The following is a 57671-nucleotide window of genomic DNA, read 5'->3' on the forward strand; positions in this document are numbered from 1 at the left end:
GACCTCTCCATTTTTGAAGCAGGAGAATTCAAGGAGGCATTGGTGAAGTTGATGGCCAACGAAGGGTTGGTCTCCTTGGATCTCAGCAACGTCGACCGGGTGGATACCGCCGCAATTCAGCTGATGTTGTCGGCTCGCAAGCAGGCACGCATGCTGGTGATGGGCATCCCCCAGGATTTGCAGGATAAACTCAAACAACTCGGGTTCACAGGTGAGTTGAGTGAATAGGGTGTTCTGTCGGTAGCGGCATCGTCATCCGACGATCGACCAGTACCAAGATACGCAAACCATGAGGACCGTGAGCACCCAAGAAGGAGACTCTCGGAGGTCGTATGCTGAGGAGAATCCCTCAGTCTCTGAGCTGCTCGCCCATCACCGAGCGTGGAATACGTTTGCCGACGGGGCCGTCCGTATGATTCCGGCACTCAAGGCGCAAATGACCGCGGTGACAGCCGAAACTGAGCGTGCTGCGGTCGAACTGCTGGTGCAGTTGCAAGCGCTCGCATCCGGTGCCGAAACCATGACATCCGCAACACGGGCCGAGGTGATCGCCAAGGTCGTCGTCGCGATGCAGTTTCAGGACATTACTCGGCAAAAATTGGAACATGTGGGGCAGGCGTTGGATCAATTCAAGCGGCATCTCCAGATTCTGCAAAAAGGCCCGCTGACGGAGGAGACCGCTCAAGAGCTGGCCGGACTGGAACGCATCGAGGAAAACTACACCATGGAGGCAGAGCGCCGTCTACATCAGGCTGCGCTCCAACCTCAATATCAAGAGCCGGTACCGCTGGAGGCGTCCGACAATGACGAGGATTCGGTGACGCTGTTTTGAACGAACGTAGTTTCAGGTGTGAGGTTTCATGTGTGACGGTCTTGAGTACATGAAACGGTAGACCTGAACTCTGACACTTGAAAGCCGTGGAGGAGCATATGAGTAAGACCGCACTGATCGTGGATGATTCGCCGACGATGCGCCAGATGGTTGCCTTCACACTGACCAATGCCGGTTTTACCGTCGTGGAAGCCGAGCATGGGAAAGACGCGGTGAACAAGGTTGCGGCGGCGGGCAAGATGGATATCGTGGTGACCGATCTCAATATGCCGGAGATGGACGGGATTACCCTCATCAAGGAATTGCGAAAATTGAGCGCGTTCAAGTTTACGCCGATTTTGATGCTCACGACTGAATCGGCGCTTGAAAAGAAGCAGGCCGGGAAGGAAGCCGGCGCAACGGGATGGCTTGTGAAGCCGTTCAATCCCGATACACTTCTGAAGACCATTGCGAAGGTGTTGCCGGCATGAATCGTTCCACGTATCTCGTGAAGCGTCTGAATCAGGAACGAGATACGCTTCACGCTTCACGCTTCACGAACAACGAGGCTTAGGATGAGCGACGAATTCGCACAATTTCAGGAGGCCTTTTTCGAAGAAGCCGCCGAGCACTTGGCGATCGTCGAGGAAGGTCTCCTGGCGCTGGAACAGCATCCAAAGGATTTGGAGTTGCTCGCCAAGATCTTCCGTTCGGCCCATTCGATCAAGGGGGCAAGCGGGATGTTCGGCTTCAATGCCGTGACCCAGTTTACCCACAAGATGGAGACCTTGCTTGATTTGCTGAGAAACGGGGAGAAAGCGGTATCCCCGTCGATCGCTGATCTGCTGCTCAAGTCCACCGATTGCTTGAAGACCTTAATTGAAGCAGTGAAGTCCGGGGTGGCGGTGGACGACGAGGTCGTTCAGCGCCTAGCGGCGGAGCTGGCGTCTGCATCGGGTGCACAGGCGCCTGTTGTGCCACAGAAGCAGTCTATAGCGGCTCCCACGCAGTCCGAGCATCAAGAGCGTAGCTATCTCATCAAGTGGACGCCGCCGGAATGGTTGTTTAAACGTGGCCTGGATCCCTTGCAGGTCATCAAGGAGTTGAACGGCTTGGGAGAGCTGAGTTCGGTGACGCTCGACATGTCCCGAGTGCCGGACCTTGCGGAGATCGATCCGGAAAAGTGCTATCTCTCCTGGGAGCTACAACTCCTTACCGGCAAGGATCTGAAGACCATTGAGGCGGCCTTCGAGTTTGTCCGCGAGGACAGTACACTCGTCATAGAAGAACGTGAAGCGTTAAGCGCGAAGCGTGAAACGTCTGAATCCGGACACGACACGCGCTTCACGAACGACGATCAACGCGCCGAGGACGGCGCGCCGAAGCCGCTCGGCGCGATCTTGGTGGAGAGCGGGGTGGTGTCACCGGCGGTACTTGAACAGGCGTTGTCCCAGCAGAAGAGAGTCGGCGAGATTCTGGTCGAGCAGAAGGTGGTGACACCGCAGCAGGTCGAGCAGGCACTGCAGAAGCAGAAACAGCAGGAATCAGCGGCTCAAACCAAGAAAACGGATACGGCCTCCATTCGCGTCGATACGGCCAAGATCGATAAGCTGATCAATCTCGTGGGAGAGCTGGTCATCACCCAGTCCATGTTGAGCGATTTAGGAGCGCGCTTTGAGATCAAGCAGTTGCCGGTGTTGCTCGAGCGCGTTGCGCAATTGGAGCGCAATACCCGAGAAATTCAAGAACGGGTCATGGGCATCCGCATGCTTCCGATCGGGACCGCATTCAGCCGCTTTCCGAGATTGGTCCGCGATCTGTCGACGAAGGCAGGAAAGAAGATTCAGTTGGTGCTCTCCGGGGAAGAAACCGAGTTGGATAAGACGGTCATCGAATCCATCGGCGATCCGCTGACACATCTCGTCAGGAATTCAGCTGATCATGGACTGGAGCCACCGGAAGAACGGCTGGACAACAACAAATCGGAAGTGGGAACGATCAGGCTGAACGCCTTCCACGAGGGCGGAAATATTTGTATCACGGTTGAGGACGACGGTCGAGGTTTGAATCGAGAGAAGATCCTTGCCAAGGCCGTAAAGCAGGGGTTGATCGGGGAAAACGACAAGCTTTCCGACGACCAAATTTGGGCGCTGATCTTCCGGCCAGGGTTTTCAACAGCCGAGAAAGTCACCGATGTCTCTGGTCGCGGCGTCGGCATGGATGTCGTGAAGCGGAATATTGAAGCTCTGGGGGGGACGGTCAGTATCAAGACCGTCACAGGAAAGGGGACGACATTCATTCTGAAGTTGCCGCTCACCCTGGCCATCATTGAGGGGATGACAGTTCGAGTCGGCAAGGAAACCTACATCGTCCCATTGCTCTCGATTCTGGAATCGATCCAACCCAAAGAAGGCACCATCAAGACTGTGGTGGGGAAGGGCGAACTGATCAACGTCCGAGGGACCTATTTGCCGATGATCCGGATGTACGACGTGTTTGTCCTGGAGCCTGAATATACCAACCCCATGAAAGCCATCTTATTGATTCTGGAAACCGAAGGGGAGCGCGTGGCGGTGATGGTGGACGAAATTCTCGGGCAGCAGCAGGTCGTGATCAAGAGCATGGAGCAAAACTTCAGGAAGGTCGAAGGAATCGCAGGGGCCACCATCTTAGGGGACGGGACCGTCGGGTTTATTCTCGACGTGCGAGGGCTGCTGGAGATCGCGCGGCATGGCACGCCGATTGCCGCCTAGGCGGCAAGTTTCGAGTTCAAAGTTTCAAGTTTTGGGTTATCCGATAACGTGAAACCTGAAACTTGAAACTCCGCACGAGCTGCAACGGGAGAGGAAGAGACGCACAATATGGGCAACGCGTTTGATACGGTTGAGGCGGCTATTCGGGACATTAAACAAGGCAAGTTCATCATTTTGCTCGATGATGAAGACCGGGAGAATGAGGGCGATCTCGTCATTGCCGCGCAATTCACTACCGCGAAGGCCGTCAACTTCATGGCCCAACATGCGCGTGGCTTGATCTGCCTCGCGCTGACGCCGGAACGGGTTGAAGAGCTCCATCTTCCGCCGCAGGCCGCAGAAAATACCGCCACCTTCGGGACGGCCTTCACGGTGTCGATCGATGCCAAGCACGGGATCACGACGGGCATTTCATCCGCTGACAGGGCCAAGACGATTCAGGTGGCCATCAATCCCAAAAGTGTACCGGCTGATCTCGCCCGCCCAGGCCACATTTTCCCGCTCAGGGCACAGCACGGCGGAGTCTTGAAGCGGGCCGGGCAGACAGAGGGATCCGTCGATCTTGCACGGTTGGCCGGCCTGTCTCCGGCGGGCGTGATCTGCGAAATTATGAATGAGGACGGCACCATGGCCCGAGTGCCGGCGTTGTCGCGGTTTGCCGTTCGGCACAAGCTCAAGATGATCACGATCAAATCGCTCATTGAATACCGCATGAAGCGTGAGCCGTTCGTGACGCGAGCAGCCAGCACGCAGTTGCCCACCAAATTCGGAGCCTTCGAGGCGATCGCCTACCAGAATACGATCGACGGCAGCACGCATCTGGCGCTGGTGAAAGGTCCCATTGAGCCGAATCGACCCACGCTGGTCCGTGTGCACTCCGGCTGTCTGACGGCCGATGTACTGGGGTCGTTGCGTTGTGATTGCGGTGATCAGCTGCATCGGGCGATGGAATTGATCGAGCGGGAAGGTCGAGGGGTGTTGCTCTATCTCAATCAAGAGGGGCGGGGGATCGGCCTTCTGAACAAGATCAAGGCCTATGGGCTTCAAGATCGAGGCTCCGACACCGTGGAAGCCAATTTGAAGTTGGGGTTTCAAGCCGATCTGCGGGAGTACGGGGTCGGGGCGCAGATGCTCGCTGATTTAGGTCTCAGATCGATCAGGTTGATGACGAATAACCCGCGAAAGATCGTCGGTATCGAAGGATATGGCTTGAAAGTCGTGGAACGGGTGCCGTTGGAGATCCATCCGGGTCGGATGAATCTCAAGTACCTGCGCACCAAGAAAGAGAAGTTGGGGCATCTGCTCTTGGCAGTATGAAAGTGAGAAAGTCTGAAAGTTGATGGATGCCTCGAACCACTATCACACTTAATCACGTACCCACTTCAAAACTAAAGAGGCCGCATCATGGCCCTCATGATCAACAACAATTGCATCTCCTGTGACGCCTGTCTGGCGGCCTGTCCGAATCAGGCTATTTTTGAAAAACGTGCTGATGCCGAATCCGGTGGCTATCGCGTGAGTGACGGACAAGGGCTCGACGGGACCACCTATGTGATTTCGCACGACCGGTGCACGGAATGTGTCGGCCATTTTGCCGAGCCCCAATGTGCGTCCGCGTGCCCGATCGGGGACTGTTGCGTGCCGGATCCATTGGTTCCGGAAGCAACGGGCCTGTTGTTGGAGCGTGCGCGACGACTCCATCCTCAGAAGGAGATCCGGCATGACATGGTGTGGCCGGGGGTACGAGGGTAGCAAGAGCCGGGAAGTAAAGTTTTTTGTTTGAGAACCGATAGAGCCCTGTCGAGCCCGAGAGACGATTGAGGGCGAGGAATATCGTTCGAGGGGCGGCAAGCCCGATGAAGGAGGAGCTATGGCAGCAGCAGCGCTCGAAACCGCGACCAAGGAGCTGAATCAGCAGATCGGGCTGACCACGGATGGGAGCCAGTTTCTCACGTTTAACCTGGGGGAGGAGCTCTACGGCGTGGATATTCTCCGCGTCCAGGAGATCAAGGGCTATACCGCCGTCACGAAGATTCCCAACACGCCCTCTCACATTAAAGGCGTGTTGAATTTGCGCGGGACCATTGTGCCGATCATCGAACTGCGAACGAAATTCAGTATGCCGACCATCGATTACACGGCCTTTACCGTGATCATCGTCGTCGTCGTACGTGACAAGGTCATGGGGCTGGTGGTCGATGCGGTTTCGGACGTGTTGAATATCGACAAAAAGGATATTCAACCGCCGCCGCAGTTCGGAGCCAAAGTGGACGTGAGCTTCTTGAATGGGATCGGGAAATCGAACGACAAACTCGTGGCGCTCCTGGACATGGATCGCCTGTTGCTCGATGACGAGATGCAGGATGGCACGAAAGCAGCGAAAGCGGCGTAAACATGAGGAGAGAGGGGAGCGCGGTATGGACCCTGAGCTGACTCAGAACGAAGACGAGGCGTCTGTCGAGGCATCCGGTGATTCTGCGATGCGGCTTCGCATCCAGCATACTAATAAGGAGGGAGGACGACCCATGGACAATGTGAATGTTGAAGAGCTGGTTGCGAAACTAAAAGCGATCGATCAAACGCAGGCCGTCATCGAGTTCAATATGGACGGGACGGTCATCACCGCCAATGAGAATTTTCTGAAGACGCTGGGCTATACCCTCGACGAGATCAAGGGGCAGCACCATCGGATGTTCTGCGATCCCACCTATGTGAGTTCGCCGGATTATGCGGCGTTTTGGCAGAAGCTGAATCGGGGCGAGTATGATGCCGGAACCTATCAGCGGGTCGGCAAGGGAAGCAAGGAGGTTTGGATTCAGGCGGCCTACTATCCCCTCATGAACGGCAGCGGAAAGCCCTACAAGGTGGTCAAGTTCGCCTCCGACGTGACGGCCAAGCAAACAGAAATCATGCACATGCGGGATGAGCTCGAGGTCCGTGAGAACATCATGAACACGACCAGCATCGTGTCGGAAGCCAACCTCAAGGGCGACATCATGTCGGTCAACGAGAAGTTCCTCCAAGTGTCCAAATATCCGAAGAACGAATTGGTCGGTTTTGGGCATAATACGACACGACACCCCGACATGCCCAAGGAAGTATTCAAGCAGATGTGGGCCACCATCGGCCGGGGCCAGATCTTCCGTGGCGTCGTCAAGAATCGGGCGAAAGACGGCACGCCCTACTACGTGGATGCGGTGATCGCGCCGTTTGTCGACAAGAAGACCGGGAAACCACGCAAGTATCTGGGGGTGCGGTACGACATCACCGAACAGGAGATTCAGCGTCAGAATATGCAGGGCATTATGGATGCCATCAATAAGTCCTATGCCTCGATCGAGTTCAAACTCGACGGTACAATTATGACCGCGAATGAGAATTTCTTGAAAACAGTGGGATACAGCCTCGATGAGGTCAAGGGGCAGCACCACCGGATGTTCTGCGACAGTGCCTGGACAAATTCACCCGAATATTCTGCATTTTGGCAGAAGTTGAATCGAGGCGAATTTGATGCCGGGGTCTATCGGCGCATCGGCAAGGGCGGAAAAGAGGTGTGGATCCAAGCGTCCTACAACCCGATTAAGGATGAGATGGGCAGAGCATTCAAAGTGGTGAAGTTTGCCATCGATATCACCGCACAGAAACATGCGCAGGCTCAGTTGGAAGCCTGTATGGCTGAAGCGCAACATTCGCTCGGGGCCTTGGCACAGGGCGACTTGACGCTGTCGATGAGCGGAGCCTACGAGGGTGAGCTCGAGAAGATCAAGGCGAGCGTCAATGCCGCATTGACTAACTTGACCAATACTATGTCGACCGTGCGTGACGCGGTGGAAGCGGTCACAGCCGGCGCCGAGCAGATTACCAAGGGCAATGAAGATCTGTCGCAGCGGACCAGCGAACAGGCCTCGGCGCTCGAAGAGACCAGCGCGTCGATGGAAGAAATGACCTCGACGGTGAAACAGAACGCCGACAATGCCAAGCAGGCCAACCAGTTGGCCATTGCGGCTCGTGATACGGCGGACAAGGGAGGCGCCGTCACGAAGAAGGCCGTCGACGCGATGGGCGAGATCAACAAGAGCAGCAAGAAGATCGCCGACATCATCACGGTGATCGACGAGATCGCGTTCCAAACCAACCTCTTGGCCTTGAACGCCGCCGTCGAAGCGGCCAGAGCCGGGGAACACGGACGTGGATTCGCCGTGGTCGCGGCGGAAGTCCGCAACCTGGCGCAACGATCGGCCACTGCGGCGAAAGAGATCAAGGGATTGATCAATGAATCGATCCAACGCGTGACCGACGGCAGCGACCTGGTGAACCAGTCCGGCAAGACGCTGGAGGAGATCGTCAGCTCCGTCAAGCGCGTCACGGATATCATCGCAGAAATCACCGCCGCGTCACAGGAACAGGCGAGTGGTATCGACCAGGTGAACAAAGCCATCATGTCGATGGATGAGACGACCCAGCAGAACGCGGCGTTGGTTGAGGAGACCACGTCCGCAGCTCAATCCATGAAGGACCAAGCCCAGGAGCTCATGCGGCAAGTGGAGGTCTTCAAGATTGCACAATCTGAAGGCCATCATGCCGCACGGGCTTCGGTGAGCCACGCAAGCCCCCGACCGGCTCCTAAGCCGATGACGAAACCGGCAGTCGGCAAGGTCGCGGCGAAAAAGCCGGCAGTCGGCAAGCCGGCGGAGCACAAGCAACCGGCCGGCGTGGCGGCGGGCAACGGCAAAGATCGCCATAGCTCATCAGGGGATGACTTCGAAGAATTCTAGAAGCGGAGAAGTGTCTTGCGTGAAGCGTGAAGCGGCCACGTGAGTCGTTTCACGTTTCACGTTCAAGGTTTCAAGTTCTCGGACAGCCGGAAACATGAAACGTGAAACTCGAAACCTGAAACTTACCCCCCACCCACCTCCCCTGAAATTCGCATCGCGCAACTCGAATTGCGACCGACGCTTGAACCAGCTTCATCAATCGTAGTACCATCATGCCATATCGGTATGACGTGAGGAATCCATGAAGGTGCTGTCGCTGAAGGTGTCTGATACCCTGGATCATCGGCTGGCTCATGCGGCGTCTTCTCGCAAGAGCACCAAGTCCGAGGTGATTCGCGAGGCCCTGGCGGCCTTTCTCGAAAACGCCGTACAGAGGCAGAGCGTGTCGGCGTTGACGTTGGCCAAGGATCTCGCAGGAAGTATCACCGGACCGGCTGACTTGTCGGTTAATCCCGCTCATCTGAAACAATTCGGACGCTCGCCCCGGCGCAAGCGGACGGGCGCTCGGTGACGACGCCGGCTATTCTGTTGGATACCGGCCCGCTGGTTGCCTTTCTCAATCGCCGTGACCGGCACCATCAGTGGGCAGTGGCCCAATGGGCTGCTCTGAAACCTCCCTTCTTGACTTGCGAGGCAGTGCTGGCCGAATCTTGTTTCCTGCTTCGGCGGTCGGCGGGTGGAAGTCAGGCTGTCATGCAATTACTTATTCGTGGGATTGTCACGGTCCCGTTTCATCTGGAAGAAGAGATGCCGGCAGTTGCGAAGTTGCTCTTTCGATATGCATCCGTCCCCATGTCGCTGGCCGATGCCTGCCTTGTGTCTATGGCCGAACGATATCCATCGGGTATCGTCATGACGTTCGACCACGACTTCCGGGTTTACCGCAAGCACGGGCGGCAAGCGATTCCTACTCGGATGCCCGCCGACTTGTAGCTGAACGGTCAAACGTTAAAGAATTTCGTGAAGCGTGAAGTGTTCCTGCCGTTGGTTTCACGTTTGAGGTTTCAGGTTTCAAGTTATCGGATAACATGAAACGTGAAACTCGAAACCTGAAGTTTCTTACATTCCCCCTGAGCCTCTCACTCATCATCTCAGCCGACAGAGCCGGGGCGCTGTGAGGCGCACTGCCTGCTCTCCGTTGTTGTTCTAAGGCTATTCGTGTTGCCAATAGGCCCTATGGACAACGGGCTCCAAAGAGCGTAGATCCTACCGCCATCGTATCGACCGCAACGGAGGCTGAGTGGGTAAGGCTGTACGTCTAGGCCTGTGTCAAACTCATCAATCACCCGGTCTCCTGTCCCTGGACAGAGTTTCTCTATTAATTCCCTCGGCGATGGGCTTGTCGCAACGGGAAGACCATGCCGCTCGAGGCGTGTGAGTTGTCATGAGTAAGATGGTTTGGGGAGTCTCTTAAGTGGCTGATCACACCACACAAAGCGGGCCTATCAAGTCTCGCGCGCAAGACCAGTGCGAACCGGAAGAGGGCTCGCGCGAAGACGGGCGATCCGCTATGAACCGGCTCGAACAACGGCCATATGCCGAATCTCAATCAGTCATGCTCGAGGCCGGGACCGCCGTGGAATTGGCCATGGAGGGGATTTCCAAGCTTGACGAGACCGGGCACTATGTCTTTGTAAACCAGCAATATGCAGCGTTATTGGGCTATCGTCCGGACGAATTAGTCGGTCAATCCTGGGAGATCACGGTCCATCCGGATGACCGACCATCCGTTCTGACGGCATTCGCCAGGATGCTCGAGATCGGGAAAGCAGAGGCGGAACTTCGCGGGGTCAAAAGAGACGGAAGCGTCTTTTATAAACATGTGGTGCTGGTCAAGCAAGATGGAGCAGGGAAGAGAATTCCCGGCCATTTCTGTTTCGTATGGGATGTGACGGAGTCCAAGCGAATTGAAGCGCTTCACGATGCAGAAAAGCAGGCATTGGAGCTGGTGGCGAAGGGGGAATCCCTTGAGAGCGTACTCGAGTTTGTTTGCCGGGCCGTCGAGAGTCTTGCGTCTCCCATGCGCTGCTCCGTCATGCTGGTTGATGACAACGGGTTGCATTTGGTATTGGCGACAGCACCTAACCTCCCAGGTGACTATAATCAGGCGATCAAGAGGATTCCCATCGGACCGGCGATCGGGTCTTGCGGCAGTGCGGCCTACTATCGAAAACCTGCCATTGCGGCGGACATTGCGAGTGATCCCTTGTGGAAGGACTACGCCTCAGTGGCGCTGACCCATGGCCTGAAAGCCTGTTGGTCGCTGCCGATCTTGAGTGCTGCCGACGGGCTGCTTGGAACACTCGCCGTCTACCATGACAAGCCGCGAGCGCCGCAGCCGACCGATCTGAAGATCCTTGAGCGAGTCAGCCGGATAGCGGCTATTGCCATCGAACATGCTCACATGATGGAGGCAGTGAGGGAAGGCCAGGAGCGGTTTCAGGCCGCTGTTCAGGGAGCCAACGAGGGGATCTGGGATTGGAATCTCGTAACCAACGATGCCTATTTCTCGCCTCGGTGGAAAGCGATGCTTGGCTATGAAGACCATGAAATTTCTCATGCCTATCAAGAATGGGAATCTCGTTTGCACCGAGAAGATCGCGAGAGAGTGTTGTCCCACCTGTCCGACTACCTTGAGGGGAGAGCTGCACGCTATGAGGTCGAGTTCCGCCTGCGCAAGAAAGACGGAGTCTATTGCTGGATCAATGCCTGCGGGATCCTGATCCGTGACGCCGCCAACCGGCCCGTTCGTATGGCCGGATCTCATACGGATATTACCGAACGCAAACGAGAAGAAGCCCTTCAGGTTGCGGAGAAGCAGACGTTGGAGTTGGTTGCCAAGGGGACGCATCTCAACGAAGTGCTGACGTTCATGTGCCACGCAATTGAAGCGGTGACGGAGCCCATGCTCTGCTCGGTGATGCAGGTTTCTAAGGACCAGACTGCACTCCTATTCAGTGCAGGCCCCAGTTTGCCGGAGGAGTATACCTGCCTGCTTACGAACATTCCGATCGGTCCGGCTGCCGGCTCCTGTGGCACTGCCGCCTATCACGGAACTCCTATCATCGCGGAAGACATCACGGTTCATCCGCTCTGGGCGAGCTGTGCGCATGTTGCCCTCCGACATGGCTTGCGGGCCTGCTGGTCGCAGCCGATAAAAGGTTCGACCGGTAGGGTGCTCGGCACGTTGGCTGCCTATTATCGGGAGCCTCGGGTTGCACGACAGGCCGACCTCAGGCTGGTGGAGCGGGTGAGCTCTATTGCGGCACTCGCCATCGAGCATGCCTCCATGCTGGAGGCAATCAAGGAAAGCGAGGCGCGGTTCGATGCGTTTATGCGCCATAGTCCGGCGGTCACGTTCATCAAGGATAATGCTGGTCATTATGTGTATGTGAACCCGCAGTTCGAAACCTTGGCGAGCCTATCGAGGCAAGAGGCCGAAAGAAAGACCGTGTTTGACTTCCTGCCGGCGGAGATTGCAACCAGGCTCTCCCAGAACGATAAGACGGTCCTTGCATCGGGTCAGATGCTTGAGAGTGAAGAGTCTCTGCCGGATCCAGACGGCACTGTCAGGGATTGGCTCACGATCAAGTTTCCTCTCGATGTTGGGCAACGGCCGTTACTCGGAGGGATTGCGGTCGACATCACTGAGCGGAAGAGGCTCGAACGAGCGAATCAGGACCAAGCCCATCGCCTTCGTCTGGCGATGGACATTGCCAAACTGGCGACCTGGGATTGGAATATCCTGACCAACCAGGTGATCTGGTCGGAGAACTGTGAGGAGGTAAAGGGTCTACCTCACGGTTCATTCGACGGGACGTTTGAAGCCTACCAGCGACTCGTACATCCGGAGGATCTGCCGAGGCTGGTTGCGGAGATCGAAGGCGCACTCAGCGGTCGGGAACCCTACCGCACGGAACACCGGGTTGTGCCGCCGACAGGGGAGGTGCAGTGGGTCGAAGGGAACGGGGTGGTGTATCGAGACGAGGGGGGCCGGCCCATTCGGATGGTGGGCACGGTGAGGAACATTACCGAGCAGAAGCGTATGGAACGGGCCCTGCGGCTGAGCGAGGAGCGGTACGCGAGGGCCACGGCGGTGGGAAGGGTCGGAGTCTGGGAATTGGATGTACAGGCAAGCACCTATTATGGCGACAGAAATCTCAAAGCGATGTTCGGCTATCAGCCGGACGAGCTCTCAGCCGATCCGTTTGTCTGGCTGAATCTGGTGCATCCGGATGACCAATCCATTGCGATGGCCCACTGGCAGCGAATCGTGAGCCGCGAAGCCGACGAGTACAACTATGAATTGCGCATGATCAGGAAAGACGGGACGGTCGTCTGGACCGAGATCCGAGGCCATGCCGTTCGCACTGCTGACGGTCAGCTGACGCATCTGATCGGTGCCACTCATGATATCACTGATCGCAAGCAAGGCGAGATGAGTCTCCTGCGTACTCAGTTCGCGATGGACCAGGCAGTGGATGCAGTCTATTGGATCGATCCGCAGGCGAGAATCCTCTACACCAACGAGGCGGCCAGTGTTATGTTGGGCTATACCAAAGAGGAATTCTTGCGCATGACGGTCCACGATCTGAATCCTGACTTTACGGCAGAGGTCTGGCCTGGGTGGTGGAAGGAGGTCAGAGAGAAGAAGGTCGTGTCATTAGAGACGAACCACCTGACGAGAGATGGCCGGGTGGTTCCGATCGATATCCGGGTGGTGTTCCTCGCCTATGGGGGGCAAGAGTTTCACTGTGCCTTTGTCCGCGATATCACTGCGCAAAAACAAGTCGATCAAGCGCTGCGCGAAAGTCAGGAGCGATTTGAATTGGCCGTCAGCGTCACGTATGACGGGATATGGGACTGGAATATTCTGACAGGGGAACAGTATTGGTCTGACCATCACCTTGAACTGTTCGGGTTGAGACCTGGTGACCTCACTCCCACCTACGATCTGTGGCTTTCGCTGGTCCATCCGGATGATGCCGAATTGGTCCGTCAGGCCACCTGTCGTCATCTTGAGACTCGTGCACCGTATGATCTCGAAGTGCGGGTAAGAATGAAAGACGGCTCCTATCGCTGGTTCCGTGACCGGGGCCAGGCGGTGTGGGATGCATCCGGCCGTCCGGTGCGCATGGTCGGTTCCATCGCTGATGTCACAACACGCAGACAGGCTGAAGAGGCCATCTGGAGAGCCAATGCGGAACTCGAACAGCGGGTCGTGGAGCGGACGAAGGAGTTGGCCACAGCCAATCGGGCGTTAGAGCTGGAGATCGTTGAACGGAAACGGGTAGAAGACCGACTGCAACGAACCCAGTATGCCGTGGATCATGCCGCCGACCAAATCTTCGTCATCGATTCGAAGGGATACTTTCTCGACGTGAATGAGTCAGCCTGCCGGCGACTGGGCTATACCAAGGAAGAGTTGCTCACGATGTCGGTGATGGACATCGATCCGGACTTTCCGCCTGAAGCCTGGGATGCCTGTTGGGCAGCCGTGACACGAGAGGGACAGCGTCGTATCGAGACGAGACATCGTAGTAAGTCCGGCGAGATCTATCCGGTTGAGGTAGTCGCGAATTATCTGTATCACGGGGGGCAGGAGCTTGATTGTGCCATTGTCCGCGATGTGACGGAGCGGAAGCGGATCGAGGACCGGCTGCAACGAACTCAGTATGCCGTCGATCACGCCGCCGACCAAATCTTCGTCATTGGATCGAACGGATACTTTCTCGATGTGAATGAATCAGCCTGCCGCCGATTGGGCTATGCGAAAGAGGAACTCTTGACGATGTCGGTGATGGATATCGACGCCGATTGTTCACAGGAGCTATGGATCAAGGTGTGGGCGGAGTTCATCGAGAAAAAAGGAATGCGGCTGGATCGGCAGCACCGGAGTAAGACGGGCGAGGTCTACCCGGTTGAGGTCTTGGCGAATTACATTGACCATCAGGGACAGGCGCTCTCCTACGCGATCGTGCGCGATGTGACTGAGCGTCGACAGGCGGAAGCGGCGATCCGCGAGAGCCAACTGCGATACAAGCTGGTGACGGAGGCGACATTCGATGCGATCGCACTGCACGACAACGGAGTGCTGCTGGAAGTCAATGCCGGGTTGGAGCAGATGTTCGGTTACGAATCAGGCGAACTGCTCGGACGCTCGATTCTCGAGCTCGTCGCCGATGAGTCTCGTGATCAGATTGTTCTGAATATGCAGAATGGTGTGGCCGGCCCCTACGAAGCGGTGGGACGACGCAAGGACGGGACCACGTTTCTGGGTGAACTTGTGGTCAGACCGTATCATTATTGCGGCAAGGAGGTGCGGTTGGTGGCCGGCCGCGACATTACCCTGCGGAAGCAGCTGGAACTGCAGCTGGCACGCCATGCCGAAGAGCTCGAGCGCCAGGTTGCGGAACGGACATCAGAGATCGCGAAGCTTGAGGCACAACGGGCACAGACGGAAAAGCTGGCTGCAGTGGGTCAGATGGCTGCTGCGGTCGCTCACGAGATCAACAATCCGATTGCCGGTATCAGGAACGCCTTTACGCTTGTGAAACAGGCTGTGGATCCTGCTCATCCTCACTATGAATTTGTCGGGATGATTGATCGGGAAATCACACGTGTCGCATCCATCGTGCAGAATATGTATCAGTTGTACCGGAAAGAGCCGAGCAAGGCGGAGCCGGTCAATCTGTCGCTGCTCCTACGGGACCTGGAGTCCTTGTTTGCCAAGAGGCTGTCTCAGCTCGGCCAGACATTGGTCGTGACCCAGGTGCCGCTGAGGTCGAGGCTCCTGGTTCCACAGAGCGACCTGCTGCAAGTGTTGATGAATTTGATTCAGAATGCTCTCGACTCGTCGCGCGAAGGGGGGACGATCACGTTGAACGTCCGTCAGGATGCGGACATTATACGGATCAGTGTGTCTGATGAAGGGAGCGGTATTCCACCGGACGTGTTGCCGCACATCTTTGATCCCTTCTTTACGACGAAGACTGAGAAGGGGCAGAAGGGGATGGGGTTGGGTCTCTCCGTGTCCCAGAGTCTCGTGATGGCGATGGGCGGAAGGATGGAAGTGCAGACTGAACAGGGCGCTGGATCGACCTTCTCGATCATCTTGCCGGAGCCTGCGGCGGGACGCCAGGCCTCCGGTCATCGGAACATCATTCAGGAGGTCCTGACACATGAAACATGAGTCCCCAAGAATTCTGCTTGCCGATGACGAAGATACGTTTCGACTGTCCACAGCCAAGCTCCTGGAGCAAGAGGGGTATCAATGCGACTGCGCACAGGACTCTGAGGAAGCGAGTCGGTTATTGACGAATCAACACGACGTGCTCCTCTCCGATATTCGGATGCCGGGTAATATGCAGTTCGAATTTCTCCACGATATCCGGATGCGGTTTCCCTCGCTCCCCATCGTGCTGGTAACCGGCTATCCCTCCGTGCAAACGGCCGTGGAAGCGCTCCGATTGTCGTTCACGGACTACTTGCTTAAGCCGGTCGACTGGGGGGAGTTACTTCGAGCCGTCAATCAGGCTGCGGGAAAGTCGCGTATTCTGCGGATGACGGATGTCGCGCGCGATGAGGCGGATCGAGTCGGGACTGCGCTGGACCATGTCCGGGAGATCCTCTCGAGGCCGGGGACGATGGCCAATGAGCGGGACCTGGCCTGGTCGATCGAGGCATTTCTCAGTCAAAGTGTCGGACAGATGGCCACGCTGGCGACCGGCCTTCGGACGGTCATCGCGAATCCGTTGACCAGACAGACCGATGTCGCCGCGGACGTCTGTCGTGTTCTGGACTGTCCGAGACGCGTGGCCTATCGGGAAGCGTTGGAAGGCACGATTGAGGTCCTGGAGAAGACCAAGTTTGCCTTTCGGTCCAAGGAGCTGGGTTTCTTACGGAGAAAGATCGAGGATTTGCTCAAGACGGATGGAATGGGCGGCGCTGAGTCGACGCCAAGGGAAGACGGGATCGGAGGATGAAGCGGACTCGGGGACTCCGGCACAGTGGTGCCTGCGTCCGGCTGCGCTTTCTGTTTTCAATTCCAGATCAGATCGCAGTTTGATACAGTCCAGATAAATTGGTCGAGCGAAAGGCTCGCACCGCCTAGCGGACAGGAATAAGACCTGTCAGTTGATGGCGCATTCCGAGGCTCTTGTGAAAGAGCGGAGGGGTGCGCCATTTGTGTTATGTGGGGGTTGCACGATCACGCGTGTCAGGCCGGACGCGACGTTCGTGCGTGCCTTCAAACAAGAAGGGAGCGCCAGTCGATGCCTTGGTTACCGCTTGATCCGGTCCTGCTTCGCCTTGGACTCTATATCAAAATCGATCATGGTTGGATGGAGCATCCCTTCGTCCGCAATGTCTTTACGGTCTCCTCGCCGACGGAAATCGCGATCATTCGGAAGCACCGTCTCACCAAGCTCCTGTATGACCCCGAACTGTCCCATGCCGATGTCGTGGAAGCGATTACCAATCCGACCGGTCCTGTGCAGGAGTTCGAAATCGATGCCGAGACGGCGCAGGATGCCGAAGCCGATGAAGCCTCGATTCTGAAGGAAAAGCACCGGCAGATTCAGAGTGCCCTCGACCATCGCAAGGCGATCGATGAGAACTGCCGCACCTATACCAATGCCGCGAACGAGGTCTCGGTCATGATGGCCATGGCCAATGCGGGACAGGCGGATATGCTGCACTCGGCTGAAAAAATCCTGTCGGCCATGACGGGTGTCGTCGAGCAGGGGAAGGTGGCCCTCAGCCTCGTCTGTGCGGAGAGCCGACCGGAGCCCGGACAGGAGTTGGCGATGCAGGGCATCAACGTCAGTGCGCTGGCCACGCTGACGGCGAAGACGCTCGGCCTGAGTGCCGAGGAAATCGCACATGTCGGGATGGGAGGGCTGTTCCACAATATCGGCATGAGTCGCGTGCCCTTGGCCGTTCGCGTCAAAAGCGAGGAGGATCTGTCTCCGACCGAGACCAAACTGTTGCGCATGTATCCGCAGCTCGGCAAGGAGATTCTTGAAGCGATTTCCGGTGTGCCTGAAGCCGTCGTTGAGATCGTCTATCAACACCGGGAATATCTCGACGGTACCGGATTTCCCAAGCGTCTCATTAACGGCGACATTGCCAAGACGGCACGGTTGGTGGGGACGATTGTCGAGTATAATCTCATCGCCAGCGACCAACGTTCCGCCCGCTACATGGGCCCGGCACAGGCCTTGTCGTATGTGTATACGAAACTCAAGAACAAGTTCGGCCCGGATGTGGTCGAACCGTTTATTGCCACGGTGACGGTGTTTCCTCCTGGGTCCTTCGTCGAACTGAGCGACGGGAGTTTTGGCCTGGTGTTGAAGAGTAATACGCAGGAACGATTGCGGCCCGTCGTCATGCTCTATGAGCGGCAGGCGTCACATGATCAGCCGGCCATCATCGATCTGGCGCGAGAACGTTCGATATCCATTGAAAAAGCTCTCGATCCCAAAGGGCTTCCGGACCGGGTGAAAGATGCACTGCTCACGACGAAGCTGCAAGGGTATGTGATCACAGGTAAGTAGTCATCTCAGTCTGCTCTCGCCTGTCCTTGCGAAAGGTGCCTCGTCTCCGCGTCTCCGGGGGACTGAATCCATTTTGATTCTGAATCTATTTGGATTCTGAATCAAAATGGATTCACCAGGGATAGTATGAGAATTTGGCTCATGCCTCGGTTGTGGCCCTTTGCCAATGTGACGATTGCGCGATGATCCTCGTGTTTACCTGAGCAGTCGTTGATTCTTCCTCCAGCTTTGTCAGCCCACAATCCGACTCCGTCCAACCCACCGCACGAGATTCCACTCTCTACCGAAGTAAGGAACGGGAATTGCTCAACGAACTGTGGGTGCACTGCTCAGACCGGTCCTTCTCTTTGTCAACGAGTCGGATGAGATGTGCCACGGTGACTATTGTCACGGTGGCTCTCCGGTGGCCCTGTCGAGCCTCGGATCGAAGTCCTATAGCAGAGGTGACGCGCTCTTGCCGAATCGCTCCTCGCGCATGACCCCATCGACAGGAACTCGGGACCACGCGCGCGTGTTGGTGGTTGATGCGTCACCGTTCGTCTTGCAGGGGATACAGGAGATTCTGGCCAAGAACCGCCATGTTCATGTCGTCGGAACCGCACGGACCACGGATGAGGCGTTGGTGGCCGTCCGGACCTCTCGTCCGACCGTCGTGGTCTCAGAGGTCCAACTGGGACGCGCGAGTGGGATCGACCTGTGCCGGACCATTCGTGAATCCTATCCCCAGATCAGTGTCTTGTTCTTCACGAACCGGGATGAACAGCACCTCCTGCGGTCCGCCATTCTTGCCGGAGCGCAGGGCTATCTATTGAAGAAGGCCTCGGCCGAGGCGGTGGTCAGAGGGATTGAAATCGTGTCTGAAGGCATGGCCATTATGGATCCCCAGTTGACGCCGCAGATCATGGCCTGGGTCAGAGAACAGGGGAGGGGCGTGCAGGCCAGACGGCTGGACGACTGTTCAGCAGAGGAGATTCGAGTGCTGGCGCTCATGAGCGCCGGAAAGACCAACAAACAGATTGCTCAACAACTGAAGGTCTCGCTGGGGAGTCTGAGTACTCGGCTGCGGGCCCTCTACAAGCGGCTGGATATTTCACGACGAGCAGAGGCGACGAGATATTTTGTGGAGTGGAGAAAGGAGAACCACCAGACTGGTGACGAGTTCTGAGAACGGGGTATCAGGGCTCTGTGTGGTCCTCCGTAGGGGAGCTCACGCCTTCAGAACTGCAAGGCCGAGAAAGGTCTGAGTTGAAAGTAAAGGGGGCGGGCGGGTCGTTGTGTGATCGTCAAGAACAATAGAGGCTGATAGCCACGCCATGAGCGGCTATCCTTCGGAGGGCCTATGAACGGTAGGAGTGGTTCTCAATGAGTTCGACCTACGTCCAGTGTCCTCTTTTCGGATTGCCGGGTGAGTTGACTTTCGGCTCAACCGCATGAAGATGAATTGGCGTATCACGAGCGATGTGGGATGCTGGGGAGCCAGATAACGCAGTTTGTGAGATCCGTCGTTGCATAGTGGGTAATGAATCGATGAAGCCGACGGATGAGTTCAGGAATGGCGAGTTCTTTGGAAAGAATAATGCCGGCGTGGATGCGTCCGGTTTCGTGCCATTGCTTGGCGAGCTGGAGAAAGTCTTTGTGGTTGAACGTGAGGATTGCTCGTCCGTGGCTCGTGGCAAAGGCCAATTGTGCTTCATCAGAACAACCCAAATTCCCAGCGTCTCGTGTCGTGATGCAGTCAATACCACGTGCGTGAAGCAACGAAGCCATGGTCAGGTGGATGTGTTCGTCCAGATAGACTTTCATGCCACAAGGCTCATGAGGAAAGACGGGGCTGTGGGATTACGGTCGGGAATCAATTTCCGAGGCTGACAGATGCTCGGCGATGTCCTTATCGAGGACGGCACGATTGTCGTAGTAATAGGACAGTGCATCATAAATCGATGCGAGACTGAGGTGAGGATAGTGCGTGAGTAGCTCTTCCGGAGTCTGCCCGTAATGCAACGCGTAGATCGCGATGGTTCGCACGGTGATGCGCGTCCCTTCAATACACGGGCTTCCACCACAAATGTTGGGATCGCTTGTGATGTGAGGGTGAACCACTGTAGGCATAGCCTCAGTGTACTCCATGCGAATTTGCCTCCGCAAGCTTGAGTTGCAATTCTACGAGTACCACACCACGATCAAGGCCAAGAACAGCCGGTCTCGCGCCTTGTCTCACCCTTTAGGCGTAGAGAGGTGCAGTGTCCGCTGGCTCGTCATGCAGACGAGGAGGACCAACCAAGAGATTGCGCACCGGCTCAAGATCCCGCTGGGAAAGCTGAGTACTCGCCTCCGGGCTCTCTATAAGCGGTTGAACATTTCGAGGCGAGCAGAGGTCGCGAAGTATTATGTGGAGTGGAGAAAGGAGAACCACCAGACTGGTGATGACTTCTGAGAACGGGGTATCAGGGCTCTGTGTGGTCCTCCGCAGGGGAGCTCAAGGTGATCAGGACTGCAAGACACAGCAACGGCGGAAGGGGCAGGGCCGTGATGGCTGTCGCTCAGGGCGCTAGCTTTGGGATGCGCGGTATGGTAGTAAATGGGACTAACTATTCGGAAACACAAGTAAGTCTTAGCAAAGGATAGTCCTTACCGTGGCGTGGCTCCCGCTTGATCCAGCTTTGCTGCGAGTCGGGCTCTATATCAAGATCGACCATTCCTGGATGGAGCATCCCTTCGTCCGCAATGTTTTTACGGTCTCCTCGCCCACTGAAATCGCCATTATCCGGAAGCACCGCCTGACCAAACTCTTTTATGATCCCACACTGTCCCATGCCGATGTCGTCGAGTCCCTGACCCAACCCTCGGCTCCGGTCCGCGCGTTCGAAGTCGACGCGGAAACCGAAAAGGATGCCGAGGCCGATGAGCAGTCGATTCTCAAGGAAAAACAGCGGCAGCTCCAGACGGCGCTCGAGCATCGTAAAGCAATCGACGACAATTCGCGCACCTATGCCAAGGCGACCACTGAGGTGTCGGTCGTCATGGCGATGGCCAATGCCGGACAGCCGACCACCATGCAAGCGGCGGCGAAGATCTTGGAGACGATGGGCAAAGTCACGGCCCAGGAGCCTGTCTTGTTGAGTCTCGTCTGTGCCGAGAGCCGGGCGGAACCTGGCCAGGAGTTAGCTATGCAGGCGATGAATGTGAGCGCGCTGGCCAAGCTCACGGCCAAGACCCTGGGTCTCAGCCCTGAAGAAACCGAGCATGTCGGGATGGGGGGACTTTTTCATAACATCGGCATGAATCGAGTGCCCTTGGCAGTCCGCCTCAAGAGTGAGGAAGACCTTTCGCCCACGGAAGCCAAGCTGCTTCGGATGTATCCTCAACTGGGAAAGGAGATCTTGGAAGGCATGCCGGGTGTGGCTCCCGAGATCATTGAGATCGTCCATCAACATCGGGAATATCTTGACGGGACGGGGTATCCCAAGAAGCTCATCAACGGGGATATCACCAAGACCGCGCGATTGGTGGGGACGATCGTCGAGTACAATCTGCGGGTCAGTGATCGACGGTCTGCGCGCTACCTCAGCCCAAGCCAAGCCTTGACCTATCTCTATACGAAGCTGCGGAATAAGTATGGTCCGGACGTCATCGATCCCTTCATCGCGACCGTCACCGTCTTTCCACCAGGCTCGTTCGTGGAATTGAGCGATGGGAGCTTCGGGTTGGTGATCAAGACCAATAGCCAGGAGCGTTTGCGCCCGGTCATCATGCTGTATGAACGGAATGCCTCGCACGATCAAGCGGCGATCATTGATTTGGCCCGCGAGCGCTCGCTCTCGATCGAGAAGAGCTTGGATCCGAAGACCCTGCCTGAGCGGGTCAAGGCTGCGTTGTTGCCGACGCAACTCAACGGGTATTTGATGACGGAGAAATAGTTCCCAACCAGCGGGTCAGTCGTAGGTAATCTGGATGTCGTTCACATAGCGTTCCAAGACATGCAACTGTTGCGTGATGGTCGTGGCATCAGCCGATTTCGCCGCCTGCTCGATGGTGGCGGCGAGTTCAGTGATCCGGTCGAATCCGTAACTCCCCCCGACGCCTTTCATCCCATGGGCAACGCTTCGCACCGTCTCAAAGTCGTTTCCCGTCAGGGCCTCCCGCATGGTCATGATTTCTTTCTTTCGATTCGCCATGAACCGCGGCATCAACGGTTCGAAGGAGGCATCAATGTGAACGGTCTCCGGAGGCGTTGTCGCGGACTGTGTATGCAGTGACGGGTCCGACATGAGGGGACTCCTTTCAGGCTGTACGACGTTTCAACCCAGGCGCTCGAAAACGGGCGAGCCTCGCCAGCAAGGGCTCTCGTTTGAACGGCTTCAACACATAATCGGATGCTCCGGCCATGATGGCTTTGCAGATGTGTGTTTGGTCGCCGTCGGCGGTCAGCATCACGACCGATACGCCGTTCCAGGTCGGCTTCTTGCGGATCTGGGCCAGGAGTTCCAGCCCATGCACGTGGGGGAGTCCCATATCCAGCAGCACGAGCGCGGGGGGTGGCAGCGCATCAATCTTGATCTGCGCCTGTTTGCCGTCGCCCGCATGAATCACGTCGTAGCCTTCTTCCTCCATGATCATTTTGAGGAGCAGCGCAGTGTCCTCTTCGTCTTCGGCGAGAAAGAGAATTGGTTTGTTCATGCTTGAATCTCTCCTTCACCGGTCAGGCGGCTTGGTCCTGGGCTAGGCCGGTATAGCCTTCGATGGCCTTCAGTAAATCTGGTTTCTTAATCGGTTTCGTGAGATGGGCCGTGTAGCCTGCCGCCAGACTCTTCTCCCGCTCTTCGGTCAGGGCCTGGGCGGTGAGGGCGATGATGGGTATCGGTCGTCGCCCTTCTGCCCGTTCCCACTGGCGGATCGTCGCCGTGGCTTGGAGCCCGTCCATGATCGGCATCTGCACGTCCATGAGCACGATGTCATACGATGTGGTCTGAACCTTCTCGACGGCTTCCCTGCCGTTCACGGCCGTCTCCACGGTGTACGGCAGGCTTTTCAGGAAGAGGATGACGAGATCGCGATTGTCTTCCAAGTCGTCGACCAACAGGATGCGCAGTGGACGTAGACTCGTCTGAGTTTTGGACGGAGCCTGCTCGAGCGGGCGCGTTGATGGAGCAGACCGTCCCATCATGGCGTCTCTGGCCGTTACGAGTAAGCCCGACCGTGAAACCGGTTTGATGATCTGATGCGTGATGCCAAGCTCCTGCATACGGGCGCGGTCCGGCTGTTGCGTATCCGAGATGAGGAACAGAATAGGAAGGTCCTTCCCGGTCGGCATGGCCCGTACCGTCTTCGCCAGTTCGAGACCATCCATGTCCGTCATGCGGCGATCCACAATCATGAGCTGCACCGGCTGATTGTCGGTCTCGGCAGCCCGGAGATGAGCCATCGCAAGCGGGCCTGAAGCGACGTCGCCGACCAGTGCGCCGGCTTCCGACAAGATTTCATGAATGACGAGGCGTGTTGGTTGGTGATCGTCCACAACGAGGATACGTGTTCCTTTAAGGGCAAGGAGATCAGGGCCCACCGGCCTGGTCTCAAGCGATACGGTGGGCAAGGGAACTGTGAAGAGAAAGTTCGACCCGATTCCAGGAGTACTGGTGACGGAGATGTCGCCCTCCATCAATTCCACAAGGCGTTTGCAGATGCTGAGCCCGAGCCCCGTGCCGCCGTATTTTCTGGTAGTGGAGCTATCGGCTTGGGAGAAGCTGTCGAAAATGGATCCGAGCTTGTCGGCCGGGATGCCGATGCCGGTATCCGCGACGGAAAACCGGAACCGGCCGGATTCGTCCGCTTCCACTTGAACAAGAATGTGACCGGTTTCCGTGAATTTGATCGCGTTGCCCACCAGATTCACGAGGATCTGGCGGAGCCTGGTCGGATCTCCGGAGACCCTCTCCGGGAGACCCGGGCATACCCGTACGACGAAGTCGATTTGCTTCGCATGGGCGCGTAAGGCCATCATCTCGCCGACGTTCTCCATGAGATCGTGCAGGTCGATGGGGACCGCTTCCAGCTCCAAATGTCCCGATTCAATTTTCGACAGATCCAGGATGTTGTTGATCAAATCCAGTAAGTGATCGCTGGCTCGCCTGAGACGTTGCGTATAGTCCTGCTGCTCAGGGGTCAGGGATGTTTCGCCGAGCAGTTGCGCCATGCCGACGATCGAATTCATCGGCGTTCGGATTTCATGGCTCATCGAGGCCAAGAAGGAACTCTTGGCTTCGGTCGCTTGCCGCACTTCGTCGTTCGCCATTTCCAGCTCGAGGTTGATGCATTCCATTTGGATGGCGGTCTGCTCGAGCTGCGTCTCGATGGCTCGGCGTTCCGTGATGTCGCGGAGGATCCCGGTGAACGCGCGATGGCCGCTCAGGTGGATCTCGCTGACGGCCAAGTCGAGGGGGAACGTCGACCCATCTTTCCGCCGGCCGACCACTTCCCGCCCGATCCCGATGATTTTAGGATGCCCGCTTTTCTTGTAATTGTCGAGATAGCCGTCATGTTCGGATCGGTAGGGCTCCGGCATGAGTAGTTTGACGTTCTGTCCGATGGCCTCGGCTGCGGGATAGCCGAACATGCGTTCGGCCGCCGGGTTGAACGATTCGATGATGCCACGGTCATTAATCGTCACGATCCCGTCGACTGCGTTGGTGACGATCGCCTGCAGGCGCGCCTCCTGCTCGTGTCTCGCGATCTCAGCCTCTTTTTGCGCCGTCAAGTCGGTCGCAAACTTGACGACTTTATGGACCTTCCCGTAGGCGCTGAGGATCGGCTGATAGGACGCTTGTATCCAGATCGGCTTCCCCGTTTTCGTCACTCGCTGGAATAGGCCCGTCTGGAACTCGCCTCCGCGGAGCTTCTGCCAAAAGTCTGCATAGTCGCTGTGCTCGACATAGGTGGGGTCGCAGATGATCCGGTGATGGCTGCCAATCAACTCTTCTTGGGCATACCCGGTCAATCTCAGGAAGCTCTCATTGGCACTCAGAATGGTCCCATCAGGATTGAACTCGATAATGCCGTAGGTATGATCGATGGCCGTCAGCGTATGTTTGGCTTCTAACACATCCGTGAGGTTGGTTTCGATCTGTCCTGCCATCCGATTGAAGGTCTGTGCCAGATGTCCGATCTCATCCTGTGTGTCCCAACTCGAGCGGGCCCGCAGATTGCCGGATCCCAGGGCGACCGTTACATCGAGAATGCTTCTGAGCCCGTCCGAGATTCGACGGGAGATGATCCACCCCAGGAGCAGCGCACAGGCGAATCCCCCGGCTGTAATCAGGAGGGTGTAGCGGATGAGGTTCGACACCAGCCTGGTGTTGTTGGTGTGCTCTTCTGCGGCCTGGTCCTTGTTCAGCTCAACGAGCCGTTGAATCGCCACGGTGAATGCCGCCAGCCTCACTGCCCCTTCATCTCGCTGGAGGTCAGCCGCGGCATCTTTACTGTAGAGCGTACTCAATTGGAGTACTTTCGCTCGTGTGGCTTGGACATTGTGCCACCGAGCCTCGATGTCCTCATAGAGCGCCTGTTCTTGCGGTGACGAGATATACGGCGCATAGCCGTCCAGCAGCGCCTGGAACGCCTTGTCTAACGCCGCAATCTCTTGCTCTTGTGTCACCATCATGGCCGTTCCATAGGTCAGGATATGCCAGGCGACTGCTGTCTGCATTTTGAAGCTGTTGGCGCGTAGATCGTCGAGGAGATGGATCGGAAGTATGTGGTCTTGGTAGAGGGTTTCGGTGCGCTCCTGAATCTGCGTGATGCTGCGAATGGAGAGGACACCCATCCCTATCAACAGGAGTTCCATGACGGCAAATGCAACGACAAGTTTGGTCAGGATGCTGTGATCGCGAAACCTCTTCATATGCTCCTCAGTCAAGCGAGTGAGATGTTCGTTCGACTATGATGACCAATCATTGGGTACTCACCGATCTTCGTATACGTCCTACGCGGCTTGCTCGGTACGGGGCGTCGCATAGTCCGCGACCGCTCTGAGCAGAGCCTGTTTTTTAATCGGCTTGGTCAGGTGTGCCGTGCAGCCGGCATCCAAGCTCTTCTTTGCTTCTTCCTCCAGCGCATGGGCGGTCAGTGCAAGGATCGGAGTGGGAGCACGGTGCTCTGTCCGTTCCCATTGACGCATCGCACGGGTGGCCTGCAGTCCGTCCATTATCGGCATTTGCACATCCATGAGCACAAGGTCGTACGAGCCTGTTTGAAATTTCTCGAGGGCCATCCGGCCATTGTCCGCCATGTCCATAACATAGGCATCCTGCTTCAGGTAGTGCGCCACGATCGCGCGATTATCTTCGAGATCGTCGACGACCAAAATTCTGAGCGGTGGTGATGAGGGTCTAGCAGGTGGCTCGGTTTCTCGTTGAACGTGACCATTTGATCGCGGAGTTACTGTCTCGCTGGCGCTTGGCAAACGGAGAGTGAATTCAAACGTCGAGCCGACCCCGACGGCGCTCGTCACGTTGAGTCGTCCCTCCATCATGCAGACTAATCGCTGGCAGATGGAGAGCCCTAGACCGGTGCCGCCGAACTTCCGCGTCGTGGTCGTATCCCCCTGCGTGAAGCTCTCAAAGATGAACGGGAGCTTGTCCGATGGAATGCCGATGCCGGTGTCCGAGACCGCAAATCGCATGCGGTCATCAGCGATCACCTCGACCGTCACCACGACCTGTCCCTGCTCCGTGAACTTGATGGCATTCCCGACAAGATTCATCAGCACTTGTCGCAGGCGTGTTGGATCGCCGATGACGGTGGAAGGGACATCGGGCTGTACGTGCATATCCAGCGTGAGCTGCTTGCTCTTGGCACTCACTGCCAGCAGATCGCGTACTGTAGCCATCAGCTCACGGGGGTTGAAGGGGATCTGTTCCAACTGCAGTTTGCCGGCTTCGATCTTAGAAAGGTCCAGAATGTCGCTGACCAAGCCCATAAGATGGTCGGCGGCTCGGCTGAAGCGTTGGACATAGTCCGCTTGGTCTTGGCTCAAGGAGGTCTCTTTGAGCAACTCGGCCATCCCGATGATAGCGTTCAACGGGGTGCGGATCTCATGAGACATGGCGGCCAGGAAGGCACTCTTCGCCTCGGTGGCTGCCAGGGCTTGTGTATGCGAGACGCTGAGGGCCTGGTTCTGTTGCTCCATGGTTTGTGCTGCCTGTTCCAGCTCTCTGGCGATTGCGTTGCGCTCCGTGATATCGACATGGGTGCCGACCATGCGCAAGGGTTCCCCGTTCGGCGTTCGAATGATCATGGCTCGGGACAAGATGTCGACCCAATGGCCGTCCTTGTGCCGCATCTGGAATTCGGTCTTAAACCCCTCACTTCTGCCGCAGAGACAATCATTGATGAGGGCCATGGTCCAGACCCGGTCGTCTTCGTCCACCAGCCGTTCCCAGGTCGCGAAGCTATTCTCGAGTTCCTGGTCCGCATATCCCAGCATCGCTTTCCATTGCGGCGAGAAGTACGTGACCTGGGTCTGGATATTCCAATCCCACAGACCGTCCGAGGCGGCTTGCATGGCCAACGTGAAGCGCTCTTCCGACTCGCGTAACAGGGATTCCGTCGCACGCTGTGCAGAAATATCTTCGTACATCCCAAGTACACCAATCACCTGGCCGGCGTCGTTTTTGATGGGCACCTTCGAGGTCCGTACCCAGGTTGTGTGGCCGGATGGAGTGGTTTGTGGTTCCTCAAAGGCGATCTTCGGGCGCTCAGTCTCGATGATGTTCGCGTCGTCGGCCTGATATCGCTCCGCCTCATTCGCCCAGACGAGATCGTGATCGGTTTTGCCCAGCAGTTCACCGGGATCGCTCTTCCCTGCATCCCTCGCAAAAAGCGGGTTGCAGCCGAGGAATCGCAATGACCGATCCTTCCAGAACACCCGCATGGGGACGTGGTCGATCACGGCTTGCAACAGATCGCTTTTCAGGGCCAGCTGTTGGGTGCGTTCTTCGACTTGAGCCCGTATCTGGTTCGTGGTGCCGGTGATCAGCAGCAGCACGGCGCCCAGCAGGCCATCACCCAAGAGACCTCCGACCAGCAGGCTCCAGCTTTGCCAGCTGGGAAGGCCGGCGATGACTGCTGAGGATGGGATGATGGACAGCTGATACTGCCTCCCGCCGAACCGCAGGGTGCCCGTGAATGCCGGGGAGTGAACCGTCGATGGTGGCGTCCCGTAGATGAGCGTGCCCTGCTCGGCGTCCGCCAGACTGACCGCTAATTCGTTTCCCTCGGGGAGTAACATCCCAATGAATTTCTCTATGCGCAGAACGGTCAGGACGAATCCCGGGGCATTGGCGCCGGTTTGAATCCGTCGGATCAAGAGAAGCCCTTGTTGCGTCTCCTCCTCCTGGACCAGCGTCACAGGCTCGGTAGCAATGGAACCCTCGGCCTCCCGCGCCCGTAGGATGGCCGCATGACGGGCAGGGCTCGAGCCCAGATCAAAGCCGAGGGCTTTCCGGTTGCTGAGGAGCGGCTCGAGATAGGTGACCGGGTAGTAGCTGGGCCGGTCCAGGACAGGCACGATGGTACCTGTCTCATCACGCTGGGTGATCACAAACTCAGGAGTTGATTGCCGCTGGGATGCTTCAAACAGTGCCCGTCGGTGTGATGGAATCTCCGGTACCCACTCGATCGCTTGCAGCATGGGAAAACGATTCAACGCAGGTTTTGCGAGGGCTCTAAAGGCTTCACGGCTGACCGGTTCGCGCTGAGACATGGACAGAGCCATGTCCAGTTGAGTGAGAATGAACTCCTGTTCATCAAAATGATCCTGAATCGTCTTCGCCAGGCGGTCGGCTTGGAAGTGAAAGCCTTGCGCCGTCCTCGCCGACTCAATCTGCGTGAACCCGACGTAGGTCAGCATGACGAGTGCGAGCATCGCAGACATGATGGACGCGACCAAAATACGGCGCCCTTTCCACCGTGAGTCGTGAGTGCCGAAGAGCGCCAGCATGATCGGAAAGATCGATACCATACCCAATGTGTCGCCGAGTCCCCATGTCATCCACGCCATGCGCGTCTGGTCCGATGGAATGACTTGCAGCGTGGCCAGGCTGGCTACGGACAATGATGCACCGATTAGGCAGATGAACGGAGCGGCTAAGAGGTACCCGCCGATATGTTCGAGAGTCTCAAGACTCGTCTGAGGCCCAATGGCGCGGTGCAACACCACCCGTCCGATCCATGCTTGGAGCGCAGAGGCCGCGGCGATACAGAGGGCAGCCACGATGGCCGAAGTGTGTAGGGGGGTGGCGGTGACCGAGAAGTTGAGCGTGAGGGAACCCAGCACGATCCACGGCAGCGTCGAGCCTCCCCAGAGATAGGTCGCGGCGATGGCCAGGCCGGCAGGTGGAAAGATTCCGGAGGCATACCCTGGTGGGACGGCCAGCATGAGCCCGAGTTTGCCCAGGACGATATAGGCTGCGGCCAGCATCACACCGGAGCTGATGCTGAACGAGGGTGTCGTCTGTTCGTTCAAGGGAGGATCGTTCGGTTGATCCGCAACTCCTACCAGCGGGGCTCGTGCTCCGGGCTCGTCGGATTGACTTTCTCGCGGCACATAATAGGGATTGGGAAGGCCCGGCATGGCACAGATTCCAATGGTTTGGGTGCTCGATGCGATGTGAACAAGAATTTCTCCTCTTGTCGGAGGATTTTCGGCCATTCTTGAGTCGATGCGGGGTCTAACATCGCGAAATTGCTTCGGTCACCTCCAGTCAGACGTTCTGTCAAGAATCGATAGCAACCGACCGATAAAGCCAAGACTTTGCAGGAGTGGGTAGGAACTTGGCATGTCGCATTGACCGAGTGGAGTAACAATGGACTACGGGATTACCTCCGACGAATTCAATCGCTTCCGCACACTGATCTATGACGAGAGCGGCATCTCACTTGGCGATCAAAAGCAAACGCTGCTGGCGTCTCGGCTGTCGAAGCGCTTACGAGATCTCGGGCTGACGACCTTCACGGAATATTACGAGCAGGTCACCGGTGATGCGACCAAGGAAGAGTTCACCCGGATGTTGGATCTGATTTCGACCAACAAGACCGACTTTTTCAGAGAACCAAAGCATTTCGACTATCTGCGCGAGCGGATCCTTCCTGAATTGGAGAAGGAGAAGCGCATTCGTATTTGGTCCTCCGCCTGTTCGACCGGCGAAGAACCCTACACGATCGCCATGACCCTCTATGAAGGGGTTTCCGATCCTCAACGGTGGGACTTTAAAATTCTGGCGTCTGATCTGTCGACCCGCGTATTGGCAAAAGCGGCGTCGGGTCTGTATGAGGCGGACCGCGTGCGCGATGTGCCGCCGGAGGTGGTCCGGCGGAATTTTCTCCGTGGGCGCGGCGAGAGTGAAGGGCTGTTGAAGGTCAAGCCGCATCTGGCCTCGATGATCCAGTTCCGGCGCCTGAATCTCATGGACGACCGATTTCCGATTAAGAGTCCGCTGGACCTCATTTTTTGCCGGAATGTCATGATCTATTTCGATCGCCCCACTCAGGAGCAGCTCGTCAACAAGTTCTATCGCTATCTGAAGCCTGGGGGGCATCTGTTCATCGGTCATTCCGAGAGCCTGCAGTGGGTCGAACATCCCTTCAAGGTGATGGGCCCCACCATCTATCGGAAGGAGAAATAAGAGTTTCACGTTTCAGGTTTCGCGTTTCATGTTGTCGAAACATGTGACATATGAAATGAGCTAGAGGACATGCGATGCCGACATTCGAACGATTCGAGGACATCGAGGCATGGCGGCATGCCAGAACTCTGTGTGGAGAAATCTATCGAGCTTCGGGCAGGGGACCTTTGGCGAAGGATTTCGCCCTTCGAGATCAGATGCGAAGGGCCAGCGCGTCGATCATGTCGAACATCGCCGAGGGGTTCGAGCGAAGCGGGAGCGGCGAATTCATTCAGTATCTGGCGATCGCCAAGGGGTCTTCCGGTGAGGTAAGAAGTCAGCTCTATATTGCTCTTGATCAGGGTTATTTGACGCAAGAAGTCTTTGTCAGACTTTCCGGGTTAGCCGGTGATACGGCAAGGATGGTCGCTGGACTCATGAACTATCTGCGTAAGTCAGGAATCAAGGGCACAAAGTACAAAACCTAGATTCCCAGGATCTACAACTAGAGACCTGAAACATGAAACCTGAAACCGACGCTCAACAATTCAAGCATATCCGACGGATGCGGGACAGCCGGTTTCCCCACGAGATTGCGGCGATCTTGCCCGGGGAGTTCTTCGTTAGCCCTACTCCCATGATCGTGTATACCGTGCTCGGGTCTTGTATCTCCGCCTGTATCCGGGATCCGATTACGGGTGTCGGTGGCATGAATCATTTCATGTTGCCCAAGCCAAAAGATGGTGGAAATGACTCCTGGGGTGAATCGACTCGATACGGTTCTTATGCAATGGAATCGTTGATCAATGAAATTTTAAAGCTGGGCGGCATGAAGAGTCGGCTGGAAGTGAAGCTGTTTGGCGCCGGGAAAATCTACGAGGGGAACATCGATGTCGGGGCTCGCAACGCCGAATGGGTGCTCAGCTTTCTTAAAACAGAGGGGCTCACGGCGGTAAAAACAGATTTGGGAGACGTCTGCCCCCGCAAAGTCTATTATTTTACGGACTCAGGCCGTGTTCTCCTGAAAAAGATCGAACGGTTGAAGAATCGGACGATTCTTGAGCGTGAGAACGAATATGCCACCAAGATCCAAACGGTCGAGAAGCCGGTGGAGGAAGACGTGACGCTCTTCTGAGCGGCGTGAAGCGCATCTCGTGAAACGTATTTCGTCTCGGATTCGGACGCTTCACGTTTCACGAATGACGAGATACGGGGTTATACATGAAAAAAATTCGCGTCCTTAATGTGGATGATTCAGCCTTGATGCGCCAGGTGTTGGCGTCGTTGCTCGCGAAAGATCCGGAGATCGAGGTCATCGGTGCGGCGCCTGATCCCTATGTCGCACGGGAGAAGATCAAGGCGTTGAATCCTGATGTGATCACGCTGGATGTCGAAATGCCGAGAATGGACGGCATCACGTTCCTCGAAAAGCTCATGCGCGGGCACCCGATGCCGGTCGTGATGGTGAGCTCCCTCACCGAAGCCGGCTGTCAGACGACGCTCCGAGCCCTGGAGCTCGGTGCGGTCGACTTTATCACCAAGCCCAAAATCGACCTGCGCGAAGGCATGGATGAAGTGGCGCAGGATCTCATCGCGAAAATCAAGGCGGCCGCTCAGGCGCGTGTAAAACCGTTACTCGTGAGGCGTGAAGCGTCCGAATCCGAGACGAAATACGTTTCACGAGGGACGCTTCACGGTGCCTCATCCGCCATGATCAAAACGACCGATACGATCATCGCCATCGGTTCATCCACCGGGGGGACGGAAGCCGTCAAAGACGTGTTGGAGCTCCTTCCTCCCAATACGCCGCCGGTGCTGATTACGCAGCACATGCCTGAGCGGTTTACAAAAACCTGGGCGGATCGGATGAACGGGCTCTGTCGGATCTCCGTGAAGGAGGCGGAAGACGGCGACAGTGTGTTGCCGGGCCATGCCCTGGTCGCTCCCGGCGGCTATCATATGGCGCTGGAACGGAGCGGCGCCCGCTATACCGTGCGGATCAATCAAGATCCTCCGGTCAATCGGCATCGACCATCGGTGGATGTGCTGTTCGCCTCCGTGGCGCGCTATGCCGGTGCCAATGCCGTCGGCGTGATTCTGACCGGGATGGGAGGGGACGGCGCGAAGGAATTGCTGACGATGAAACAGGCGGGTGCGTTCACGATCGCACAAGATGAGGCGAGCTGCGTCGTGTTCGGCATGCCGAAAGAAGCGATCAAGGCCGGAGCAGTGGACAAGGTGCTCCCCTTGGGCGATATCGCCGGGGCGATCCTGGCCCATGTGGGCTACTCAAAAGCCGCGTGATGAGATGTGACGTGAAGCGTGAGGCGTAACTCGTTCCAGATGGGGACGCTTCACGTTTCATGTTTCGGGTTTGAGGTGTTTGGTTTCTGTACAACTTGAAACTTTGAACATGAAACCTGGAACTCTGATTCGGATCTAAACAAAGGAGGCTGATATGGCGATGCAGACGAAAGAGCGCCCTGTCGCAAATGGCGTGGTGCTCGACTTGGCCGGGGATCTCACCTATGCCAATCGTGAGCAATTTAAGACGGCAGTGGAGGCGATTCGGCAAAAAGGTTGTCGGCATTTGATTCTAAATATGGCTGAAGTCCGCTTCGTCGATAGTTCGGGGCTTGGTCTGTTGGCGCTGGTGTCTCAGAACTTTAAGTTGAGCCAAGCCAAAGTCAGCATGTTGAAGCCGCAAAGCTATGTGCGTGAAATCATGAGCCTCGCGAATATTCAGAAGCTGATCCCTGTGTATGACAATGAGCAGGATGCATTGGCCGGCCAGCAGAAAGCGGCGTAGCAGGATGCATTGCAGGGGAAAGAGTTTCACGTTTCTTGTTTCAGGTTTCATGTTGCCTGAACGGATCCTCCGAAAACTTGACACGTGAAATCTGAAACGTGAAACCCAGAACCCAGTCTCAAGCCTAGATGCTCAATGTCCTCAACGTCTACTGAACCCTCAGCTCAAGTAGTTCCTCAAACAGTACTCATCATCGACGATGAGCCGACGGCGCGTGTTGCGTTGGCAGCCCGACTCAAACGGCTTGGGTATCGGGTTCTGCAGGCCGACGACGGCAAGGCCGGGTTGGATATGCTTCGCCGTGAGCGTCCGGATTTGACGATCTTGGATTGGATGATGCCCGAGATGGACGGCCCGTCGTTCTGTGAAGTGGTGCGTCAGGATCCAGCACTCCTGTCGAGTCAAATTCTGATGATGACGAGCCACGATCAACCGGAACAGATCGCGGAAGGATTGGCTCGGGGGGCGGATGATTTTCTCAGTAAGGCCGCCAGTAAATATGAAATTACCGCTCGCGTGCAAGCCGGGATTCGTGCGGCGGGACTGATCAAACGTCTGGAAGACGTGACGGCGGAGATCAGACGAAAGCAAGACATACTCGAACGCGAATTGCAGTCGGCGGCCCGGTATGTCGAGTCGCTGCTGCCTGTGTCCGGAACGATCGGTCCCGGTGTCGAGATGGTTCGTGTATATCGACCCTCACTCGGGTTAGGCGGGGATCTCTTTAACGTGGTTCCGTGGAGTCATGACTTGCTGGGGCTGTATCTGCTTGATGCGTCCGGTCATGGTGTGTCACCGGCTTTGCGATCTGCTTCCTTTGCCACGTTTCTTCGTCGAGAGAGCCTGGTTCGTCATGTCGGGTCAAGTGATCCCGGGGCGATCCTGACCGAGGCGAATAAACATTTTCCTCTCACGGAGAACGGACACTATTTCACGATCGTCTTTGCGACCCTGGATATTCGCTCACAGACCCTCTCCTACGCGACAGCGGGGCATAGCGGGGTGTTTCTTTACCGTCAGTCCGGCGAGATCTGTTGGATCGCGAAACCGAATCTTCCGCTGGGATTCGATCCGTCGACGACGTACGGGACTGACGTGCTTGCGATTGAACCGGGCGATCGTCTCTATCTGTTGAGTGACGGTCTCTATGAAGTGCCGGACGCAACAGGCGATCTGTGGGGGCAAGATCGTCTGGAGGAGGTGGTCCGTACGCTTGGCCGCCGGCCGTTGCCCGAGGTCTTATCCGGTGCGGTCAACGAGGCGGTTCGCTGGTTGGGGCATGAACAATTCCCGGACGATGTGGCAGTCATGGCTGTCGAATTCACAGGCAGTTGAACAAGTCGCTTGCGAGCTTGGCTGCGTTTCAAGTCTCAAGTTGTATGTTTCACGTTGTCAAAACACTTGAAACTTGAAACCTGACTCTCCACGCACGACGCTTCGCGTTTCAGGAGTGCGCAATGAACCCAAACCCTGTCTTCGACTTCGATGAAGCACTTGCCCGGGTGGACCAGGACCGGGAGACACTCGTGATGATGGTCGAGTTGTTTCTGGAGCATGGGCCGAAAGATTTGGCTCAAGCTCAGGCGGCTCTCACGGCTGGAGATGCCGTCGGTGTGGCGCGATGGAGTCATCGGTTGAAGGGGGCAATCTTACAGTTTTGTGCTCCGGCCGCACTTCAGGCCTGTAAAGAGTTGGAAGAGTCCGCGAAAGCCGGCAACTTGACGCAGGGCGTGGAACTCTATGCCGCGTTGGAGCGGGAAGTTCATCGCCTGTTGGCCGATCTGCGTCCCATCCTTGACCAAGGCATGGCTGCATGAATATGCCGTTACCAGTGAGTCAGCTCTTGGTCATCGATCCCTGTGTAGAGACTCAATCGCGAATTGCCCGCTATGTGCAGGGCCGAGGGTTTTCAGTGACGAGCGTTCCTGACCCGATGGCCGCGATGGCCACGATTGAGGGGGCGACTCCGGATATCGTGATCACCGACTTGTTTCTTCCGGACGGTGCCGGATTGGCGTTGGTCAAGGAGCTCAAGGCTCGCCATGAGCCCTATCCGGTGATCGTCATGGCCCACAATGCGCCGGAACCGCTGATCGTGGAGGCCCTGCGTGGCGGGGCGATCGATTACCTGCACAAACCTGTTGCCGAGGATGAGCTGGCCTCCGTCCTGCAGCGTGCTCAGGAATTCTTGCCTTGCCATCCGCTGGATGTGCCGGGTGCTCGACAATTTGACTATGAATTGACCATTGATTCGGATCCCGCGTACATCCCCGGCGTTATTTCCTGGCTGCTCAAGATGACGGCGTCCGCGCTACCGCCGCTTCAAAGAATCCATATTCAGGGTGCGCTGCAAGAGTTACTCTTCAATGCCGTTGAACATGGGAATCTCGAGATCCAGGGGCAGGAAAAACAGAAGGCTCTGGCCGACGGGTGTTATGATCAGCTGGTGGCGAAACGGTTGGCCCAGCCTCGTCTCAGAGAGCGCCGGGTGACGATCCGTGTGTTTCACGAACGGAGTGACAATCACCTGGAGTACCGGATCACCGATGAGGGAAAGGGATTCCCGTGGCAGACTGTGCTCGCACGCTCTCAAGAGGTGGAGGACTCCGAGGCTGCAAGTGGCCGGGGGATATTTCTCACCAAAGCCTTCTTCCCCGATCTGACCTACAATGAACGGGGGAACGAGGTCACGATTAGGGTGCCGCTCGGCTAAGTTTCAGGTTTCGAGTTTAACGTTTCAAGTTTTCAGAGGCATCTTCTCTTAACGTGAAACTTGGAACCTGAAACTAGAAACCCCTAGAGAATCCGCAGATACTCCACCGTGCTATCCCCCTTACTGGCATCTCGTTTCAAAATGACCAGCGAGCTCTTGGTGGTTTCATTGACGGTGATGGCCAGGCGTGCCGAGAAATAATCCGATTTCACGTCATAGTCGTTCCGCAGGGTTCTGCCGATTTCCTGAAAGCTACTGACCCGGTCGAGTTCCACCTTGGTCTTGAAGGGCCGTCCCTGGACGATCTCCATTGCCACGGTTTGGGTGACGGCCGGATCCAGGGTTTGCAGCACGATCGGATCGGCGGTGTTGACATTCATGGCAGCACTGCCCTCCAGGGGGAAGACGGTGACGTAGGGTGTGATCCGTTCAATGATCTCCGGCGTAAATCCCTTGATGAGTCGCAGATCTCCTAAGCCCGGAAGGGGGCTGTTGGCGGCGCGGTAGGGGGGGCGCAAGGATTGATAGTAAAGGCTCTCGGCGCCGGCCGGCTGAGGCGCTTCGTCCTGGTCCACCCAATCAATGAGCGCATCAACCAGGCTGGGGCTGAGTCTGAGCAACTCAAAGAGCCGCTTGACCCGGGCGATCTTCTTTTTCTGCTCCAGCTCACCGCCTGAGCTTGATGCGAGATCGTTCAGGTTCACTTTCCCCGTCTCGTCCTGAATTTTTGCGGTCAGGAACCCGTCGCCGATCGGAAACTTAGTGATCGGCATGGCCCAGATATCGGTCGGACTGTCGTATTTTTGGCCGGTCATCTTTTCCCGCATGAGATCCTGCAGCAGTACGGCCTTGGTGGCCTGAACCGCGGCCCTCGTCAGCATGGTGGCCTTATAGTCGTCCCGAAAGGTGGCGGCTGCCCGGTATTCCCGTCTGGCCTCCGCATCGAATTCGAGGATGAGGGCGGTGAGCAGGGTTAGGACCAGAAGCGCGAGTAGTAACGCGATCCCGCGGTCATCAGCTCTTGGCATAACTCAAGACCCGAACAGTGGCATCCAGATTGACGGGGTTGTCGAACTTTGGACGTATCTGCAGATGGCGAACCTGTAGCTCGTAGGGAGCCTGATTGATCGCGGCCAGCAACGCCAATAACTCCGGGAGTTGGACACCTTCCAATCTGAGATCGACGGCTGTTTCCTGGTAGCCCTGCGCCAACGTCTGGACGTGTGGCTGCATGCCGGTGATTTGTTCTCGCACCTGCGCGGTCGTCGCCGCCTCTTCGATGAATGTCAGGAGTGAGAAATGGCTCTCGGCCTGGGGCATGCGGCTCTCGATCGCACGCAAGCGATCTCGCTTGGAGACATAGGATTGGCTGAGCTGGGCCAATTCGGCAAGGTCTTTCTGCTTGCGCAGGGCCTGGCGCTCCAGACGATCCAAGTTATCCAACAGTGGGTCGACAATCAGGATGAACAACAAACTGAGTCCGAGCACGATCCCGCCTGCAAGCACGAGCGTCCGTTCTCGCCGTGACATCTGGTGCCAGCGGTCTCTGAAGCTCTGCATCATGGTTTCTCCACCGTGACAGTCATGCGAAAGACGACTTGATTGGGCGAGGCGCCGACGCGGGTTTCTGTGACGGAGACCTCCTTCAAGCGTGGGCTTACTTCGAAGGCCTGCTTGATTCGCTCCACTGCGTCGAATGAGGAGGTTTCCCCTTCCATGAGGATGATCGATCCATCCACCGTCAGTTCGCGGACCTTGATCAGCGTTCCAGGTGGAAGTTGCTTCACGAATGTCGAGAGCGTGAAGAGGACTTTCCCGTCCGTGGCATCGACCAACCCGAGTGCCTTATCGAGGACGCCGATGCGGTACTTCGCTTGATCGACCTCTTCTCCCGGTGAGGCGCCCGTCCCTGTTCCAAAGATCTGCTCATACTGACTGAGGAGCGCGGTTTTTAATCGTGCGACACGCTGATCTTGCAGGAAGTAGTGAACCGAGAAGTCCACGAGTGCCAGCAGGGCGATGACCAGCCCCGCGACGGCGGCCAAGCGGCGATTCTGCTTCGTGGTGGCCGCATCCGGTGATGCGGCGTCCGTCACGCTCTTGAGGTCAAGCGCGAGTCCCAAAGGGGATGACTTGAATCGCCACCGTGGACGAACAATTTTGGGGTGAATGGCCAATCCGAATGCGATGGAAAAGGCTCTCGGGGTGTCGGCTCCAAAGCCCTGTCGTGGCCCGACTGCGTAGAGTCCTAATTGCCGGGAGAGGTGCCCGCCGATCTCCACCATCTTTGACCCGCCTCCGCAGATCCAGCAGTGGGTCAACCGACTGCGTTCGCTTCCTTGGTAGGCCTGCAAGGTAATACGAAGTTCTTTCACGATCGGCTCCAGCAAGCCGCTCACCTGATCCACCGCGATCGTTCTCTTGTGGCGTTCGGCGTCGGCGAAACTATAGGCATGCCGGACGGCCAACGCATGTGTGAGGTGGTTGCCACCCCAGAGAATCGTTCGGAGCATGACGGGGCGTCCACCTTCTATCAGACAGAGCGTGGTTTTCGAGGCCCCGATATCGATGATCGCTAAGTCTTGCGGGACGGCAGCCCCTTCTTCTTGAAGGTATTGCGTCACAGAAAACAGCGCCATGGCATCGACGTTGATCGCCGAGGGTTCAATATCGGCTTGGGCTAAAAACCGGAGGTGCTCGGCCACCTTGTCCCTGGGTGCTGCCGTGACGAGCACCTCGGAACCCTTGGTTTCTCGAGGTGGTCTTTCATGCGACAGACCGGGAGGCAGGACGAGGCTGTCGACCGCCAGATCCTCAAGCGGCATCGGGACGAGGTTCTCAACTTCAAAGGGGACGACTTGCGCGAGCTTGGCGGCGTCATTGAAGGGGAAGGAGAGGGTGCGAACGAAGAGATCTTGGCAGGGAATCGCCGTGACCAATCGATCAGTGGCGTAGAGTCCATGGCGCCACAGGAAGCCTCGAAGAGATTGGACGCGCCGCGCCGGTTCCAGATCCTCCGGGCGGGAAAACGGCAAGGGGTGTTGAAAGTAATCGACGGTTTCGCGCCCGCTCAGCCGGCGACGGAACCGGACGGCCTTCAACCCGGTTTGTCCGATATCCAACCCGACACATTCGTTGACAATTGCCATGTTTCTACTTTCGTTTCATGTTTCACATGTCAGGTTTCAAGTATTCCGACAGCATAAAACTCGAAACTAGAAACGCGAAACTCACACTGCGAAACCTGGAAGCCCCGCCTACTCTACAACGCGATCCGTGCCTGTGCCAAGGTTCCCACGATCTTGACCGTGATGGGAGTTCCAGAAGGGAACGGCGGGAGCCCTAGCGTGACCGCCTTTGATGCGAACCCAGGACCAGGGATGATCGTCACTGTGAGCGCCAGTTGACTGTTCGGGAGTTGCTGCTGAAGAGTGATTTGTCCCTGGCCTTCAAAGGATCCGTCCATTCCCTCGCCCCTCAATTGTGTGACGTCGCAGACGAGGTTTCGACAGGACAGTCCAGCTGCGGCCTTGCTGAATGTCAGCATGAGCATTTTGCCATTCGCCAGCGGAATTTGGTCGATCTCCAGGTCCGTTGCTTCCGCGAGCCAAGTTCCCTCGCTCCTGAGCACATTGGGAGAAGCGGGGTCGGTATCCATGCGATGGGAGAACTCCCCGGTGAGGATCCCGCGGGTGACGTACCGACGGATGATCTTCGGCAAATCCACCTGTTGGAGCTGTCCCTTGACGGTCAATGGTCCGGCAAGGGAGAAGGAAGCAGCGGTGAGTGTCCCCTTGACGAAGTTTGTGCGAGCCGCCTGTTCATTCAGTTGGACAAAGAGGTCAAGACCGAGGCTTCCCGTCAGTGCCTGGAAAGCGCCGAGTTTGGCTTGCAGACCCGCTATCTCAACCGGATCGAGGTTTGGTTTTGAGAGACTCACATTCCGCCATTCCAGGCTGAGCGGCAGTCCGATCGCCCAATCCGCAATACGGATGTCCAAGCCGGTCGCGCGTTTGAGCTCTGTCACGATCCGGTTCTGGAGCAAGCTATAAGGGAACGTGGCAATCAGGGCGAGGGCCAGGATGCAGATGCCTCCGATCGTCCATGCCAGAATTTCTCTCCATGCGTCAGGCCATTTGATGGTCATGATGTTCCAATGGTGACCCACTCCCGGATCTTTCTTGCCAGGCTAGACAGCTCTATGCAGATGTCGGAAGTGGTGATGATCATGATGTTCCGATGGTGATCCATTCGCGAATTGTCCAGGGTGCGGCATCGGGGTACTGAAACGTAATTTCTAGTAACACGGCTTTGGGCAGCTTGCTGGCGTTTGGCCATTCGTCGAGCCAGATGCGGTTCTGCTCATCATAGTATCGGATATTAAACGCGTGGACACGGTCGGCCAACTCCATTTGATCAAGCGACTCGTTGGTATCTGTGAGCGTATAGAGATTTTTTCGAACGAACCGAATCAATCGATCGCGTTCGCGGGTGTACACGACTCGAACGGTGTCGCTTTCCTTGGCCGTGGTGATCACAGTCGGTAACTCCTGGCTCATGGCGAGAATCGCCAGCGTATCGGCCGGCTGACCGTCTTGTGTCCCGTTCATCCCGACCCAGGGGTACATGATCGATCGCTTACTGAGTGCAATTTCTTCGGCCATCAAACGGAGAATCTTTCTGACCGTCTGTTCTCTGCTCGTATGTTCCCTCCCTGCCTCTACGGTCTGTGTCGTCGTCAGGAGCGATGCAAAGACCATCGCTGCGACGGTACCAAGCAGGGTCACGGCGACCAGGACTTCAACGAGGGTGAAGCCTTGTTGCGCGCGTGCCCTATGAGGGAAGGCGAGTTGCAAGCACATAGGTGCTGACCTCCAAGGATTCTTCTCGATCACCGCGCGGCCACGATATCTTGATGCGAACCTCTCGAACGAACTCCAGCGGAGTCGGCGCGATGGTGCGTTTCCACCGGTAGCCGACTGCTCGTGGAACCGCTTGGAGTGCGGTTTGAGATCCCAGCGGGAGAGGCAAGAACTCGCCCAAGGTTTCCCCGACGGAATACTGGCCGGCGAGTTCAACCTCCAGCAGTTTTTCCTGAGCCAACAGGGTGGCGCCAGTGAGTTCGGTGGCGCGGCTTTGGAGATCCAGGTCAAAGTTTCTCAGACCCAGGAGGACAGGCAGTGCGATGGCCAGCAAGGCAATGGCCAGGAGGACTTCCAGGAGCGTGAATCCACGCTCACTGGCCATGGGGTAGTTTGTCGAGAAGATCATTGGACCCCACGGGGGGGTGGAGGGCCTCCTCGTGCCGTTCCGCCGGCGCCTGCTTGGGCGCTGGCTTTTAAGAGGACTTTCACACGGTCAGGGATCAGGCGGTTTGGTGGCGGATCAAAGCGTTCGTCACTGACTCGAATGGCTCCGGTCAAGGAATCGACCGCCACCCCCAAGAGATTACTTTTGTCGTCCATGAGATACATCGTCACCGGCTCGATCCGTCCATTTGGGAAGAATGTGACTCCGACTCGTCCGGACATGCGTTTGTCCTGTCCGATAGAGACTTCGGTCAGGCGGATAGATTCCGGAAGCGGTCTCGGTAATTTCCATGCGGGATCCAGGGGAAGGCGCTCCTCTTTCCCTTCAATCACCATCATCCAGTGGAGTCCTTGGTCTATATCCAGGTAGAGCCTGAGAGGTGTTTGATCGATGGCTGCCTGTCCCTGGAAGGTTCGAAGCAGTCCGACGAGTTTCCTCCCGGTCGAGCGCAGGTCTTCTTCAAAGCTGATGCGAGGCAATATCACGGCGAGGACTCCACCCAGCAGAAACAAGGCAATCAGCATTTCCAGGAGCGTGAAGCCCATGGAAGAGCGTAAGGGGTGAAGGGTGAGGGGGGAAGGGTGAGACCTGAAGCGTGAAGCGTGAAGCGTGAAACGTGAAACGTGACGGGTGAGGGGGAATAGAGAATGGAAAATGGAGAATGGAGCATGGGGGAAGGGGGCAGTGGCGAGTGGCGAGGGACGAGGGGACAGGGGACGTGAGAGGTCCGAATCGATTAACCCTTGACCCTTGACCATCGACCATCCCCTGTTGACCATTGACTACTTATTCCTTGTCCAGGTTCCAATTGGTGATGTCGGCGTTCACGCCTTCACCGCCAACCTCCCCATCGGTGCCGAGCGAGGTCACTTCGTAGTCGAGTTTTTGATCCGCCCGTTGGACCGGGCTGAGATATTTGTAGGGATTGCCCCATGGATCCTCAGGGAGTTTGGGCAGGTATCCGCCGATCTTCCATTTCTTGGGCACAACGCCAACAGACGGTCTCTCAACCAACGCCTTCAGGCCCTGTTCCGTGGTGGGGTAGATGCCGTTATCCAGTTTATAGAGCTGGAGCGCCCCTTCAAGATTGCGGATCTGTACTTTGGCCGCTGTGCGCTTCGCATCGTCGGTCCGCCCCATGATGCGAGGGACGACCAGTGCCGCGAGAATGGCTAAAATGGCCACGACGACCATGATTTCAATGAAGGTAAAGCCGCGATCATCATAAAGAGGACCGCGTGAGGGGTGAGGGATGACGGGTGACGGGTGAAGATCGGAGCCGCTCTGCTTCCGTCTCCAGGTCATTGTCTGCTGCGGTGTGGTCTGCGCTTGTTCACTCATCGAGTGCCTCCCTAGTTCTTGCCGCTTATCACCGGGTACTCAGCCCTTTACTTTAATGGACCATCTGGCCCATCTCAAAGATGGGGAGCAGTATCGCCACGACGATGAAAAACACGATCACGCCCATCACGAGAATCATGATCGGTTCCATCAGTGAGGTCAACCGTGTAATGACTCGTTCAACTTCGCCGTCATAGATGTGGCTCACCCGGCGCAACATCTCCTCCATCTCACCGCTTTTTTCTCCGACGGCGATCATGTGTGTGACGAGGGCGGGGAATTCCCCGCTCCGCTTCAAGGGATCCGCAATCGTTTCCCCCTCGCGGATATTCTGTCTGGCGGATTCGACCGTTTCCTCGAGTACCCGATTGTTCATGACGCGCTTGGAGACATCCAAGGCATCGAGCAACTGCACGCCGCTTGCCAACATGGTGGACAAGGTACTCGTCAACCTGGAGATGGACACCATTCGCGCTACGTCTCCGATCAACGGGAGTTTCAGCGTCAGACGGTCCACCACCATGCGGCCTCGTTCTGTGCGGATAAAGCGTCGAGCTCCGTAGATGCCAGCGAGCACCAGCCCGATCAGTACCATCCAATAGTCAGAAAAAAATTGGCTGGTTGACATGAGGGCGACGGTCGGCCATGGCAGGGCCTGTTTTTGTTGAGCAAACACCTGCGTGATCTTGGGAACGACGAAGGTAATGAGGAAAAATAGGATCACGGTTCCGATGACCAACATGATGACCGGGTAGAGCATCGCGTTGGTGACTTTGGTCCGGAGCGCTTGCTGTTTTTCCAAAAACTCCGCCAGTCTGAATAAAATCTGATCGAGGGCTCCACTGGCTTCACCGGCTCGCACCATGTGGACATAGATAGGAGAAAAATCCTTGTCGTAGGTTTCCAGGACCGCGCTCAACGCTTTCCCTCCTCGAATCTGCTCTCGGATATCGGCGAGGAGGGACTTGATCGGTTTCTTTTCGGCCTGGTCAACAAGCACGCCAAGGGCGTCGACCAGCGGTAAGCCGGCGACGAGCAACGTGGCAAACTGCCTGGTGAGCAGGGATAAATCGTTGGCGCTGAGCACCGATGTTCGGCCGACCATCCGAGAAGGTTTGGTGCGGCGTGTGGCTGGTGCACGACCGGACGATTGTCCTTGCTCCACGACGTCGGTCGGGTAGACGCCTTCTTTGCGAAGTTTTAACCGTGCGACTTTGACGTTTTCAGCGTCGATGATTCCCGTTGCTGTTCCACCGTCGCTCCGGTAGCCTTGATACTGATACACAGGCACGTTACTGTACTCCTACGTGAGCCGTCATTCGTGAATCATATCTCGTCTTTCCACGCAGGACTCGCGGGACAGGCGAGAAAGGCCTGCCGGGCAGGATGTTTTGTCATCGTGCGTCCCGCCGCGCGTGTCGTGCCCGCCTCGCTGAGTCGGCGAAGCGGGCCTGTCTCGCTCCCGTTTCACGTCGTCTAGTCGACGTCGATTTCCTGTTGGGTGATCCGCATGACTTCTTCCAGCGTGGTGTGTCCCTGGATGACTCGCTCCGCACCCTCTTGCTTCAATGTCACCATACCTTTCGCGATCGCCGTCTGTTTGATGGCGGTCGAGTCCGCCTTGCCGCCGATGAGTCGTCGAATGTCATCGTCCAGCACCATCAGCTCAAAGATGCCGGTTCGTCCGCGATAGCCGGTCTGGGAACAGGCGGTGCAGCCCGCTCCTCGATACAGTGTCACCGCAGAACCAGGCGGCAAGTCCAGCCGACTCAGTTCCTCTTCACTGGCCCGATAGGGACGCTTGCAGTCGGGACAAATCCGTCTGAGCAACCGTTGTGCCAGCACGGCGACGACCGATGAGGCGACGAGAAATGGTTCGATCCCCATGTCGATGAGGCGTGTAGCAGCGCTGGCGGCGTCATTCGTGTGGAGGGTCGAAAAGACCAAATGCCCGGTGAGAGAGGCGTGAATGGCGATCTCCGCCGTTTCACGATCGCGGATTTCTCCGATCATGATCACATCGGGATCTTGTCGAAGAATCGACCGTAGACCGGCAGCGAACGTCAGATTAATTTTCGGGTTGACCTGCATTTGTCCGATGCCGAGCAGCTGGTATTCGACCGGATCCTCGACGGTGATAATGTTCTTGTCCGGCGAGTTGATGTGGCTGAGTGCGGCATACAGGGTGGTCGTTTTTCCGCTTCCCGTCGGTCCGGTGACGAGCATAATCCCGTGTGCGAGTTGGATGAGTTGGTGAATGACCGTCAGGCGTTCTTTCGAAAACCCCATTTCGGAGAGATTGAGTAGACGATTTTCTTTTTCGAGCAACCGCAGCACGACCCGCTCCCCGTGGGAGGTGGGGAGGACGGACACGCGGAGATCGACGTCCTTCCCGGCGGTTCGAATCGCGAACCGGCCGTCCTGCGGCAGGCGTTTCTCGGCGATGTTCAGACCCGCCATGATCTTGAGGCGCGCGATGATGCTGGGCTGCAAATGTTTGGGTGGTGTGAGGACCGGATAGAGGACGCCGTCGATCCGATAGCGGATGACCAGCCCCCGTTCAAACGATTCGAAGTGGATATCACTGGCCCGTTGCCGGACGGCTTGAAAGAGGACGGAGTTGACCAGTCGGATGATCGGGGCTTCGTCGGTCGCATCGAGCAGGTCTTGCGGCTCGTCGAGCTCGTGGGCCAACTGGTCCAGGCTTTCGTTCGCTGCGATATCCTCCATCACTTCCTCGGCGCCTGCCGGATTCGCAATGTCGTCGTAGGCTCGATTGAGCCTCGCGAGGAGCGCGACAGTGCTGGTCAGGAGTGGCGCGATTGGTCTCCCCAACAGCAAGCGAAGATCGTCCAGGGCGACGGTTTCCAACGGATCGGTTGTTGCCGTGAGGATGGCTCCGTTTTCGTCACGCAGCGGCAGAACCCGGTATCGTCGGCAAAAGGCGATCGGCACCCTTTTGATGACCTCGTGATCGACATGGGTGGTGTCGAGATGGGGAACCCAGGTCATATCGAATTGCTGGGCCAGCGCTTCCAGCACCTGTTCTTCCCGCAGGGCGCGCAGGTGCAGCAATACATCTCCTAACCGTCCGCCTTTCTCCTGCTGGTAGGCGAGGGCCTCCTCAAGTTTCAATTCCGGGAGGTGAAACTTCGCTCTGAGAATTTCACCCAGGCGTGGTCGCGTCACGCTGACAGTGGGTTGTTGCGGCTCGTCTTGTTCAGACACTGGTTCCCTGACCTCTAACCCGTAACGGACTGGAATGGGGGATTACTATTGAGTCTCTATCGTTTCCAGCGTAAAGATACTCTCCCTGATCACGCCCTGGCAAGAACATGGCGAAATTGTCATGCAAAATCGAGATCTTGGACAGGTGGGATCAGCGGAGCTCGTACGTAATGGTGGAGCGCTGGTTGTTCCGGACCAGATCGAGTTTGACCGTTTGTTCGTTCTTGAGTTGCTGAAGCAGGTTCAACATGGTACTCGGGTCTCGAATATCAACTCCATTGACCCGTTGCAGCACGTCCCCAGTCTGGACTCCGATTTTCTCATAAAAACTAGTGGGTGCAATGTAGTCCAGACGAAATCCATTGATAGCGCCGTTGACCGTGTTCGGTACGGCTCTCGCCTGCGAAAGGAGTTTCGGCAGATCGTTCATGGCCTGTTCTACCTCACGGCGATCCACCACTTTGCGAAGCGGTGCGATCGGGGCGGGACCCGCCTGAGGGTTGGGAGCGGTGCCGGAAGCACCGGTCAGTGCGGCCTGACCTTCTGAGATGCCCAACTCCAACAATTCTTCAACATTACCTTGACGGATGACGATCCCGTTTCGACGGATCTCGGCGACTTCACCCAGATCGAGTACGGAGTCATGCAAGTGATACAAGGATTGCTGCTTGGATGCCAGTTCCTCCACGATGGCAAAGACGCCACGTTCATCGCCGAGGACTGTGCCGATCAAGCGAAGCCTCCCTGCCAGCCCGAGTGACGCTCGAACCACTGGGCCGTTGGAGCCTCGTCGACCGGGCGATGTGACACTGCTTGCTCCCTTGTCAGTCGGCGGCGGAAGCACAAAGAGACCGCTGGCACGAATCTGCTCTATGGCCTGTGTCGGCGAATAAGATGCGAGCAACGGCGTGCCCGTCGAGGCGGTACTTCCGGATCCTGCAATCTGTTCTGGGATAACGTACAGCGTATCAGCCACAAACGCATTGATGGTATGCGCGACGAGGAGACCGGAAGCCATGAGGGTCAGGAACAACCAGATCCGCCGCACATGTTGAGGAGCAACAGTTGCCAAGGTATTGTCTTTCTGCTCTTATTATGGAACATGGTACCTGGTCTCTCTCATTCGCCGCAAGATTCTTTTATTAACGATCGGTTTACATGCTTTCACTAGACAAGTCGATCGAAGCACGTAATAATCCGCTCTCGCCTTCTTGCTCAAGGAGACCACACACGTGAAAAAAGCATTGATCACCGGCATTACCGGTCAAGACGGCTCCTATCTGTCGGAATTTCTCCTCGCGCGAGGATACGAAGTCTATGGCATCATTCGTCGGTCCAGCTCGTTCAATACGGGGCGTATCGATCCCATTTATGAGGATCCGCATGTGCCGCATCGGCGGCTCCATTTGGTCTATGGCGATTTGAACGATGCCAGCTCTCTCAATCGCATCTTGCGTACGGTCCAGCCTGATGAAATCTACAACCTTGGCGCCCAGAGTCACGTTCGGGTCAGTTTCGATATTCCCGAATATACAGGGGAGATCACAGGACTCGGCACGATTCGTCTCCTGGAGGCCATTCGAGAGTCAGGGCTCAAGCCGAAATTCTACCAGGCCTCGTCCAGCGAGATGTTCGGCAAGGTGCTGGAGGTGCCGCAGAAGGAAACGACGCCGTTCTATCCACGAAGTCCCTACGGAGCCGCGAAGGTCTACTCCTACTGGATTACCGTCAACTACCGTGAGGCCTACAATCTCTTTGCGTGCAATGGCATTTTGTTCAATCACGAATCGCCGCGCCGCGGGGAAACCTTTGTCACAAGGAAAATCACCAAGGCGGCCGCCCGGATCAAGCTTGGCATCCAACAGGATGTGTTTCTCGGCAATCTCGATGCGAAGCGCGACTGGGGCTATGCCGGGGACTATGTCGAGGCGATGTGGATGATGCTGCAGGCCCCGACGCCGGAAGACTATGTCATTGCTACAGGAGAGACGCACACGGTCAAGGAAATGCTTGAACTGGCCTTTGATCGTCTGCAACTCGATTGGAAGAAACACGTGAAGATCGATGCGAAATACTATCGTCCGACGGAAGTGGATCTCCTGATCGGGGATGCGAGCAAGGCAAAGAAACAACTCGGCTGGCAGCCCAAGGTGCGCTTTGAAGAGTTGGTCGCTATGATGGTGGATGCGGATTTGGCCTCAGAAAAAGAGCGCATCGAGGGAATCGGTCAAACGGGTCGACGTTAACGGCTACAGGTACGGAAAGGGCAGGGCATGTCATTTTGGAGTGAGCAAAGGGTCGTGGTTACGGGTGGGGCTGGGTTTCTGGGCTCGTTCGTCGTTGAGCAGTTGCGCGCTAAAGGTTGTGCTGAGATTGTTATCCCGCGAAGTCGAGACTACGATTTGGTGCAGATGGACGCTGTTCAGCAACTCTACAGCGATGCCAAGCCGGATCTGGTGATTCATTTGGCGGCACGCGTCGGCGGGATCGGGGCGAACCAGGCCAATCCCGGTCGGTTCTTCTATGACAACCTGATGATGGGTACGCAGCTGATTGAGGTCGGTCGCCAACGGGGGCTGAAGAAATTTGTCGCACTTGGCACCATCTGTGCGTACCCCAAGTTCGCTCCCATCCCTTTTAAGGAAGACGATATCTGGAACGGCTATCCTGAGGAAACGAATGCCCCATACGGTCTGGCAAAGAAAATGATGTTGGCGCAATCGCAGGCTTATCGTGATCAATACGGATTTCACTCGATTGTTCTCTTCCCGGTGAATCTGTACGGCCCGCGAGACAACTTTGATTTACAGACGTCCCATGTGATTCCGGCCTTGATCCGAAAATGCGCGTCGGCAAAGGAGGAGGGGCGCACGGCGATTACTCTGTGGGGAGACGGATCACCGACCAGAGAATTCCTGTATGCGGAGGATGCCGCCGAAGGGATTCTCCTTGCAGCTGAACGCTATGATGGCAAGCTGCCGGTCAACCTGGGGACCGGTGAAGAGATTGCAATTCGTGATCTTGCCAAATTGATTGCGGCTGAAGTTGGGTTTAGCGGCCAGATTCAGTGGGATGTCACGAAGCCAAACGGCCAACCGCGCCGCTGCCTTGATGTGAGCCGCGCCAAGCAGTTGTTTGGATTTCAAGCCAAGCATAGGCTGAACGATGGAGTAAAGAAAACCGTCCAGTGGTTTCAATCCAATAGTCAGTCGATCCGCGAAGTGCACTTCTAGTCGGAATCTGAACAAGTCATCCGAAATCAAGAAGGTTAAGGCTAAGCTTGAGCAAATCGGATCTCCACCAAGTCTTAACCTTAGCCTGGATACTTTCTCAGCCTGGCCACTGTTGCTGATTGTCTATCATGCAGTTGCTCCCCGTACGCTACAATTAGGCGGGTTGCTTAATCGTATAAATCTCTTAAGGTGAGGTGTCGAGTGAAGCGTATTGATATCATTGCGGGGGCGCGTCCCAATTTCATGAAAATCGCGCCGATCATCGAGGCGCTCAAGGCCGCTGAATGTCGAGGAGGACCGCTTCGGTACCGCTTGATCCACACCGGCCAGCATTATGACCGGGCGATGTCGGGCAGCTTTTTTGAAGAACTCGGGATTCCTGATCCGGACATCAATCTCGAGGTGGGATCGGGAACTCAAGCCGAACAAACGGCCGGCATTATGGTCGGGTATGAGAAGGTTCTGCTGAAAGAGAAGAGCGACCTCTGCCTGGTTGTCGGCGATGTGACGTCGACCATGGCCTGTTCCATCGTTGCCCGCAAGTTAGGTGTGCCAGTGGGCCACGTCGAAGGTGGGATTCGATCCGGTGATTGGACCATGCCGGAAGAGATCAACCGAGTGGTGACCGACTCGATCACCAACTGGTTTTTTACGACCAGCGACACGGCCAATGCGAATCTGCAACGTGCCGGCGTCGCCGATGACCGAATCTTTTTCGTCGGCAATACGATGATCGATACGCTGCTCAAGAATCTGCCACGATTGACCCCCCCGGCTTGCTGGCAGTCGCTCAAGTTGGAACCTCAGCGCTACTTTGTCATCACGCTGCATCGGCCCGCAAACGTTGATGGAGAACAGCAACTACTCGAGCTGCTCCAGGCGATTGCAAAGGGTGCGCAAGGTCTGCCGGTGATCTTTCCAGTCCATCCCAGAACAGCCAGGAATCTGCGAGAGGGTGGGCAGAAGCTTCCATCACTGCACTATATCGATCCACTCGGCTATCTCGAGTTCAATTATCTCGTCAAACATGCCAAAGGCGTCATTACTGATTCTGGCGGGATTACCGAGGAGACCACGGTACTTAGCGTGCCCTGTCTGACGCTTCGCGACAACACCGAGCGGCCTGAAACGATCACGATTGGCACCAATGAACTCATTGGGACCGACCCGAGCAAGCTGCCACCCGCACTCGCACGACTAATGGCTGGACAATGGAAGAAAGGGGCGATCCCGCCGCTCTGGGATGGGAAAACTGCAGTTCGAATTGTGGAGTGTTTGGAACGAGTGTTGGTATAGTTAGATTAAAGGTGGTTTTCTGAAGAACCGCGGCTAGCCATATCGTACCTGACCGGGCATTCGTCCATCAACCTATGAAGTTTAGCCCGAAACAACTTCCGCATTCCGGCGCGTTCTGATTAGTACGTTTCTGTCCGATTGGACCTCGGTTCGCAACCAGTGGCGTTCTCGAATCTATTTCACGACACATTGATTCAACGCCCCCATTCAAATTCCTTACACCGCCGCAGGTCTTGCTAGCAAAAAAACCGTTTTAGGTTGCCACATCTTCTCACTGTAAATATCATCAGAAATGCCTTCCCAAGTCTGGAACCTATCTGGAACTCGATATTTGAGAAGGGTGGTCTCTCGCAGTGCAGCTATAGCTATCGAGTGTGACTACCTAGGTGAACTTCTGATTTATTCCTGGTTTTGAGCGAAGGCCACTCGATTCTTCCGTGTTTGGGGAGGTGGTTTGCCGACAGTCGGGATAGACCAGCCTTTCCTCGTGCTGAAAACACCCATGCCGTCTTCTTGGCGTTACGCGCTCACGCTAGGCACATGAGAAACACGTTCAAACGATGATCTCATTTCATTCCTTGCAAGGCCTGAGTATAAATACTTCGAGAAATCTTGCAGGTGGCCTGTAGTGAAATATGAATTGATCCGCGAGGGAAATATTGTGAGTGCTCCGGTCAGTCCCGCGAGTTGTGTCGGATAGCCCGTTCATGAACTGTCAGAGGGAGGATCTATGAATTTGGAGACCGCAAAAAGACTCTCTCAGAAGTATGCGTTGCTGGGTAGGATGATCTCACCCGTGCAACATTTTCGAGCCAGCGCATTACAAAAAAGCCGTGCTGGGAAACGAGAGGTCGTAAGAAACCTAAGAAACGTTCTTGTCACAGACCCAGAGGTAGTTATTAAGGAATTTGAGGGGAAGTTCTCGATTGACTATCGGAGCGATCTATTCGAACGAATCGTGATCGATGGACATTACGAGCCTGATCTCGTTCGCTTCTGCAAGAAGTATTTGGTTGGCAGGCGAGATGTTCTTGATATTGGAGCCAATATCGGGTTTTACACTGTCATGTTTGCAAAAAACCTCCATGGCAGGCGGGTAGTGGCAGTTGAGCCAACACAAAATGCATTAAAGCGCTTGCGCACGAATATCACCTTGAATCACGTAGAAGACAGAGTGGTCGTGTATGAGGGGGTGGTTACTGATAAAGCAGAGAAAGTTACCATGAAGGTAATTCCAGGGAAAGAGGAGTACTCGAGCATTGGCGTGATGGAGCATCCTTCGATTGTGCAAGAAGAATATGTTTCGGAAGAGGTCGATAGTATCACCGTTGATGATCTGGTGGAGCGATTCAATATTGACCCTGGTTTTATGAAGGTAGATGTCGAGGGTGGCGAGCATCTGGTATTTTCTGGAGCCAAGAAAACACTGAGTATTTCTCGTCCCATCATTCTTTCCGAGCTATCAGATTTTCTTTTGACTCGGAATGGTGGATCGTCAATGGAGGTGGTCAATCTTCTGCGACAGTATGACTATGACGTGATCGATCCGCTAAACCCTTGGGCGCCAGTAGGGTACAAGTCGTTTGGCGACGTGATCGGCTTTCCGAAAGAGATGAATCTTTTGGATGAGCTGCGAAGAATTGCGTAAAGTTCATGCTGAAACCGACAACAATCACTCTCCGCTGGATTGGGCCTCCACGGCCCGTGGTACTGGTCATCTATCCAAGGTTTCACCTTATGGGCTGTGAATGATTGAAAAGCGTCGCATTGTCACCAACGCCGCCTCATCAATCGCCCAAATCGTTGTATCCGGTGCCACCCTGGCGATGTTGTATCGGTATTTGTTAGAGACCCTCGGCGTTGCCCAGCTAGGCATCTGGTCATTGGTTTTGGCGATGAGTTCAATGATCCAGGTCGCCAATTTCGGCTTTACTGGCAGTATCGTCAAAAATATTGCGGACTACGATGCGAAGGGGGATAAGCACACCGTAGTGATCGCGATTCAGACTGCGATCATCACCGTCGCGGGCTTGAGCCTGGTTCTCATTGGGTGTGCGTACCCGGCTGCAAAATATTACTTAAGTTTTGCCGTTGAGGGGCAGGCATACCACGATGCTCTTAACGTCCTGCCATTGGCTTTGGTCGCATTTTGGATACTTATGATAACGAGTATCTATCAGTCCGGAATGTATGGGTGTCAGCTCATTGCTCAAAGAAACGGAGTGCTCATCGCAGAAGGCATCTCTCACCTCACTCTCTGTATTTTTCTTGCACCGCGATATGGTCTGCTTGGTTTGGCTTATGCACGAGTCGCTCAGAATATCTTAACGCTGGTGGCCTCAATCGTATTTCTTAAAAACCATTTGCCTCTTTTGCCGGTATTCCCATGCCGTTGGAGTCGGACGCTTCTGCGTGAGATGGCCGGCTATGCCACTAGTTTCCAAGTGATCTCATTCCTGGTGATGTTGGCGGACCCGATAACTAAAGCGTTACTAAGTAGGTTCGGATCAGTATCTCTAGTCGGCTATTACGAGATGGGAAGCAAGCTGGTCCAACTGTTCCGATCGCTTATAGTGAACGCAAATCAAGTTCTTGTTCCTGCTTTTGCCAATCTCAAACAGTTGAACCCACAGAAAGTATCAGAGCTCTATCTTGCATCATCCCATATTGTGATTTATCTGGCCGTTCCTAGCTTCGGCTTATTAGCCATTTGTGCTCCATTGGTATCCGAGTTATGGATCGGACACAATGAGCCTGCATTTGTATGGTCGATGGTGATGCTATGTGCGGGATGGTTGGTCAATACCCTCAGTGCACCAGCGTATTTTGCAAGTCTAGGCACAGGGGAGATGCGCATTAATGTTATGTCCCATGTTGTGATGACAATTGCAAATATTGTTCTCGCACTATCTTTGGGGCAGGTTATCGGAGGACTTGGTGTTGTTGCGGGATGGGCGATCGCTTTAGGCATTGGAGGGTTGTGGCTAAATATTTGCTACTGTAATCAAAAGTCAATTGCATTCGGCAACCTTATTTCCAGGGATGATCGCACTCTCGGATTATATGTTGTCTTTGGCTTGGGAGCATCCCATCTTACCTGGCAAGTACTTCCGAAGTCGTGGGGAACATTGCTGCCCGCACTAGGTATGCCAGCCGCATGGGGGCCGATTCTGACTAGTGCGGTAACAATCCTAGGCTATCTTGCAATTCTGGCTCTTCAAATATGGAAGCACTCAATCAGAAGTGATTTGCAGCGATGGCTTGTCAGTGCATTTGCGAAGGAACCAACGTTGCAAGGTCACATCCGCTGAATTGGCCCATTGACTGGGTGGAACCAGTATATTTTGCACTGCATTCAGAAGTGGGTTGAGAAATCTGGGCTATGTCGCGTGTGGTTTCTGATGTCAGGTCGGGATGTAATCGGCACTACTGTACGATGGGGAGTCATTTATTGGGGAACTAGTGCCGGCGCTAGCAAATAAGGGAGTTGTTTTGATGTGGGTCTTCCCAGGGGCATTGCTAATTCCACTGGCCAGCAATTTCAGGGTTATGGTGTGTTGTTTCCAGTCAGAACCAAATGCCAATGATGCTTTACTACGGAATGACAGCAAGTGCGGTTGGCTTGATCACGTTTAGTTTCCTGAGTCCAAGGATCAAGGTGCTGATCGCATTCTTTGTGATGACTTTGTGTTTCGATCTAGTTCCGAGGATTCTCTTTGCAATTGACGTATGGGATGTCGGCGCAATTCTGCTGCTACTAGCCTGGTTGGAACTGGCTTCACGAAGAACTGAGGTGCCAACATCGACAATAGGCTATGTGATTGGGCTCAGGATTATTCTGGGATGGATGACTCTGTGCCTATTGTGGTCGATTCTGATCTATGAGTACCCAGGACTCAACAGTTTAAAAGCATCGCGGCAAATGATCATCGGTGTCCTCTCGTTCTTTGTTTTTAAGGAACTCTTTACGGCGGATAAAGGGGCATACGAATTCTTTCATCGGGCTCTGTACGTTGCGACGTTTCTTCTGTTGCCGGTCTGTCTGGTTCAGTTTGTTCTGCATGAGCCGCTATTGTTCGGTCTCTACAGAGAGTACGGTGATGTCACCAGATCTTTGCCGGTATTTCTTCCGTTAGTGCTTTTATACATGTGGATGATTGCCTCGAAAGTCCTCACGGGAACCCGGGTTTCGATACACGAGCTAGTGTATGCGGGAATGGCTGTTGCTGTAATAGCGCTCACCTTTACTAGAGGAATTTACCTTGCGGTGCTCTTTGTCGTTGGCGTCATGATTGTCACGCTTGCGTTGAGGAAGAGTCCAGGGGACGTAAAACTGAATTGGGTTATGGTGCCAGTGTTGTTCAGTCTGCTCATGCTATTTGGGGCTGGTTTCTATGGAAGCGGATATGCAGATAAGGTTATTGACCGGTTCACGAGCGCAATGGAACTCATTCTGGGGGAAAATGGGAAAATAAATAAGAAAAATGAGGATACGTATACAGGGAGACTAGACATTGCCAAAGAACGATTCATGCTCGTTCTTGCACATAACCCTGTCATGGGATACGGGTTCATTCATGAAGACGATGTCCCAAGAGCCATCAGGGCCAAGCTTAAATATGGATCAGTCATCTACACTCCACAATACATCGAGCGATACCAGGAAGGTTATCCTTACGTCCTGGCGCTCCATTCGGCGGATATCGGATGGGCTGATATCATGATTAATACGGGTTTGGTTGGATTGGCTCTATGGATATTCCTGTTTGCCGTAGTTGTAATAGACTTCTATGCAACAGCGAGACGAACATCAACTGCCTATTACCACGCTCGCTTAGCGCACTTTCTTCAGCTAGTTGTTGGCATCTTGCTAATGTTCGAGAGCAACACGTTTGTCACGCTGGTTCAAATTCCGGCGTTCATACTGGCGGGGTACTGGTATTGTTCGCAGGGAAAGACGGAGTGGCAATCAGAGGGCGCGTTAGACGCATCAATGGAAATTGCCCCTGGACAGCATGAAATGACGGGTGTCTGCTATCGGACCAGCATGTTTGGCGGCATTAGGAATTGTCGTCTGTAAGACGGTGATTGCAGATCGACCCAAGACTCGCCGTGCTGGGCTGGATACATAGGAGAGAACAAAGCATGCGACATGAGATCATCCGGGCGATAGCCATGACCGCGCTCTCTGTCGTGATCGCTGCATGTGCGAATCACGATGGAGGCGAGAGCTCCAATCCCACCGTGAACTCACCCGGACCCGTTTTCTATATCGATCCGACATGCATGGACAATGGGGATGGTACTACGACAACGTGTGGTGAACATGGTCCATTTAACAGTTGGAAGAACATTTCATCATGGGTCCCAGGTGCCTACTATGCGGGGAAAGGAGGCACGTCGGAAACTCTCACAAATTTTATCATGAGGCAAAGCGGATCTCCTGGAAAACCCATCACGGTCACCTCGTTCGGTGTAGGCCAGTTTACCTTCAGGAGCACGACCTCCTATGCGGTTGCTGCAAGCAATACCAGCTACATCACGTGGGATAACGTGGCTTTTGAAAGTGCGGCGACCCATTGTCTATATCTAGCTGTCACGGGGCGTCATCTTGTTGTGCAAAGGAGCTCATTTCATAGATGTGGTCAGAATGGAGTCGCGACGCATGGGGTGCAGCTTGAGCAAGGACCTACGAATGATTTCGATGATATTACCATCGTCAACAATACCTTCACAGGCGTGACGGGATCAGCCGTGAACGGGGATCTTGATGTTGCATCTACTGAGAATTGGGATTCCATTACCATTTCAAATAACACTATTACTGGGGCTGGGTTAGAAGCCACCGCTCCAGCAATCGATTTTATCGCCGTTGCTGGTACAGCGGGTTCCATTTCAAATCTTGATATTTCAGGGAATACGATTACGAATAGTAATGTTGGGTGGGAGCCTGCAGCTTCCCTCATTCGTGTCTTTCGAAATGTGACCGCTACACCACAGGAGAATCGATTTTTAGGGATACGAGTGACGAACAACACCCTTTCCAATAGCAGAGGTGGGATTTTTGTCTCGCATGTCGGGCTGTTGCCAGGAGTGCAAAATTGTATTTGTAACAATACTCTGTCAAACCTAGTGACTAATGCAGGAATTGCACCCTGGTCTTCCACTGACATGCTTGTGGAGCAAAATGTAATCACAGGCTTGATTCCCGGGGTAACTGGTATCGATGGGATGGGAATAGATTCTGAGCGAAATATCGCCCCTCGCCCGCACAATGTGATTATTCGTCGCAATCTCATTCGAGACAATCTTGGGGGGCATGGAAATCCAACAGGGCAGGGTATCTATCTGTGGGGAAGTGCATCGACTGATGTCTATGCCAATTTGATCGTCCATTGTCATACTGGTCTATTAATTGATGGGGGAGTGAATGCTGATGAAAACTTTATTGCCAATAATACAATTGTCGACTCAACGCAAGACGGTATCTGGGGGAGTTTTTCGGTGACGCAGATTAGTCAGTTCACGAATAACATCGTCGTGGGTAGTGGGCGATACGGATTCTATCGATTCGGTTTGTCCGATCAGGTCTTAACGAAGAACCTTTTCTTTCAAAATCAAGGTGGTGATTATTTTCAGCAGACCTCTCATCCCACAGATATTGTAGGAAGTGACCCCTTGTTTGTTGCTCCCAATAATTACCAACTTCAAACGAGTTCACCTGCGAGGGGAGCAGGTGTCGATTGGGGGACTCAGTGTGCGGACTTACTGGGTCGGCCGTGCCTGCCAGGACATATTAATCTCGGTGCCTATCAGAATTAGGAGGGAAGGCATTTGGGAACTTTTCGAAATTATGAATCTTTAGAGTCAACGGGGGGCGGCTGTGTAGAAAAGTCGTCAAATAGCATGTCGCAGCCTCTCAAGCTGACGATCATTACCCCTTCGTTTAATCAGGGGGCTTACATCGAGCAGACCATTGGCTCCGTGCTGGCGCAGGATTATCCTCGTGTGGAGCATATTGTCATTGATGGAGGCTCAACTGATTGTACGGTCGATGTGCTGAATAAGTATCCGCATCTTCTGTGGGTGTCGGAGAGAGATCGAGGGCAAGCGGATGCATTGAATAAGGGATTGGCAAAAGCAAGTGGCGATATCATTGGCTGGATCAACTCTGATGACTATTATGAAA

The 57671-nt window shown here is 55.5% G+C and carries 49 protein-coding genes (1 of these 49 running past the window's edge); 32 read left to right on the plus strand and 17 right to left on the minus strand.

From position 1 onward, the window contains the following. The 14 genes from ACMTNU_RS06585 to ACMTNU_RS06650 all read left to right on the plus strand — a co-directional run. The coding region (locus tag ACMTNU_RS06585; protein WP_413934436.1) for a lipid asymmetry maintenance protein MlaB at positions 1 to 228 on the plus strand (228 nt) is incomplete at its 5' end. Positions 229 to 298: 70 nt separating this feature from the next. Further along, on the plus strand, positions 299 to 832 hold the full coding sequence (locus ACMTNU_RS06590) for a hypothetical protein (RefSeq protein ID WP_413934437.1): 534 nt from the start codon (positions 299 to 301) through the stop codon (positions 830 to 832). Between the two features lie 98 nt (positions 833 to 930). Continuing rightward, the gene (locus tag ACMTNU_RS06595; RefSeq protein WP_413934438.1) at positions 931 to 1302 is read left to right on the plus strand and encodes a response regulator; all 372 of its coding nucleotides are present in this window, start codon (positions 931 to 933) and stop codon (positions 1300 to 1302) included. Between the two features lie 84 nt (positions 1303 to 1386). Then, positions 1387 to 3564, plus strand: a complete 2178-nt coding sequence (locus ACMTNU_RS06600; protein ID WP_413934439.1) for a chemotaxis protein CheA — start codon at positions 1387 to 1389, stop codon at positions 3562 to 3564. A gap of 108 nt (positions 3565 to 3672) precedes the next feature. Next, on the plus strand, positions 3673 to 4881 hold the full coding sequence (locus ACMTNU_RS06605) for a bifunctional 3,4-dihydroxy-2-butanone-4-phosphate synthase/GTP cyclohydrolase II (protein WP_413934440.1): 1209 nt from the start codon (positions 3673 to 3675) through the stop codon (positions 4879 to 4881). Between the two features lie 87 nt (positions 4882 to 4968). Further along, on the plus strand, positions 4969 to 5316 hold the full coding sequence (locus ACMTNU_RS06610) for a 4Fe-4S dicluster domain-containing protein (RefSeq protein WP_413934441.1): 348 nt from the start codon (positions 4969 to 4971) through the stop codon (positions 5314 to 5316). A gap of 154 nt (positions 5317 to 5470) precedes the next feature. Next, positions 5471 to 5956 (plus strand): chemotaxis protein CheW, encoded by a 486-nt coding sequence (locus ACMTNU_RS06615; RefSeq protein WP_413934633.1) that lies wholly within the window; start codon positions 5471 to 5473, stop codon positions 5954 to 5956. Further along, positions 5928 to 8339: a methyl-accepting chemotaxis protein gene (locus tag ACMTNU_RS06620; protein ID WP_413934442.1), complete on the plus strand. Its 2412-nt coding sequence runs from the start codon at positions 5928 to 5930 to the stop codon at positions 8337 to 8339. Before ACMTNU_RS06615 ends, ACMTNU_RS06620 begins: the two co-directional genes overlap by 29 nt. Before the next feature lie 241 nt (positions 8340 to 8580). Then, the gene (locus ACMTNU_RS06625) at positions 8581 to 8850 is read left to right on the plus strand and encodes a ribbon-helix-helix protein, CopG family (protein ID WP_413934443.1); all 270 of its coding nucleotides are present in this window, start codon (positions 8581 to 8583) and stop codon (positions 8848 to 8850) included. Next, positions 8847 to 9272 carry a type II toxin-antitoxin system VapC family toxin gene (locus ACMTNU_RS06630; protein WP_413934444.1) on the plus strand — a complete coding sequence of 142 codons (426 nt, stop codon included), beginning with the start codon at positions 8847 to 8849 and terminating at the stop codon, positions 9270 to 9272. The genes ACMTNU_RS06625 and ACMTNU_RS06630 overlap by 4 nt, the downstream gene beginning before the upstream one ends. A gap of 481 nt (positions 9273 to 9753) precedes the next feature. Then, positions 9754 to 15531 (plus strand): PAS domain S-box protein, encoded by a 5778-nt coding sequence (locus tag ACMTNU_RS06635; RefSeq protein ID WP_413934445.1) that lies wholly within the window; start codon positions 9754 to 9756, stop codon positions 15529 to 15531. Beyond that, positions 15521 to 16324, plus strand: coding sequence for a response regulator (locus tag ACMTNU_RS06640; protein WP_413934446.1), 804 nt, complete (start codon positions 15521 to 15523; stop codon positions 16322 to 16324). The genes ACMTNU_RS06635 and ACMTNU_RS06640 overlap by 11 nt, the downstream gene beginning before the upstream one ends. Positions 16325 to 16612: 288 nt before the next feature. Then, the gene (locus tag ACMTNU_RS06645) at positions 16613 to 17896 is read left to right on the plus strand and encodes an HD-GYP domain-containing protein (protein WP_413934447.1); all 1284 of its coding nucleotides are present in this window, start codon (positions 16613 to 16615) and stop codon (positions 17894 to 17896) included. Between the two features lie 316 nt (positions 17897 to 18212). After that, a complete protein-coding gene (locus tag ACMTNU_RS06650; RefSeq protein ID WP_413934448.1) occupies positions 18213 to 19061 on the plus strand; it encodes a response regulator in 849 nt (282 codons plus the stop codon). Between the two features lie 284 nt (positions 19062 to 19345). Here ACMTNU_RS06650 and ACMTNU_RS06655 read toward each other — a convergent pair whose 3' ends face one another. Further along, positions 19346 to 19699 carry a DUF5615 family PIN-like protein gene (locus ACMTNU_RS06655; protein ID WP_413934449.1) on the minus strand — a complete coding sequence of 118 codons (354 nt, stop codon included), beginning with the start codon at positions 19697 to 19699 and terminating at the stop codon, positions 19346 to 19348. 36 nt (positions 19700 to 19735) lie between these two features. Continuing rightward, entirely contained in the window at positions 19736 to 20005 is a 270-nt protein-coding gene (locus ACMTNU_RS06660) for a DUF433 domain-containing protein (protein WP_413934450.1), read from the minus strand. Positions 20006 to 20021: 16 nt separating this feature from the next. Here ACMTNU_RS06660 and ACMTNU_RS06665 point away from each other — a divergent pair, with 16 nt between their 5' ends. Next, positions 20022 to 20330 (plus strand): hypothetical protein, encoded by a 309-nt coding sequence (locus tag ACMTNU_RS06665; protein WP_413934451.1) that lies wholly within the window; start codon positions 20022 to 20024, stop codon positions 20328 to 20330. Between the two features lie 199 nt (positions 20331 to 20529). Further along, positions 20530 to 21813, plus strand: a complete 1284-nt coding sequence (locus ACMTNU_RS06670; protein WP_413934452.1) for an HD-GYP domain-containing protein — start codon at positions 20530 to 20532, stop codon at positions 21811 to 21813. Positions 21814 to 21828: 15 nt separating this feature from the next. Here ACMTNU_RS06670 and ACMTNU_RS06675 read toward each other — a convergent pair whose 3' ends face one another. The 4 genes from ACMTNU_RS06675 to ACMTNU_RS06690 form a co-directional block, all read right to left on the minus strand. Further along, positions 21829 to 22164, minus strand: a complete 336-nt coding sequence (locus tag ACMTNU_RS06675; RefSeq protein WP_413934453.1) for an Hpt domain-containing protein — start codon at positions 22162 to 22164, stop codon at positions 21829 to 21831. A gap of 13 nt (positions 22165 to 22177) precedes the next feature. Next, positions 22178 to 22573, minus strand: a complete 396-nt coding sequence (locus ACMTNU_RS06680) for a response regulator (protein ID WP_413934454.1) — start codon at positions 22571 to 22573, stop codon at positions 22178 to 22180. Positions 22574 to 22595: 22 nt separating this feature from the next. Continuing rightward, positions 22596 to 25790: a PAS domain S-box protein gene (locus tag ACMTNU_RS06685; protein ID WP_413934455.1), complete on the minus strand. Its 3195-nt coding sequence runs from the start codon at positions 25788 to 25790 to the stop codon at positions 22596 to 22598. A gap of 81 nt (positions 25791 to 25871) precedes the next feature. Further along, positions 25872 to 29600 carry a CHASE domain-containing protein gene (locus ACMTNU_RS06690; protein WP_413934456.1) on the minus strand — a complete coding sequence of 1243 codons (3729 nt, stop codon included), beginning with the start codon at positions 29598 to 29600 and terminating at the stop codon, positions 25872 to 25874. 154 nt (positions 29601 to 29754) lie between these two features. Here ACMTNU_RS06690 and ACMTNU_RS06695 point away from each other — a divergent pair, with 154 nt between their 5' ends. The 8 genes from ACMTNU_RS06695 to ACMTNU_RS06730 all read left to right on the plus strand — a co-directional run bounded on the left by ACMTNU_RS06695 (position 29755) and on the right by ACMTNU_RS06730 (position 36074). Beyond that, the gene (locus ACMTNU_RS06695; RefSeq protein WP_413934457.1) at positions 29755 to 30573 is read left to right on the plus strand and encodes a CheR family methyltransferase; all 819 of its coding nucleotides are present in this window, start codon (positions 29755 to 29757) and stop codon (positions 30571 to 30573) included. 74 nt (positions 30574 to 30647) lie between these two features. Next, positions 30648 to 31040: a four helix bundle protein gene (locus ACMTNU_RS06700; RefSeq protein ID WP_413934458.1), complete on the plus strand. Its 393-nt coding sequence runs from the start codon at positions 30648 to 30650 to the stop codon at positions 31038 to 31040. A gap of 32 nt (positions 31041 to 31072) precedes the next feature. Continuing rightward, the gene (locus ACMTNU_RS06705; RefSeq protein ID WP_413934459.1) at positions 31073 to 31687 is read left to right on the plus strand and encodes a chemoreceptor glutamine deamidase CheD; all 615 of its coding nucleotides are present in this window, start codon (positions 31073 to 31075) and stop codon (positions 31685 to 31687) included. 86 nt (positions 31688 to 31773) lie between these two features. Continuing rightward, complete coding sequence (locus ACMTNU_RS06710; protein ID WP_413934460.1) at positions 31774 to 32856, plus strand: protein-glutamate methylesterase/protein-glutamine glutaminase; 1083 nt, start codon at positions 31774 to 31776, stop codon at positions 32854 to 32856. A 154-nt stretch (positions 32857 to 33010) separates the two neighbouring features. Continuing rightward, a complete protein-coding gene (locus ACMTNU_RS06715) occupies positions 33011 to 33361 on the plus strand; it encodes an STAS domain-containing protein (protein WP_413934461.1) in 351 nt (116 codons plus the stop codon). Positions 33362 to 33496: 135 nt separating this feature from the next. Next, entirely contained in the window at positions 33497 to 34696 is a 1200-nt protein-coding gene (locus tag ACMTNU_RS06720; protein WP_413934462.1) for a PP2C family protein-serine/threonine phosphatase, read from the plus strand. Between the two features lie 122 nt (positions 34697 to 34818). Further along, positions 34819 to 35178: an Hpt domain-containing protein gene (locus ACMTNU_RS06725; protein WP_413934463.1), complete on the plus strand. Its 360-nt coding sequence runs from the start codon at positions 34819 to 34821 to the stop codon at positions 35176 to 35178. Next, positions 35175 to 36074: a response regulator gene (locus ACMTNU_RS06730; protein WP_413934464.1), complete on the plus strand. Its 900-nt coding sequence runs from the start codon at positions 35175 to 35177 to the stop codon at positions 36072 to 36074. The genes ACMTNU_RS06725 and ACMTNU_RS06730 overlap by 4 nt, the downstream gene beginning before the upstream one ends. Positions 36075 to 36157: 83 nt before the next feature. On the opposite strand, the gene gspK is transcribed toward ACMTNU_RS06730, so the two are convergent. From gspK to ACMTNU_RS06785, 11 genes are all read right to left on the minus strand, one after another. Then, positions 36158 to 37102: a type II secretion system minor pseudopilin GspK gene (gene gspK, locus ACMTNU_RS06735; RefSeq protein ID WP_413934465.1), complete on the minus strand. Its 945-nt coding sequence runs from the start codon at positions 37100 to 37102 to the stop codon at positions 36158 to 36160. Next, entirely contained in the window at positions 37089 to 37637 is a 549-nt protein-coding gene (gene gspM, locus ACMTNU_RS06740) for a type II secretion system protein GspM (RefSeq protein WP_413934466.1), read from the minus strand. The genes gspK and gspM overlap by 14 nt, the downstream gene beginning before the upstream one ends. Then, positions 37634 to 39223 (minus strand): pilus assembly protein PilM, encoded by a 1590-nt coding sequence (gene pilM, locus ACMTNU_RS06745; RefSeq protein WP_413934467.1) that lies wholly within the window; start codon positions 39221 to 39223, stop codon positions 37634 to 37636. The genes gspM and pilM overlap by 4 nt, the downstream gene beginning before the upstream one ends. Positions 39224 to 39336: 113 nt before the next feature. Next, on the minus strand, positions 39337 to 40221 hold the full coding sequence (gene gspN, locus ACMTNU_RS06750) for a type II secretion system protein GspN (RefSeq protein ID WP_413934468.1): 885 nt from the start codon (positions 40219 to 40221) through the stop codon (positions 39337 to 39339). Positions 40222 to 40300: 79 nt separating this feature from the next. Continuing rightward, the gene (locus ACMTNU_RS06755; RefSeq protein ID WP_413934469.1) at positions 40301 to 40936 is read right to left on the minus strand and encodes a type II secretion system protein GspJ; all 636 of its coding nucleotides are present in this window, start codon (positions 40934 to 40936) and stop codon (positions 40301 to 40303) included. Next, complete coding sequence (locus tag ACMTNU_RS06760; protein WP_413934470.1) at positions 40908 to 41345, minus strand: prepilin-type N-terminal cleavage/methylation domain-containing protein; 438 nt, start codon at positions 41343 to 41345, stop codon at positions 40908 to 40910. Before ACMTNU_RS06760 ends, ACMTNU_RS06755 begins: the two co-directional genes overlap by 29 nt. Further along, positions 41342 to 41929, minus strand: coding sequence for a Tfp pilus assembly protein FimT/FimU (locus ACMTNU_RS06765; protein ID WP_413934471.1), 588 nt, complete (start codon positions 41927 to 41929; stop codon positions 41342 to 41344). The genes ACMTNU_RS06760 and ACMTNU_RS06765 overlap by 4 nt, the downstream gene beginning before the upstream one ends. Before the next feature lie 241 nt (positions 41930 to 42170). Beyond that, on the minus strand, positions 42171 to 42725 hold the full coding sequence (gspG, locus tag ACMTNU_RS06770; RefSeq protein WP_413934472.1) for a type II secretion system major pseudopilin GspG: 555 nt from the start codon (positions 42723 to 42725) through the stop codon (positions 42171 to 42173). 52 nt (positions 42726 to 42777) lie between these two features. Beyond that, positions 42778 to 44016, minus strand: a complete 1239-nt coding sequence (gene gspF / locus ACMTNU_RS06775; protein WP_413934473.1) for a type II secretion system inner membrane protein GspF — start codon at positions 44014 to 44016, stop codon at positions 42778 to 42780. A gap of 185 nt (positions 44017 to 44201) precedes the next feature. Then, entirely contained in the window at positions 44202 to 45953 is a 1752-nt protein-coding gene (gene gspE, locus ACMTNU_RS06780; protein ID WP_413934474.1) for a type II secretion system ATPase GspE, read from the minus strand. Positions 45954 to 46104: 151 nt separating this feature from the next. After that, a complete protein-coding gene (locus ACMTNU_RS06785) occupies positions 46105 to 47025 on the minus strand; it encodes a hypothetical protein (protein ID WP_413934475.1) in 921 nt (306 codons plus the stop codon). 160 nt (positions 47026 to 47185) lie between these two features. Between ACMTNU_RS06785 and gmd the strand changes: the two genes are divergently transcribed. The 8 genes from gmd to ACMTNU_RS06825 all read left to right on the plus strand — a co-directional run. Further along, complete coding sequence (gene gmd, locus ACMTNU_RS06790) at positions 47186 to 48199, plus strand: GDP-mannose 4,6-dehydratase (protein WP_413934476.1); 1014 nt, start codon at positions 47186 to 47188, stop codon at positions 48197 to 48199. A gap of 27 nt (positions 48200 to 48226) precedes the next feature. Beyond that, a complete protein-coding gene (locus tag ACMTNU_RS06795; RefSeq protein ID WP_413934477.1) occupies positions 48227 to 49186 on the plus strand; it encodes a GDP-L-fucose synthase family protein in 960 nt (319 codons plus the stop codon). 201 nt (positions 49187 to 49387) lie between these two features. Then, positions 49388 to 50482 carry a non-hydrolyzing UDP-N-acetylglucosamine 2-epimerase gene (gene wecB, locus ACMTNU_RS06800; protein WP_413934478.1) on the plus strand — a complete coding sequence of 365 codons (1095 nt, stop codon included), beginning with the start codon at positions 49388 to 49390 and terminating at the stop codon, positions 50480 to 50482. 730 nt (positions 50483 to 51212) lie between these two features. Then, positions 51213 to 52130, plus strand: a complete 918-nt coding sequence (locus ACMTNU_RS06805; protein ID WP_413934479.1) for an FkbM family methyltransferase — start codon at positions 51213 to 51215, stop codon at positions 52128 to 52130. 100 nt (positions 52131 to 52230) lie between these two features. Beyond that, the gene (locus tag ACMTNU_RS06810) at positions 52231 to 53793 is read left to right on the plus strand and encodes a lipopolysaccharide biosynthesis protein (RefSeq protein WP_413934480.1); all 1563 of its coding nucleotides are present in this window, start codon (positions 52231 to 52233) and stop codon (positions 53791 to 53793) included. Positions 53794 to 54059: 266 nt separating this feature from the next. Beyond that, the gene (locus tag ACMTNU_RS06815; RefSeq protein WP_413934481.1) at positions 54060 to 55562 is read left to right on the plus strand and encodes an O-antigen ligase family protein; all 1503 of its coding nucleotides are present in this window, start codon (positions 54060 to 54062) and stop codon (positions 55560 to 55562) included. 65 nt (positions 55563 to 55627) lie between these two features. After that, positions 55628 to 57304: a hypothetical protein gene (locus tag ACMTNU_RS06820; protein WP_413934482.1), complete on the plus strand. Its 1677-nt coding sequence runs from the start codon at positions 55628 to 55630 to the stop codon at positions 57302 to 57304. Positions 57305 to 57316: 12 nt separating this feature from the next. Beyond that, a protein-coding gene (locus ACMTNU_RS06825; RefSeq protein WP_413934483.1) for a glycosyltransferase family 2 protein crosses the window boundary here: on the plus strand, positions 57317 to 57671 show its 5' portion. The gene runs 536 nt beyond the window's last position; 355 of the gene's 891 nt are visible here — the first part of the coding sequence; its start codon is at positions 57317 to 57319; its stop codon lies beyond the right edge, outside the window.

It is taken from the genome of Nitrospira sp. BLG_1 (assembly GCF_047338595.1).
Taxonomy (GTDB): domain Bacteria; phylum Nitrospirota; class Nitrospiria; order Nitrospirales; family Nitrospiraceae; genus Nitrospira_D.

Excerpts from the sequence above, each read along its gene's own strand:
- ACMTNU_RS06595 (WP_413934438.1), top strand. The coding sequence starts at position 931 with ATGAGTAAGACCGCACTGATCGTGGATGATTCGCCGACGATGCGCCAG.
- ACMTNU_RS06600 (WP_413934439.1), top strand. The coding sequence starts at position 1,387 with ATGAGCGACGAATTCGCACAATTTCAGGAGGCCTTTTTCGAAGAAGCC.
- ACMTNU_RS06605 (WP_413934440.1), top strand. The coding sequence starts at position 3,673 with ATGGGCAACGCGTTTGATACGGTTGAGGCGGCTATTCGGGACATTAAA.
- ACMTNU_RS06610 (WP_413934441.1), top strand. The coding sequence starts at position 4,969 with ATGGCCCTCATGATCAACAACAATTGCATCTCCTGTGACGCCTGTCTG.
- ACMTNU_RS06620 (WP_413934442.1), top strand. The coding sequence starts at position 5,928 with ATGGCACGAAAGCAGCGAAAGCGGCGTAAACATGAGGAGAGAGGGGAG.
- ACMTNU_RS06625 (WP_413934443.1), top strand. The coding sequence starts at position 8,581 with ATGAAGGTGCTGTCGCTGAAGGTGTCTGATACCCTGGATCATCGGCTG.
- ACMTNU_RS06640 (WP_413934446.1), top strand. The coding sequence starts at position 15,521 with ATGAAACATGAGTCCCCAAGAATTCTGCTTGCCGATGACGAAGATACG.
- ACMTNU_RS06645 (WP_413934447.1), top strand. The coding sequence starts at position 16,613 with ATGCCTTGGTTACCGCTTGATCCGGTCCTGCTTCGCCTTGGACTCTAT.
- ACMTNU_RS06655 (WP_413934449.1), bottom strand. The coding sequence starts at position 19,699 with ATGAAAGTCTATCTGGACGAACACATCCACCTGACCATGGCTTCGTTG.
- ACMTNU_RS06660 (WP_413934450.1), bottom strand. The coding sequence starts at position 20,005 with ATGCCTACAGTGGTTCACCCTCACATCACAAGCGATCCCAACATTTGT.
- ACMTNU_RS06665 (WP_413934451.1), top strand. The coding sequence starts at position 20,022 with ATGCGAATTTGCCTCCGCAAGCTTGAGTTGCAATTCTACGAGTACCAC.
- ACMTNU_RS06675 (WP_413934453.1), bottom strand. The coding sequence starts at position 22,164 with ATGTCGGACCCGTCACTGCATACACAGTCCGCGACAACGCCTCCGGAG.
- ACMTNU_RS06680 (WP_413934454.1), bottom strand. The coding sequence starts at position 22,573 with ATGAACAAACCAATTCTCTTTCTCGCCGAAGACGAAGAGGACACTGCG.
- ACMTNU_RS06685 (WP_413934455.1), bottom strand. The coding sequence starts at position 25,790 with ATGAAGAGGTTTCGCGATCACAGCATCCTGACCAAACTTGTCGTTGCA.
- ACMTNU_RS06690 (WP_413934456.1), bottom strand. The coding sequence starts at position 29,600 with ATGGCCGAAAATCCTCCGACAAGAGGAGAAATTCTTGTTCACATCGCA.
- ACMTNU_RS06695 (WP_413934457.1), top strand. The coding sequence starts at position 29,755 with ATGGACTACGGGATTACCTCCGACGAATTCAATCGCTTCCGCACACTG.
- ACMTNU_RS06700 (WP_413934458.1), top strand. The coding sequence starts at position 30,648 with ATGCCGACATTCGAACGATTCGAGGACATCGAGGCATGGCGGCATGCC.
- ACMTNU_RS06705 (WP_413934459.1), top strand. The coding sequence starts at position 31,073 with ATGAAACCTGAAACCGACGCTCAACAATTCAAGCATATCCGACGGATG.
- ACMTNU_RS06710 (WP_413934460.1), top strand. The coding sequence starts at position 31,774 with ATGAAAAAAATTCGCGTCCTTAATGTGGATGATTCAGCCTTGATGCGC.
- ACMTNU_RS06715 (WP_413934461.1), top strand. The coding sequence starts at position 33,011 with ATGGCGATGCAGACGAAAGAGCGCCCTGTCGCAAATGGCGTGGTGCTC.
- ACMTNU_RS06720 (WP_413934462.1), top strand. The coding sequence starts at position 33,497 with ATGTCCTCAACGTCTACTGAACCCTCAGCTCAAGTAGTTCCTCAAACA.
- ACMTNU_RS06725 (WP_413934463.1), top strand. The coding sequence starts at position 34,819 with ATGAACCCAAACCCTGTCTTCGACTTCGATGAAGCACTTGCCCGGGTG.
- ACMTNU_RS06730 (WP_413934464.1), top strand. The coding sequence starts at position 35,175 with ATGAATATGCCGTTACCAGTGAGTCAGCTCTTGGTCATCGATCCCTGT.
- gspK (WP_413934465.1), bottom strand. The coding sequence starts at position 37,102 with ATGCCAAGAGCTGATGACCGCGGGATCGCGTTACTACTCGCGCTTCTG.
- gspM (WP_413934466.1), bottom strand. The coding sequence starts at position 37,637 with ATGATGCAGAGCTTCAGAGACCGCTGGCACCAGATGTCACGGCGAGAA.
- pilM (WP_413934467.1), bottom strand. The coding sequence starts at position 39,223 with ATGGCAATTGTCAACGAATGTGTCGGGTTGGATATCGGACAAACCGGG.
- gspN (WP_413934468.1), bottom strand. The coding sequence starts at position 40,221 with ATGACCATCAAATGGCCTGACGCATGGAGAGAAATTCTGGCATGGACG.
- ACMTNU_RS06755 (WP_413934469.1), bottom strand. The coding sequence starts at position 40,936 with ATGTGCTTGCAACTCGCCTTCCCTCATAGGGCACGCGCGCAACAAGGC.
- ACMTNU_RS06760 (WP_413934470.1), bottom strand. The coding sequence starts at position 41,345 with ATGATCTTCTCGACAAACTACCCCATGGCCAGTGAGCGTGGATTCACG.
- ACMTNU_RS06765 (WP_413934471.1), bottom strand. The coding sequence starts at position 41,929 with ATGGGCTTCACGCTCCTGGAAATGCTGATTGCCTTGTTTCTGCTGGGT.
- gspG (WP_413934472.1), bottom strand. The coding sequence starts at position 42,725 with ATGAGTGAACAAGCGCAGACCACACCGCAGCAGACAATGACCTGGAGA.
- ACMTNU_RS06795 (WP_413934477.1), top strand. The coding sequence starts at position 48,227 with ATGTCATTTTGGAGTGAGCAAAGGGTCGTGGTTACGGGTGGGGCTGGG.
- ACMTNU_RS06805 (WP_413934479.1), top strand. The coding sequence starts at position 51,213 with ATGAATTTGGAGACCGCAAAAAGACTCTCTCAGAAGTATGCGTTGCTG.
- ACMTNU_RS06810 (WP_413934480.1), top strand. The coding sequence starts at position 52,231 with ATGATTGAAAAGCGTCGCATTGTCACCAACGCCGCCTCATCAATCGCC.
- ACMTNU_RS06815 (WP_413934481.1), top strand. The coding sequence starts at position 54,060 with ATGCCAATGATGCTTTACTACGGAATGACAGCAAGTGCGGTTGGCTTG.
- ACMTNU_RS06820 (WP_413934482.1), top strand. The coding sequence starts at position 55,628 with ATGCGACATGAGATCATCCGGGCGATAGCCATGACCGCGCTCTCTGTC.